The sequence below is a fragment of the Peribacillus aracenensis genome (genome assembly GCF_025175645.1).
Taxonomy (GTDB): Bacteria; Bacillota; Bacilli; order Bacillales; family DSM-1321; genus Peribacillus; species Peribacillus aracenensis.
The window spans coordinates 1-56,094 of record NZ_JANZMJ010000038.1 but is presented as its reverse complement, the minus strand read 5'-3'; the positions used below and the strand labels follow the sequence as shown (position 1 = coordinate 56,094).

60 protein-coding genes and 1 pseudogene are annotated in these 56,094 nt (G+C 32.2%); 6 read left to right on the top strand and 55 right to left on the bottom strand.

Going from position 1 to position 56,094, the window contains the following annotated elements:
* From N0M92_RS25405 to N0M92_RS25200, 42 genes and pseudogenes are all read right to left on the bottom strand, one after another.
* The coding region (locus N0M92_RS25405) for a transposase (RefSeq protein WP_260288410.1) at nucleotides 1-230 on the bottom strand (230 nt) is incomplete at its 3' end.
* Between the two features lie 129 nt (nucleotides 231-359).
* Nucleotides 360-848: pseudogene (gene cptIN, locus N0M92_RS25400) on the bottom strand (type III toxin-antitoxin system CptIN family toxin); the annotation flags it as partial.
* A gap of 15 nt (nucleotides 849-863) precedes the next feature.
* Nucleotides 864-1,100, bottom strand: coding sequence for a hypothetical protein (locus N0M92_RS25395; RefSeq protein WP_260288408.1), 237 nt, complete (start codon nucleotides 1,098-1,100; stop codon nucleotides 864-866).
* A 107-nt stretch (nucleotides 1,101-1,207) separates the two neighbouring features.
* Nucleotides 1,208-2,176, bottom strand: a complete 969-nt coding sequence (locus tag N0M92_RS25390) for a DUF3991 domain-containing protein (protein ID WP_260288407.1) — start codon at nucleotides 2,174-2,176, stop codon at nucleotides 1,208-1,210.
* A 15-nt stretch (nucleotides 2,177-2,191) separates the two neighbouring features.
* Nucleotides 2,192-2,770 carry a metal-dependent hydrolase gene (locus N0M92_RS25385; RefSeq protein WP_260288406.1) on the bottom strand — a complete coding sequence of 193 codons (579 nt, stop codon included), beginning with the start codon at nucleotides 2,768-2,770 and terminating at the stop codon, nucleotides 2,192-2,194.
* Between the two features lie 191 nt (nucleotides 2,771-2,961).
* The gene (locus tag N0M92_RS25380; protein WP_260288405.1) at nucleotides 2,962-3,192 is read right to left on the bottom strand and encodes a hypothetical protein; all 231 of its coding nucleotides are present in this window, start codon (nucleotides 3,190-3,192) and stop codon (nucleotides 2,962-2,964) included.
* Nucleotides 3,193-3,202: 10 nt separating this feature from the next.
* Nucleotides 3,203-5,332 carry an ImmA/IrrE family metallo-endopeptidase gene (locus tag N0M92_RS25375; protein WP_260288404.1) on the bottom strand — a complete coding sequence of 710 codons (2,130 nt, stop codon included), beginning with the start codon at nucleotides 5,330-5,332 and terminating at the stop codon, nucleotides 3,203-3,205.
* Entirely contained in the window at nucleotides 5,325-5,543 is a 219-nt protein-coding gene (locus N0M92_RS25370) for a DUF5511 family protein (protein WP_214809949.1), read from the bottom strand. Before N0M92_RS25370 ends, N0M92_RS25375 begins: the two co-directional genes overlap by 8 nt.
* A gap of 111 nt (nucleotides 5,544-5,654) precedes the next feature.
* Nucleotides 5,655-7,223: a MobP2 family relaxase gene (gene mobP2 / locus N0M92_RS25365; RefSeq protein WP_260288403.1), complete on the bottom strand. Its 1,569-nt coding sequence runs from the start codon at nucleotides 7,221-7,223 to the stop codon at nucleotides 5,655-5,657.
* 21 nt (nucleotides 7,224-7,244) lie between these two features.
* Nucleotides 7,245-7,643 carry a hypothetical protein gene (locus N0M92_RS25360; protein WP_260288402.1) on the bottom strand — a complete coding sequence of 133 codons (399 nt, stop codon included), beginning with the start codon at nucleotides 7,641-7,643 and terminating at the stop codon, nucleotides 7,245-7,247.
* A gap of 27 nt (nucleotides 7,644-7,670) precedes the next feature.
* On the bottom strand, nucleotides 7,671-7,979 hold the full coding sequence (locus tag N0M92_RS25355) for a hypothetical protein (protein WP_260288401.1): 309 nt from the start codon (nucleotides 7,977-7,979) through the stop codon (nucleotides 7,671-7,673).
* A gap of 213 nt (nucleotides 7,980-8,192) precedes the next feature.
* A complete protein-coding gene (locus N0M92_RS25350) occupies nucleotides 8,193-9,026 on the bottom strand; it encodes a coiled-coil domain-containing protein (RefSeq protein WP_260288400.1) in 834 nt (277 codons plus the stop codon).
* The gene (locus N0M92_RS25345; protein WP_260288399.1) at nucleotides 9,010-9,318 is read right to left on the bottom strand and encodes a DUF5513 family protein; all 309 of its coding nucleotides are present in this window, start codon (nucleotides 9,316-9,318) and stop codon (nucleotides 9,010-9,012) included. Before N0M92_RS25345 ends, N0M92_RS25350 begins: the two co-directional genes overlap by 17 nt.
* Before the next feature lie 23 nt (nucleotides 9,319-9,341).
* Nucleotides 9,342-9,992: a conjugal transfer protein gene (locus tag N0M92_RS25340; protein WP_260288398.1), complete on the bottom strand. Its 651-nt coding sequence runs from the start codon at nucleotides 9,990-9,992 to the stop codon at nucleotides 9,342-9,344.
* A gap of 30 nt (nucleotides 9,993-10,022) precedes the next feature.
* Complete coding sequence (locus tag N0M92_RS25335; protein ID WP_260288397.1) at nucleotides 10,023-11,135, bottom strand: bifunctional lytic transglycosylase/C40 family peptidase; 1,113 nt, start codon at nucleotides 11,133-11,135, stop codon at nucleotides 10,023-10,025.
* A 29-nt stretch (nucleotides 11,136-11,164) separates the two neighbouring features.
* The gene (locus tag N0M92_RS25330; protein ID WP_311202602.1) at nucleotides 11,165-13,030 is read right to left on the bottom strand and encodes a VirB4 family type IV secretion system protein; all 1,866 of its coding nucleotides are present in this window, start codon (nucleotides 13,028-13,030) and stop codon (nucleotides 11,165-11,167) included.
* 66 nt (nucleotides 13,031-13,096) lie between these two features.
* On the bottom strand, nucleotides 13,097-13,336 hold the full coding sequence (locus N0M92_RS25325) for a hypothetical protein (protein ID WP_260288395.1): 240 nt from the start codon (nucleotides 13,334-13,336) through the stop codon (nucleotides 13,097-13,099).
* 31 nt (nucleotides 13,337-13,367) lie between these two features.
* Nucleotides 13,368-13,997 (bottom strand): hypothetical protein, encoded by a 630-nt coding sequence (locus tag N0M92_RS25320; RefSeq protein WP_260288394.1) that lies wholly within the window; start codon nucleotides 13,995-13,997, stop codon nucleotides 13,368-13,370.
* Between the two features lie 6 nt (nucleotides 13,998-14,003).
* On the bottom strand, nucleotides 14,004-14,309 hold the full coding sequence (locus tag N0M92_RS25315) for a DUF5592 family protein (protein WP_260288393.1): 306 nt from the start codon (nucleotides 14,307-14,309) through the stop codon (nucleotides 14,004-14,006).
* Between the two features lies 1 nt (nucleotide 14,310).
* On the bottom strand, nucleotides 14,311-17,523 hold the full coding sequence (locus N0M92_RS25310) for a pLS20_p028 family conjugation system transmembrane protein (RefSeq protein ID WP_260288392.1): 3,213 nt from the start codon (nucleotides 17,521-17,523) through the stop codon (nucleotides 14,311-14,313).
* Between the two features lie 40 nt (nucleotides 17,524-17,563).
* Nucleotides 17,564-20,215 carry a VirD4-like conjugal transfer protein, CD1115 family gene (locus N0M92_RS25305; RefSeq protein ID WP_260288414.1) on the bottom strand — a complete coding sequence of 884 codons (2,652 nt, stop codon included), beginning with the start codon at nucleotides 20,213-20,215 and terminating at the stop codon, nucleotides 17,564-17,566.
* Between the two features lie 119 nt (nucleotides 20,216-20,334).
* Entirely contained in the window at nucleotides 20,335-22,749 is a 2,415-nt protein-coding gene (locus N0M92_RS25300; RefSeq protein ID WP_260288391.1) for a hypothetical protein, read from the bottom strand.
* A 75-nt stretch (nucleotides 22,750-22,824) separates the two neighbouring features.
* Nucleotides 22,825-23,097 (bottom strand): TrbC/VirB2 family protein, encoded by a 273-nt coding sequence (locus N0M92_RS25295; protein ID WP_260288390.1) that lies wholly within the window; start codon nucleotides 23,095-23,097, stop codon nucleotides 22,825-22,827.
* Nucleotides 23,098-23,136: 39 nt separating this feature from the next.
* A complete protein-coding gene (locus tag N0M92_RS25290; protein ID WP_260288389.1) occupies nucleotides 23,137-23,379 on the bottom strand; it encodes a DUF5415 family protein in 243 nt (80 codons plus the stop codon).
* Nucleotides 23,380-23,564: 185 nt separating this feature from the next.
* Nucleotides 23,565-23,927 (bottom strand): hypothetical protein, encoded by a 363-nt coding sequence (locus N0M92_RS25285; protein WP_260288388.1) that lies wholly within the window; start codon nucleotides 23,925-23,927, stop codon nucleotides 23,565-23,567.
* Between the two features lie 14 nt (nucleotides 23,928-23,941).
* Entirely contained in the window at nucleotides 23,942-24,685 is a 744-nt protein-coding gene (locus N0M92_RS25280; protein ID WP_260288387.1) for a hypothetical protein, read from the bottom strand.
* Nucleotides 24,682-25,527, bottom strand: a complete 846-nt coding sequence (locus N0M92_RS25275) for a hypothetical protein (RefSeq protein ID WP_260288386.1) — start codon at nucleotides 25,525-25,527, stop codon at nucleotides 24,682-24,684. Before N0M92_RS25275 ends, N0M92_RS25280 begins: the two co-directional genes overlap by 4 nt.
* Before the next feature lie 32 nt (nucleotides 25,528-25,559).
* The gene (locus N0M92_RS25270) at nucleotides 25,560-26,855 is read right to left on the bottom strand and encodes a CpaF/VirB11 family protein (protein WP_260288385.1); all 1,296 of its coding nucleotides are present in this window, start codon (nucleotides 26,853-26,855) and stop codon (nucleotides 25,560-25,562) included.
* 26 nt (nucleotides 26,856-26,881) lie between these two features.
* Entirely contained in the window at nucleotides 26,882-27,262 is a 381-nt protein-coding gene (locus N0M92_RS25265; protein WP_311202601.1) for a hypothetical protein, read from the bottom strand.
* 67 nt (nucleotides 27,263-27,329) lie between these two features.
* Nucleotides 27,330-27,512 (bottom strand): hypothetical protein, encoded by a 183-nt coding sequence (locus tag N0M92_RS25260; protein ID WP_260288384.1) that lies wholly within the window; start codon nucleotides 27,510-27,512, stop codon nucleotides 27,330-27,332.
* A 53-nt stretch (nucleotides 27,513-27,565) separates the two neighbouring features.
* Nucleotides 27,566-27,745, bottom strand: coding sequence for a hypothetical protein (locus tag N0M92_RS25255; protein WP_260288383.1), 180 nt, complete (start codon nucleotides 27,743-27,745; stop codon nucleotides 27,566-27,568).
* Between the two features lie 90 nt (nucleotides 27,746-27,835).
* Nucleotides 27,836-28,180 carry a hypothetical protein gene (locus N0M92_RS25250; protein WP_260288382.1) on the bottom strand — a complete coding sequence of 115 codons (345 nt, stop codon included), beginning with the start codon at nucleotides 28,178-28,180 and terminating at the stop codon, nucleotides 27,836-27,838.
* Nucleotides 28,181-28,282: 102 nt separating this feature from the next.
* A complete protein-coding gene (locus N0M92_RS25245; RefSeq protein ID WP_260288381.1) occupies nucleotides 28,283-30,862 on the bottom strand; it encodes an isopeptide-forming domain-containing fimbrial protein in 2,580 nt (859 codons plus the stop codon).
* A gap of 122 nt (nucleotides 30,863-30,984) precedes the next feature.
* Nucleotides 30,985-31,527, bottom strand: a complete 543-nt coding sequence (locus tag N0M92_RS25240) for a hypothetical protein (RefSeq protein ID WP_260288380.1) — start codon at nucleotides 31,525-31,527, stop codon at nucleotides 30,985-30,987.
* Between the two features lie 80 nt (nucleotides 31,528-31,607).
* The gene (locus N0M92_RS25235) at nucleotides 31,608-31,832 is read right to left on the bottom strand and encodes a hypothetical protein (RefSeq protein ID WP_260288379.1); all 225 of its coding nucleotides are present in this window, start codon (nucleotides 31,830-31,832) and stop codon (nucleotides 31,608-31,610) included.
* Nucleotides 31,833-32,266: 434 nt separating this feature from the next.
* Nucleotides 32,267-32,554: a hypothetical protein gene (locus N0M92_RS25230; RefSeq protein WP_260288378.1), complete on the bottom strand. Its 288-nt coding sequence runs from the start codon at nucleotides 32,552-32,554 to the stop codon at nucleotides 32,267-32,269.
* A gap of 350 nt (nucleotides 32,555-32,904) precedes the next feature.
* The gene (locus N0M92_RS25225) at nucleotides 32,905-33,378 is read right to left on the bottom strand and encodes a hypothetical protein (RefSeq protein ID WP_260288377.1); all 474 of its coding nucleotides are present in this window, start codon (nucleotides 33,376-33,378) and stop codon (nucleotides 32,905-32,907) included.
* Between the two features lie 91 nt (nucleotides 33,379-33,469).
* Nucleotides 33,470-34,423 (bottom strand): hypothetical protein, encoded by a 954-nt coding sequence (locus N0M92_RS25220; protein ID WP_260288376.1) that lies wholly within the window; start codon nucleotides 34,421-34,423, stop codon nucleotides 33,470-33,472.
* A 230-nt stretch (nucleotides 34,424-34,653) separates the two neighbouring features.
* Complete coding sequence (locus tag N0M92_RS25215; RefSeq protein WP_260288375.1) at nucleotides 34,654-34,938, bottom strand: hypothetical protein; 285 nt, start codon at nucleotides 34,936-34,938, stop codon at nucleotides 34,654-34,656.
* A gap of 240 nt (nucleotides 34,939-35,178) precedes the next feature.
* Nucleotides 35,179-35,799 carry a recombinase family protein gene (locus tag N0M92_RS25210; RefSeq protein WP_260288374.1) on the bottom strand — a complete coding sequence of 207 codons (621 nt, stop codon included), beginning with the start codon at nucleotides 35,797-35,799 and terminating at the stop codon, nucleotides 35,179-35,181.
* 207 nt (nucleotides 35,800-36,006) lie between these two features.
* The gene (locus N0M92_RS25205; protein WP_260288373.1) at nucleotides 36,007-36,489 is read right to left on the bottom strand and encodes a CPBP family intramembrane glutamic endopeptidase; all 483 of its coding nucleotides are present in this window, start codon (nucleotides 36,487-36,489) and stop codon (nucleotides 36,007-36,009) included.
* A complete protein-coding gene (locus tag N0M92_RS25200; protein WP_260288412.1) occupies nucleotides 36,467-36,595 on the bottom strand; it encodes a topoisomerase C-terminal repeat-containing protein in 129 nt (42 codons plus the stop codon). Before N0M92_RS25200 ends, N0M92_RS25205 begins: the two co-directional genes overlap by 23 nt.
* A 268-nt stretch (nucleotides 36,596-36,863) precedes the next feature.
* Between N0M92_RS25200 and N0M92_RS25195 the strand changes: the two genes are divergently transcribed.
* A protein-coding gene (locus N0M92_RS25195; RefSeq protein ID WP_397443921.1) for an IS3 family transposase occupies nucleotides 36,864-38,014 on the top strand; the annotation gives its coding sequence in 2 pieces (ribosomal slippage) (nucleotides 36,864-37,113 and nucleotides 37,113-38,014; 1,152 coding nt in all).
* 31 nt (nucleotides 38,015-38,045) lie between these two features.
* Here N0M92_RS25195 and N0M92_RS25190 read toward each other — a convergent pair.
* Both N0M92_RS25190 and N0M92_RS25185 read right to left on the bottom strand, forming a co-directional pair.
* Nucleotides 38,046-38,405: a DNA topoisomerase gene (locus tag N0M92_RS25190; protein WP_260288411.1), complete on the bottom strand. Its 360-nt coding sequence runs from the start codon at nucleotides 38,403-38,405 to the stop codon at nucleotides 38,046-38,048.
* Nucleotides 38,384-39,418, bottom strand: coding sequence for a DNA topoisomerase (locus N0M92_RS25185; protein WP_260288371.1), 1,035 nt, complete (start codon nucleotides 39,416-39,418; stop codon nucleotides 38,384-38,386). Before N0M92_RS25185 ends, N0M92_RS25190 begins: the two co-directional genes overlap by 22 nt.
* Nucleotides 39,419-39,700: 282 nt before the next feature.
* Here N0M92_RS25185 and N0M92_RS25180 point away from each other — a divergent pair, with 282 nt between their 5' ends.
* Nucleotides 39,701-40,036: a YolD-like family protein gene (locus tag N0M92_RS25180; protein ID WP_260288370.1), complete on the top strand. Its 336-nt coding sequence runs from the start codon at nucleotides 39,701-39,703 to the stop codon at nucleotides 40,034-40,036.
* A 527-nt stretch (nucleotides 40,037-40,563) separates the two neighbouring features.
* A complete protein-coding gene (locus tag N0M92_RS25175) occupies nucleotides 40,564-41,061 on the top strand; it encodes a hypothetical protein (RefSeq protein WP_260288369.1) in 498 nt (165 codons plus the stop codon).
* Nucleotides 41,062-41,593: 532 nt separating this feature from the next.
* On the opposite strand, the gene N0M92_RS25170 is transcribed toward N0M92_RS25175, so the two are convergent.
* The 7 genes from N0M92_RS25170 to N0M92_RS25145 all read right to left on the bottom strand — a co-directional run bounded on the left by N0M92_RS25170 (nucleotide 41,594) and on the right by N0M92_RS25145 (nucleotide 45,666).
* The gene (locus N0M92_RS25170) at nucleotides 41,594-42,136 is read right to left on the bottom strand and encodes a hypothetical protein (RefSeq protein WP_260288368.1); all 543 of its coding nucleotides are present in this window, start codon (nucleotides 42,134-42,136) and stop codon (nucleotides 41,594-41,596) included.
* Nucleotides 42,137-42,221: 85 nt separating this feature from the next.
* Nucleotides 42,222-42,392, bottom strand: a complete 171-nt coding sequence (locus tag N0M92_RS25165) for a hypothetical protein (protein ID WP_260288367.1) — start codon at nucleotides 42,390-42,392, stop codon at nucleotides 42,222-42,224.
* Nucleotides 42,385-42,684: a hypothetical protein gene (locus tag N0M92_RS25160; protein ID WP_260288366.1), complete on the bottom strand. Its 300-nt coding sequence runs from the start codon at nucleotides 42,682-42,684 to the stop codon at nucleotides 42,385-42,387. Before N0M92_RS25160 ends, N0M92_RS25165 begins: the two co-directional genes overlap by 8 nt.
* Before the next feature lie 566 nt (nucleotides 42,685-43,250).
* Nucleotides 43,251-43,409, bottom strand: coding sequence for a hypothetical protein (locus N0M92_RS29530; protein WP_397443920.1), 159 nt, complete (start codon nucleotides 43,407-43,409; stop codon nucleotides 43,251-43,253).
* A 46-nt stretch (nucleotides 43,410-43,455) separates the two neighbouring features.
* A complete protein-coding gene (locus N0M92_RS25155) occupies nucleotides 43,456-43,689 on the bottom strand; it encodes a hypothetical protein (RefSeq protein WP_260288365.1) in 234 nt (77 codons plus the stop codon).
* A 198-nt stretch (nucleotides 43,690-43,887) separates the two neighbouring features.
* Nucleotides 43,888-44,358: a hypothetical protein gene (locus N0M92_RS25150; RefSeq protein WP_260288364.1), complete on the bottom strand. Its 471-nt coding sequence runs from the start codon at nucleotides 44,356-44,358 to the stop codon at nucleotides 43,888-43,890.
* Nucleotides 44,359-44,415: 57 nt separating this feature from the next.
* A complete protein-coding gene (locus N0M92_RS25145; RefSeq protein WP_260288363.1) occupies nucleotides 44,416-45,666 on the bottom strand; it encodes a ParM/StbA family protein in 1,251 nt (416 codons plus the stop codon).
* A 721-nt stretch (nucleotides 45,667-46,387) separates the two neighbouring features.
* Between N0M92_RS25145 and N0M92_RS25140 the strand changes: the two genes are divergently transcribed.
* Complete coding sequence (locus tag N0M92_RS25140) at nucleotides 46,388-47,290, top strand: hypothetical protein (RefSeq protein WP_260288362.1); 903 nt, start codon at nucleotides 46,388-46,390, stop codon at nucleotides 47,288-47,290.
* Nucleotides 47,291-48,295: 1,005 nt separating this feature from the next.
* Here N0M92_RS25140 and N0M92_RS25135 read toward each other — a convergent pair.
* Nucleotides 48,296-49,417 (bottom strand): hypothetical protein, encoded by a 1,122-nt coding sequence (locus N0M92_RS25135; RefSeq protein ID WP_260288361.1) that lies wholly within the window; start codon nucleotides 49,415-49,417, stop codon nucleotides 48,296-48,298.
* 1,372 nt (nucleotides 49,418-50,789) lie between these two features.
* On the opposite strand from N0M92_RS25135, the gene N0M92_RS25130 reads away from it, so the two are divergent.
* Both N0M92_RS25130 and N0M92_RS25125 read left to right on the top strand, forming a co-directional pair.
* Complete coding sequence (locus N0M92_RS25130; protein WP_260288360.1) at nucleotides 50,790-51,275, top strand: hypothetical protein; 486 nt, start codon at nucleotides 50,790-50,792, stop codon at nucleotides 51,273-51,275.
* The gene (locus N0M92_RS25125; protein WP_260288359.1) at nucleotides 51,275-52,930 is read left to right on the top strand and encodes a helix-turn-helix domain-containing protein; all 1,656 of its coding nucleotides are present in this window, start codon (nucleotides 51,275-51,277) and stop codon (nucleotides 52,928-52,930) included. Before N0M92_RS25130 ends, N0M92_RS25125 begins: the two co-directional genes overlap by 1 nt.
* A gap of 598 nt (nucleotides 52,931-53,528) precedes the next feature.
* Here the strand turns inward: N0M92_RS25125 and N0M92_RS25120 are convergent.
* The 3 genes from N0M92_RS25120 to N0M92_RS25110 all read right to left on the bottom strand — a co-directional run bounded on the left by N0M92_RS25120 (nucleotide 53,529) and on the right by N0M92_RS25110 (nucleotide 55,054).
* On the bottom strand, nucleotides 53,529-54,119 hold the full coding sequence (locus N0M92_RS25120; protein WP_260288358.1) for a hypothetical protein: 591 nt from the start codon (nucleotides 54,117-54,119) through the stop codon (nucleotides 53,529-53,531).
* A complete protein-coding gene (locus N0M92_RS25115; RefSeq protein WP_260288357.1) occupies nucleotides 54,106-54,516 on the bottom strand; it encodes a hypothetical protein in 411 nt (136 codons plus the stop codon). The genes N0M92_RS25120 and N0M92_RS25115 overlap by 14 nt, the downstream gene beginning before the upstream one ends.
* 238 nt (nucleotides 54,517-54,754) lie before the next feature.
* Nucleotides 54,755-55,054, bottom strand: coding sequence for a hypothetical protein (locus N0M92_RS25110; protein WP_260288356.1), 300 nt, complete (start codon nucleotides 55,052-55,054; stop codon nucleotides 54,755-54,757).
* Nucleotides 55,055-56,094 lie beyond the last annotated feature (1,040 nt).

The window sequence follows — 56,094 nt, the reverse complement described above, 5'->3', positions numbered from 1 at the left end:
TCCTGCTTTAACCGAAGGTTTTCCTTCTGTATGGCGGCTAATTCCTTTGGGGTCATGGACTCTTCTCCTAAACCGATAGGAGTAAATTCTTTAACCCATTTATAAATAGTAACTTCTGATACGCCATTTTCGCCGCTTAAGTCTTTGACCGAATTACCCGAGTGATAAAGATCTACAATAGTCTTCTTAAATTCATTATTATATTTTTTACCTGTATTCTTACGTTCCAAGACGGACACATCCTCTCAAAAATCATTGTAAGGACTTAACTAAAATGTGTCCATGAAACTATACTAACTCCACTATTAATAAGTTTCTTCTCCCTTAAAAAACATTAAGAGGAAGGGATGATATATATTTTATCTTTCTCTACTCATATGCCTTCTTAAAAATTCTTTTCGTCTCATTTCCTTATTTTCTCCTGTATTTTCTTTGCTGACGTCTTCATTTGTTAGCTTTTTTTCGTTTATTTTATCTTTATTCAACTTTTCTAAAAGTCGGTTTTCTATTTCCTTTACATTAGGTTGGGTTGGCATGAACTTTATACCACAATCTATTAAATTCTTTATTCTTGAAGCTTTATTTTCGATATTTTGAATATCCCTTTCATTTATCAATCTATAAGGATTTCTATTAACAGCATATTCTTTTTGAATATAATCTTTTGTTGCAGGGAACATATCTTGTATAACGAAAGCTTGTTTTCTAGAACCAACATTACATATATGAGCAATATCACATGGTCCACCTTTTGATTCTCTATTGTCAATTATTCTTTCGAACTTCTCTATCCTTGAAGATAAGGGTATAAACCATAGAATTTCTTTATTATCATCTTCAAACACAAAATAATTCGGCTGAGATTAGCCTTTATTATTTTTCAAATTTTGATCTGGAAAATCTTCAAAGTATTCATCTTTAATTGTGTATATATAATGTTTATTTGGATTCATTTTTTTCACCATATTTCCTAGAACAAAAAAAAAGAAGCTAGAGAATTTTAAAAATTCTCTAGCTTCTTTTATAACTAAATATACTTTACAAGCCCCGATTTTATTAATCGCAGGCGGGGTTTGCGATTCCTTCTTCTTAGTCGTCATTAGGAAAAACGACTCCTTTTTTATTAGTCGCTTAAGGAACAGCGACAAACTTACCGTATTTAATATACCTAATATTATATATTTCAACTCAAAAAATGTCAATAAAATTAACGTTCTAATTGCTTTTGTTTATATATTCTCTTTTTTGATTCTTCTCGATTTTTAACTGTCAATTTTAATTGTTCGTTCCAATCCTTACCTTTTGTCGGCAATTCTTGTTTCATCAAATACGAAGTACCATCCTTTCTTTTAACTTCTAACAAACTTAACTTATCGACAAAGGCTGTTCCTGCCTTATCATTATCTACACAAAGCGAAACACTCTCTGGTGTGTTCTTTAATTGCTCTTTTGCTTTTAATACATAATTATAAACAGTATTATGCTTTAAACCTTCCATACTGATTAACCAGGTATCCTTTAGTTCTTTTTTATTTAAGGTAGCATGACTAAGTAGATCAATAGATGATTCAAAAAATTTTAAGTGTTTGGGTTCTCCATTTTTTACATTGAATCCATAATTAGCAGTGGAATTTTTTTGTACGGACTTCCAGGTTCCTCTTTTGAATTTTTCGGATTTAATGGTACCTTGTTCGCTGCAACCCATTATATTTTCGTAATCTTTCCAAAGAAAAAGTACGTTATTATATTTGTCTTGTTTAATTAACCCTTTATCATGTAAATTATCTACTAGTTCTGCATCAATTTTCCTTTCATTTATTAAGTAATCTCTAGCTTTATCGAATTTCTCAACTTCTTTTTCAGGCGAATATTCATAAAGAACAACTACAAACTCTACATTTTCATTTTTTTGATAATCGTGGTTTTCATCAAGCAACCTATTCATAGCTCCCATAAAGTTTGTTTCTTCAACTTCTTGAACAAAATTGATGACATTTCCACCTTTTCCTTTACTATTCCAGTAAAAAACATTCTTTCTTCTGTCTATAACACAGCTATCATGCTCTACCAATCGGTAATATCTTTCATTATCGCTTTGTACATCAATGCTATTTTGAGCACAAAAATCAATAATATCTATTGCTTCAGCTTTTTTTATATCTTCTTTTGTATACATAAAGTCCCCTCCTATTTACTTCAAACCTATAAGTAATTTAGCTTGATTTATTAAATTTCCTAAATCTCCGGTTAGATTAAAACCTGTAAAGGAAACGATACTAAAATCTAATGTTTTTATTTCTAGTATCAAAATTGATATACTTCCGAGAAAGATAAAATTTTCCACCATACTTCCAGTTCGATACCAAACAACACCCATTCCAGATTGAAAGCTTTGGTCTGATAAAGGAGTTAACCATTTAACCCCTGATTTACTGAAACTGTCCTCAACAATGTGTAATATATATCCCAGAATGAAATAAAGACCTATAATAGCCTTAAAATTTGTTAACCCTACCATTAAGACTATTGTTAAAAAAACGATTAAAATTCCCGCCAAAGAATGCGTTATACCTCTATGACCAAAAACCTTATTTAATACATCTGAAATTCCTCTTGTTCTGCAGCCTATCCACGAATGAGGTTCATCTATATCTGGAAATACAGCTCCAAGGGCCACTGCTAAAACACTTCCTATGGTCAATGTATCTGTAGCTGCCATTATTGGTAATGTCGCAACTAATGATGTTGCAAAGTGTGTTCTATACTGCATTTTTTCCTCCTTTTGAATCAAAAAAAGGCCACAAGAACTTAATCTGTGACCTAAACGTTATTTATTTGATCCTTTTCAAAATAAAAAGGAACCATGTAAAAAGGCTCTCATTATCTTTCTTGTTTAATTTTTTTGTTTTTGTTAATTTATTGTTCCAATAAAATAAGAAGTGGTGGTCCTTCCCAATGACTTTAAGCTATTTCACCTAAAGTAACTTTTGATCGGCCACTATATAATAAAACATGATTAAATGATAACTCTTTGCTTTGAAAGTAATAAAATGCCTCATCTCTATTCATATTGAATAAACTCATAAAATAAGTTTCTGCTTCATGAATATCGCCAGCAACTACCACTTCTTTTTCCGTTACTTGAAAAAATTTAACTTTATCAATATTTTCCTCTCCAAATGAATCTTCCATTTTGGTAAAATCACCTCTCCATCTGATGACTTAAGGCCATTTGTGCTTTTTTACTAATATCAGTACTTAATTGTAAGTTGGATAAATTTTGTTTATTATCTAAACCTAATCTTTCGTTTACTTTTTCAAAGTCCTTAATACCAGGATTTTTTAATACGCCATGTTTTTGCATTCGTTCATTAAAATCTGTTTTATTTTCACTTTTAGCAAAAGTGAAATCTTTAATGAATTCCTGATTATATGAAAAATGACCATTCGCTTCCTGTGCTTGAGCTGCAGTTACAATGTCTGAAACTGTACCCAACTTTACAGGCTGCGATTGGCCATTATAGTAATAATATATGTTTTTATTATCTACGATTGGTTCTGGTTCTTTACTGGTCATTTCACTTAGATCTACATCGTAAAAACAGGTGGTCCTATAAATTTCTTCATCATCTGCATATAGTTCATTCCAATCTTTATCTGTAAAAACCAATTTATGAGCATCCTCTGATAAAATCATCCCACTTCTAAAATGAAAATATCCTTCGTCTTGTGCAATTGCTTTGCCAGAAAGGTCACAGTGAAGTACTTCATCCTGATCAATAGGGAATACTGGATCTTCCTTTTCTATTAGTTGGAAATCACCAAATTTCAAGTGTTGATTACGCCATTGATCAAAATGTTTACTTTCTTCTACAGCAAGGTGATTATGCCAATTTTCTTCGAGTTTTACGATCGTTTCTTTGTCTGCTAACTCATTATCCTTAATGTGATGTAAAGGGTGAACATATTCTTTAATGTCATATTTACCACTGAATGATTTAATTTCCCCGTCTTCTGGAATAGCTACTGTATATATAACCTCAGCATATTTATATGGTTCAATATCTTGACTATTCACTTCGCCAAATGACCTGAAATCATCTGACACACCATGTAAATACATTTTAGGTTCATCAAATTTCACTTCACCATGTGCTTCTTCATATTGATAAAGTGAACGATAAGTTAAGTATTTGTTAAAGTCTTCAGGGTTACTATATTCTAACTTCCTCCAAAATTCCGTATTTTCTAGATCTAACTTTTCAGAGGTTAACCCATTATTAGTTTGGATCAAAAATAGTTTATCATGATACGTTTCCGGTTCTTGCTCTGCTGTTAGTTCTTGTTCTTTTTCATGCGAAATAACCGTATCCATTACTTCAATAAATTCGGCTGCTGTTCTATGGACACCTTCCATAGCCTTTTGTTTATTTTCTAATTTTTGACCATTATTAGTCCACCTAGCGATATAAGGAATAGCTTTTTCCGATGTATCCATACCATAGTGCTTACAAACAATATAGGACGTTAATTCAGCTTGAAACTCTAATGTATATGTATCGCTTGAATTCCTTATTTCGCTACCTATGTAGTGCATTTTGGCGTGTGCCAATTCATGAATGGCTGTAGCTAAGTTTTGTGTAGGTGTATTTCTACTGTTTAATAAGATCTCTTTATTAGTTGTATCTAAAGTATCTTGAATGAATGCTCCTTTTGCTGCTCCTAACTCTGTTTGACCCATTTCAGACATTTTCATATCTCTTATTTCAATGTCTAATCCTTTCGCAACAGCTTCTATTCCTTTTAATAACTGCGCTGCATTATTGCCGTCATCAATTTCAAAATTATATTGTCTATTAGGAAATATTTTGGGTAAATCTTCAATCGGAGCATTAGTTTGAGATATATCAAAAACATGGCCTTTATTATAGTTATTTACCCTTGTTGTAGGAATCTTTCCTTCTTTTATTAATTGCTTTTCTTCTTTTGTTGCAAATTTTATTTGCTTTCTTTCTCCATTAGCATCTTTAAATAAAGTAACCGGAGCATAACTTAAAATATCAATTCCTTTTTCCCCTTTATTAACTGAATATCCTTTATCCTTCCAGTCTTTGAAACTTGCTACTGCAATAGCTCCTTGAAATTGGTTCTGAATCAATGACATATTATTTAAAGAATAAGAATGAAATCTTGATAAAAAGTCAGCATATTCTAAAAGACTTTCGGGAGAAGTACTATACTTTTCAATCTCCACAAAGACTTTCTCTGAAAGATCTTTAATTTCTTGTTTTCTTTGTTCACTCGTTTTACGACTATATTTAGGATTAGCCAACGATAACACCTCTCTTTTCGTCATATTCTACAAAAAGAAATAGATTATTTATAACAGCTTCGTCAAAGACTTCAGCATAATATTTAATTTGCTCATCAGTTACTGAAACTTCATTTCTTTTATTAAAAATGTAATTCGCTAAAACTAATACATTATTTTCCGCATCAATTTCCTCGATCATAAATAAATCTCCTTGTGATTGCATTTCCATATTTTATCCTCCTTTTTAGTTTCATCATCCTTTTTATATCGGTCTTTCAATCATGATTATCACCCCCTTAATTGATTTATCTTGAATTCATAATATATCTTATATAGTTATTTATAATCTATTTTTTTGCTGTTCCCAGGCAATTCTTTGTTGCATTTGATCGAAATCTTTTTCAGCTCTATACTTATCAAAGTCATCATTAATGGCACTTTTCAACCGGTTAATATCTTTATAACTCATAATAGGCTTATGATTCTTTTTACTAAGATGACCTTTACTTTGAACTTCAGTTTTTGGAGATTCGTTTATTTTATGAATATCTTCCTTAAGTTCAATACGAACTTTATTCATTGGAGGTTCATTTATTTCCTTATAGGTGGACCGATTTTGATTAAGGGATTCACTATGTCTTTTCAACTCTTTTAATAACGAATTTCCCAGTCTTTTTTGAATATCCTTCTTTTTATTTATTGCATATTCTTTTTCGGAGCGTTCCGAATCACCAAATATATCTTTTCTATAATTGCTTTCTTCTTCCGTTCGTTCAAAATACTCTTTGTAATGTGGATTATCTTTCATAAGTGAATCAGTAATTTTATCTATTTTATCTCTTGTATTTTCCGAAATATATTTACTTCCATATTGCCAATATTTTTTATTTGAAGGTAATTCTTCATATAAATTTTCTAATAATGTTTTTTGCATTAAATTATCTTTTTGTTGATATGTATCTTTAATATCTTGGACAAGTGTATTCCTTAAAAAAGATATTCTTGAAAGTTCAACGGTACGATCAACAAGAGCATTAGCAAAAACACTTTTCATATTATCAATGGTCTTTTGCTTTCTCTTCCCTTTTGGAGCTAAATATTGTACCCCTTCTTCCTCTACAGAAATTAACGGCCGAGTATTTTTTGTTTCCACAGTTCCATAATGAATATGAATATGATCGGTATTTCTGTGAATGGAAGCGAACCAGTAACCGGATTGTATGTCTTCATCTTCAAACATTTTATCCATCATCTTATGACTGGCATGTCTAATTCTTTTTTCTTCCAACGTATTTGTTACTGGATCATATATCTTTTCTTTTATTAAGAATTCCGTATCAAAACTAATAACATCTTGATAAAAGACAGAACCATTGTTTTGTGCATTTTTGATTATTTCATTAACTTTGCCTATATCCTTTGCATCCATTTGTTCTTTGTTTATGGAGAATACACCATCCTTTACAGAGTGACTATTTATATAAGGATGCTCATTTGATGTATCATAACGGGCTGCTCTTTTTTTAACTACCTCTAATTCTTTCTTTTCTGTATCCGTTAAATCTTTTTTCTTTTCTAAAGCATATTGTCTACTCATATATGAAATATATTTAATATAATCTGTATCATCATTGAACATATCTTTTGATTTAATTATTGTTGTTGCTTCCTCTTGCCTCTCTGATAATTGTTTTTCATCATCCTCTGAAAGATAGGAAACCCCTTTCTTCATATCGTAGTTTTTAACAGCTTGATTAATCCTTTCTAATTCCCTTGTTTCTTCATTTGTTAATGAAGAAACTCTTTCATTTAACGTTTCTTTTCTCGTCATGTATTTAACATAATTAGAAAAACTTTTAGCATTCGGCGTTGTAAATTGCGATGTTAATATTATGCCTGGCTTACCCATTGCATTTCCCTCCTAATAATCTCAAAGAAAGTTACGAGAGAATGTTTTGTTTGGCGTTTTGTTTGGTGTATTCGAACTTGATTTTACCGTTGCAGAACATTGTATATTACCTTCTACATTCTTTTTAGCATCGGCATAGATATAGGTATCTACAGCTTTGCCAATGGCTTTAACCTCTTTCGCATGGAATCCACCAGCAACCATTTCCGTTAACATATCTATACTCTTTGACATAGAATTGATTTTCCTTTGAATTTCTTTATTATTGTCAGAAATTGACTCATCTTCTAAAGATAAAATGGCGTATCTAACTGCATCTGCATAATTTTTAATCCCTGGTTTGGTTTTTATAAGATCATCCATAATATCAATATTTGTTTGCGTAAAACGAATAAACTTCCCTATATATTTTTCATTCATACGAACTACTCCTTAATCAACAATTATTTATAATTCTTCTACTTGGTCCTCAATATCTATTCCACTTGCCAAAAGGTGAAATAAGCGATTATTACTATTAATAAACTCTTGTAGCTTATCAGTTTGACGATCTAATGTATGAGATAAACTATCAACCGCCTGGTCAAACTTATCTTCCTTTAATTTTGTTAATCTTAATTCACAGTCATTCTGAATTAACATTTTTATATATTCATTCCTGCTAAATTTTCTCCCTAATTTTCTAGATAGACCGTCTGCTTTTCGATCAATTTCTTTTATGTATAGAATGTCCACATTAGTAACTTTGATATCCATTTTTCCACTCCATTCTTTCAAGACCTGTTCTTTAGAAAAGAGCATAAGGAAACTCGGTGCCGCCCCTTATAAAAAGGGGGGCAAACAGGCTGTGCCTGTTGAGTTTCAGAGCTTTTCAAGTAAGTGTCATTTTCTTGATAAGAGATATAGTAAAGATATAGCGTAGATATACTTGTGATATAGCATAATATCTGTATAGATATAGTCGTTTTTTTATAAAGAAGCTCTTTTTTCTTCTAACAATTTAATTTTTTTATTTAATCCTTCGACTTTTTGGACGAAGGTATCTATATCATTTTGATGTGTTTGAATGGTTGTTTTATAACTATTAATATTATTTTTCGTTTCAAATTTTTCTTCATCGGTTTGATATTGCATATCTAATTCCAATTCTGCTATTTCTTTTTCTATTTCATTTATTGCCAATTTATTCGATTCAATTTCCTTTTTATTAAAGGTAATTTCATCTTTTAAATCCTTTTGTTGAAAGGTTATATATTCAATTTTAAAATCTCTTTCATTCCCATTTTTAAGTTGATTATTTACAATTTTTTTGGATTCATTGATATAGATTTTTACACTTCGTTCCTCCAAATCGTCATATTGTTGTAGTTCTGGATGAACATATTTCGGGACGATTGTAGTTGAGAGTACAGAGAATCCTTTAGGTATATCCTTTATAACAACTACAAAGTAATGATCATTTATTTGTGTTACTTCTGTTTTTAATGGCTTCTTATCGTCCTTAATGTACTTACTATTAATTTCATATTTAATATCCCAAATAGATGTTTCATTTGTGGAATTTTTTACTGAGAAATCCATTCTCATAAATTGTTTTTCGCTATTATATTCTTTTTTTACTAATGCAATTTGTAAGCTATTACTCAAAGTCTTATACTCATTTTTTTGTGCTTCTTCAAATTTATACGTTCCTCCTGATAACATTGGAGAGATAAAAATAATACAAAACCCAAGAATAAAAGCACCAAAAGTGGAAGTGTATAATGTCCTTAAACTCATTTTTTTACTACTGTTTTTTTTCATTAAACTCTACCTGGCCTTTCTTATAGGCATTCTGATTCCCTGCTTTTTTTACGATTTTCACACTTAAATCTATATTTTGATATTTAACGTTTCTATATTTAGTTTTTCCGTCTTCATCTTTTTTTGTTTCTCTAATAAGTAACCAAACAACCTTTTCTCCATAATTCAAATCGAACCATTCAGCTTTAATTTTTCTTGTTAAAGTGGGTTTAACATTATGATAAAAAATTAAATAACAACCCTCTTCTGAATAATCATGTTTAGGAATTAAATCATCGATAATGGTAATCAATTTGTATTTCCACCCCTTCTATATCAATTAACTGGATAATAGACATAATTTTTAACTTTAATAGTTCCATCATCTTCCGTTTGCATTTCCATATAAACAAAACTTCTTACTTTAGTTTTTCCCTCTGTACTTTTTGCTTCATATGTAATGTCTGCTAGTATTTCGCTACTCTTTTCTTCTTTATTAGTATCTTCAATATATAAATTCAGATCGGTAATTTTAGAAGTGAAGGTAAGGTCGGAGCTTAATTGATTTTCTGAATCAGATTCATCCATTTCCGGGGCCACTTTATCCAATAGGTTGTCTGTGGTTATTGGTTTTATTTTTTCTCTACGTTCTTTTAATTGGTTGGAATCATAATTTAAATAGGCTGTAATAAACTTCCTTGCCACATCTTTATTGGCCATTTGACTTTCTAATTCTGTATTTGATATTTTTTCTTTAACTCCAGGATCGCTATTCTTTATATCAATTGTTAAATTTTTTATCGTATCTTCAAGTTTAGAGATTTTTGAATCTTTTTCTTTTAACTCATTACTTATTTGTGTTTCTACATTACCATCTTGGGAAAGAATGTTTTTAAATAGAATGGCGTTAAGGATAAGTGATCCAATTAAAAAAAGAACTATAATGAATAGTCCTTTAGGAAATTTTTTTTGTTTTGAAATATTCATTTTTTTAATCCTCACTTTCTATTTTTATTATTAATTAACTACTCTCCGAATACTATCGAAGTGCGACATCCAGTACGAGCTTGTCCAATAATGATAACCAATACCAGATCCGTTTGAGTCGTACATTCTTGTTTGGTCAACATAAATGCCAACATGACTTATATGATTGGGTCCTCCATATGTTCCTTTAAAAAATATTAAATCACCTGGTTGTGCTTCTTCCTTTGGTATTTCTATTGTTGCTTTCCACTGATCAGCAGCAACTCTAGGAAGGGAAATACCGGCCTTCTTATACGCCCATTGCATCAATCCTGAACAATCAAATCCAGTGTTTGGAGTGGAGCCACCCCATGCATAAGACCACCCTTGATATTTTAATGTTTCACTCATAATCGTTTGATAAACGTCGCTTCCGATAGGTACATCAACACTTCCAGCACCTACATATTGTTTAACTAAATCGGTGTAATAAAAATTGCCGCCATTTCTATACAAATACGTTTTACCATATGCTTGTGAAACCGCATTGACATATGAATACGTTGTACCACTATGGTTTCCTAAACTCGGTGCAACAACCGTTCTTGAATAATCTTCAGCAAGATCAATCGAATGTGTTTTATTTTCAGAAGCAAGATAACTTACGTAATTACTACCAAAATTATAACTTTGAACAATAGCCAAATTATCAGTAACTCCCAAAGAATCAGCTAATACTTTAACATTTTTTAGATACTTTACTCCTTGTTTAATACTATCTATGGGGTCTGTGAAACCATTGGGTCCTAACCCAGCACTTTCACTAGATTGCATGATATCTTTCCCTTCACCCCTCGATTCCACTTCAATTATAGCCATTATATATGGCACCAATTCAGGTACTTCTTGTCTTTCTGCTTCTCTTTGTACATCATCTAACCATCTTAATGTAGTCTCTGATAGATTTAACATACTGACTCCATCTAAAGAACCTCGATCATAGGAAGCCCCCCCAAATAATCCAATGGCCATAATAATAATAAAAAATAAGGAAAGAGCTATTAGTAAAATCTTTAAATTAAAAAAAATTGAGATTAATAATTTTATAGCTTTAATAAATTTAATCGTCTTACCTATCGTCCTTAATGAACTATCATTCTCCAATCTAATTTCTCCTTTTAAATACTTGGTTATTATTGACCACCTTTAAATCTGGCTAATTGATCATTCTCTGGATCAAATGTAACTGTATATGAGTCACTTGAAGAAGTTTGTACAATCGCTTGACCAACTTTTAAATTGGTTAACATCTGATATTCTGTATCAGTTAATGAATCGCCTAAAACTTCTTTCATTCGGCCCATAACGGAATTATCCAGGTAAAAGAAAACTTTATACTGTGTTAATTCAAATACCGTTTTTATTATGGCTACACTCTTATCACTTGCATTTTCAGGCAATATTTCATTTGGGGATTGAGTTGCAAAAAATACGCCTGCGCTAAACTTACGCATTTCTCGTTCAAAAGAAACTACATATTCAACTGCAAAAAGGTTATTTGAATTAATGATGTTATGGCACTCATCCAATAAAACCATGAAGTATCTTAGTTCTTCATAAGTGACTTTACCTTCTTCTAACAACCGTTTCATTTTACGACCATTTTTTAATGCGTGATTCCATATAAGAGTAAGAGCAGTAAACAACTGACAATTAAATACTTCTTTATCTAATTGAGAAATTCCATCTATATCGAAAAATACAATTTGTTCATTTTCAACATTTTCAATAGTGGAATGCCCGTCAAACAATGGAGCATATTGGCCTACCATTTCATCAATCATTATCTGAAGAACCTCTAACGTTCTAACACGTTGTGGAGTCGGATTCTTATATTTTATTGAACGGAGATATTGACTAAATTCACTTAGTGTTGGATAGTATTCTGGTTTAAATCCTGTTACTTTTACAGCATCAGGCTTTTCAATATAGTTTTTAGTAAGAATACCTTTGTAGATATAAAATTGTCTTAGCAGCCCTTTAAACTCTGTTAATTCGATATCAGTTATTTGTGGATTTAGAAATCTCACCATATTAGCTAATTTTGATAAATGTTGCATAAAAGAACCAAATTCATCTACATTTTCACCGTTTACATCGGTTTTAGTAGCAACTATTTCTAAGGGATTTATCATTCCACCGCCACCAGAGAGGTCAATGATTTTTCCGTTTTGCGATTTTATCAAGTCATAATAATCCCTCGCCTTATCAAATCCTCTAATAAAAGCATTTTTTGCAACAAGTCCTTCTTCTAACTGTTTCATGAACGTGGATTTCCCAAAACCCATTTTTCCTAATACGAAACCATTGAATGAACGCCTTGTATTTGTAGAATAAAAAGGATCTAACATAAAAGCTCCACCTGTTGATGTCTGTCCAAAATAAATACCTCTCGGATCTTTTAATGCTTGATGATGAAAAGGGATACCGCCACCTATTGAAGAACTAGGAAGCAATACCCCTTGTCGTGTATGATTCAATTTAGTTTGATGGTCATAACTTGTAAATAACGACATCCATTCTTGCTTTGTCTGGAATAGGAAAATTGTTGTCTTAATATTCATACCGTTTAATTCTCTTTTGGTGTCCCCCATTCTTTTTTCTAATTCTTCAAGTGAAAAGTCATAAAAAAAGATTCTGCAATGTGTCAGCTTTACGACTTCTCCCCCCTGCGTAATGCTGTGTGCAAAACCTCTTAAATTATTCAATTCATAATTAGCATCATCTTTATCGGTAGACCGCCTTTCTGTCTCTGTACGATCTCTTAATTCACCTATGGACCGGTTAATATCCTTAATAACTTCTGCTTTATTTGCTGTTGCAATATCTAAGGTTGCAATAGTATTTTGTATATTCATTAGATTAACAAGCCATAAAGCGCTAACTTCTTCAGCATAGGTGTAAACATGTAAGCAACCTACATAAGAATCGCCTGTATTAATATACCTTTCCCCGAAACTTATACCACCTTTAGGCTGAATCTTAGAGATAAAATTCATGTCATATCCTTGTTCTTTTAATTTAATGCGACTTTTTTCTTTTAATTTCAAGTTCCTAACCTCCACTTATAAATCACGTAATTTTTTTTGTATATCTTGAATATTTTTATTAATCTGCTTCATTTCCAACTTAAGTTCTTCAGAAACTTTGTTGTCATTAGATATAACAGTATTAGCCCAGGCCATCTGAAAAGAAGCGTTTCCCATATAAGCTAGAGCTTGAAACATATAATCTTCCTGTTTCCCTAAAGCGCAAATATTTTCGATATTCGGCTGTTTATATAATCGTTGATTAGCTAATTGCAAATTAAAAAACCTCCATTCTTTCATTGAAATTCTATAATTCTGTATTCATATTGTTTAATCGAAATAAAACATTCTCTATATTATTTCTATCTACTTTTTGTAAATCGAATTGTTTTCCGCCTAAACGAAGTACATCTCTCACATTCGTTTCTATTTCTTTCTTATTCTTTCCGTAGCAAACGATAAAGAAAGTTAACTCTGATAGGGATTCTTCTACCCAAGTCACTCTCCTAAGGTTATCTAAAGCTAATTTAAGCATTACTTCATGCCTATTATGTTCCACTTCTGATAAACCTTTTAACAGTAGTCTCTTGCGGTATTCTTTTATCCTACCTTTCCAGTAAGCTTGTTGCTGTGTGGTTTCTGTTGAGTATGTCATGGCTACAATTTTTAAAGGCTCTATATATACCCTGCATAAACTTGTTAATTGTTGAATCATTTTATTTAAATCTGAATTATTCATGGAAATTAGATCAGCAGTTTTAACCTTTAAAAACGCTTGATATTCATTTTGTTTATCTAATAGATATCCTTCTTTTGTAATACTTTTATATGGCATAATGTCAATTATCGGTAAATCATTTGGTTGGAAGGAAGAAAATAAAACGTCAAGGAAACCAGTTCCTTGACGTTTTGCATTCTTATTTTCGGCTACTTTCAAACTTTTTCATCCTTTCTTAACAATATTAATGTCTTTAATATCAATTGCGTGATATTTATTATGATCCATCCTCATTAAATACATTAATATACTTAAATTCCTATCGATAGGATGGTTAGGTGTTTTAGCACATAAGAAAATTCCGAATGCTGCCGATAAAATATAATAAAAAATTGTCATACCACCACTCAAATGAACAACTTTCATTACATATGTCGCAATAAAAAGCATGGCTGCCACTATACCAATATCTAATAAATAAAAGGCAAAAAGTTTAATCTCCTGTTTAGTATTTTTAGGATTTTTATACACTTCAACATTCTCCTTTTAAATCAACCACATTTTTTATAAAATCAAATCTAGACGATTTTCTAACCTTATTTGTATTTCCAACATTATTTACTTTTTCACCAAATAACGAACCAAAATAACCGGATTTTTCTTCTGCAGAAACGTTATTAACCAGGTTTCCTTGTGAAGTTTCATTTGCTCCTGTCTTCGTGAACACTTGATTAATATTCTGTTCTAATTGTTCTGGTGTTGGTGAAAATGCTTTTTGTATATCCTGGATAACTGTTTGCTTTAATTGATTATTTTCAAATGAAGCTTTTTCAATTTCTTGAATCACTTTTGATTTTAATGCTTCTGGAGCTGCAGAAGGACCTGACTCTTGAATTATTTTTTGTACAACATCTTGTGTGCCATTTGGTAAATTAGCAGATTTAAAAACTTGCTGTACATTCTGTTGTATTTGTTTTGGTGTAGCAACTCCTGAACTTTTAACATTTTGTATCACCTGTTTAATATTTTGCTGTACTTGTTCAGGTGTGGCAGAAAAGGCTTTTTGTACATCTTGAAGAATCATTTGTTTAATAGGTTCTTTTGCTCCTAATGAAGTACTTTCTAACTCCTGAATTACTTTTGATTTAAGCGTTTCAACTGATTGTGAAGAATTACTTTGTAACTCCTGGAACACCTTTTGTACAGTTTGTTGAGCTTCTTGTGGTAACCTCGCAGAAGCCAGTACCTGTTGAACATTTTGTTGCATCTGCTGAGGTGTGGCCATAGTTGATTTTTCTGCTTCCTGAATAATTCTTTGTTTTGCATCATTAGAACCTATTGAAGCTTTTTCTACTTGCTGAATTATAGATTGTTTTGCTTCTATAGGATTTCCAAGAGATCTACTATCAACGTCTAACTTCAAAGATGATGCTGCGCCACCTGGTCCTGCCTTAAAATTCCCCTGTTCAACTTCTTGTCTTAAAGGCGTTGTGCTTCCTGCAGCAACATTATTGTTACCTTGCTCGATTTCTTGCCTTAATGGTTTTGTGCTTCCTGCAGCAACCTCATTATTGCCTTGTTCTATCTCTTGCCTTAATGGACTTGTGCTTCCTGCAGCAACCTCATTATTGCCTTGTTCTATCTCTTGCCTTAATGGACTTGTGCTTCCTGCAGCAACCTCATTGTTACCTTGCTCGATTTTTTGCCTTAATGGTCTTGTGCCTCCTGCAGCAACCTCATTATTGCCTTGCACGATTTCTTGCCTTAATGGAACATTATTTTGGCCCTTTCCATCTATATGGGGATCTAATTTTAGATTTCCGGATATTTCTTGGTCCTTACTATTTGAGATCCCTTCACTTAACTTAATATCAGTTAAAATTTGTTCATTAGCCTGTTTAATACCACCTGCACCTGTTGATTCATTTAATGTTGGATTGTTTCCGTTTGAAACAACATTAGAACGCCCATTAAGAGCATCTCCAGCCTTTATTCCTTCTTCTGAATGGTTTAACCCGTCATTATCATTTGGAGACTCTAGCGAATGATTTGAGTCTTTATCTAATTCATTAAGGGATTGATTACCTGACGTCCACTTATCTCTATTATTTTGGCCAATATTTGAACCTTCTTGGATTCCTTCATTCCAACTCTCTTTAATGCCCTTTACATTATCAGATATTGATTTCCCGGTATCTTTAACGTTATTAGAAATTAATTCTCCTGAACCTTTAATAACATCTTGTGCCATTCCTCGAAGGCCTCTGTCGGCCATATAACCATAAGATTTTCCTAATCCATTAATTCCATTATTAATTTTCCCATTTTGTTTATTGCTATCATTAATAGATATCCGATCAATATCTCCTTGATTATCTAACATATCTTTATTTTGATTATTATCAAACGAATCACTATTGTTAATGTTATTCTTTGACTTTCCAACATTTTTTAATTTGTTGAAGCCACCAGTTGTTGCTTTACCCAAAGCAAATGCAGCAGCCATTTGTCCGAAACCTTCTTTTAATCCAACATCTATACCAAAGTAGCGCATAATTGTATTAGAGCCCTTAATAAGAACAAAAGTAGCTGATATTAAAGCAATAATATATATAATCATATTTACGTCTGATGAAGCGAGGAAGCTTAAAAATATGGTATACATTCTAAAACTCAGACCTGTAAACGCAATTAATAAAAAAGCATTTAATATATCTTGAACTACCATTTTTGTACGTTGCCCTGACTCTAGATCAGTAGCAAAAACAAATAATCCGACAACTCTTTTTATACCTATTTCTATAATGGTAGTAATGAAAATAAAAATAGTAAAAAAATATGCAACTGCTAAAGCTAACAATCCTACAAGCATAGGGGTGAAATTAGCTGGGTATCTAAAATAACCAGTTTTAAAATTATCTGAGAAGAAAGATAAAAAGCCACCATTAATTTTTGTTGCTGTATAGTTACCTTGTCCGTCTGATGACAAGGTATATTTTAGATAATCTAATTCTTCACTCTTTGTAGATAGATCATCTATTGCATCAGGTGTGATCACTTCTGACATATTTATAGAGGTAAAAATGTCAGGCTTTAATCCATTCTTCACCTTCCCTTCAGCATTATTAGATATAAGATCAAATCCATTATCAGCGACATACACTAAATCTGCAGTGTTTTCTTTAATTAAATTCCAAGATAAACTGGAACTTGTATCATTAACATCTGTTTGGGTTGCTTTGAAAAATTTCACAGAAACATCTTGCATGGTGTCCATTAGGGTTGGTAAGCCCACAATTAGAAAAGAAGAAATGAAAATATTTACTCCAACATTTTTTAAATTTGGCGGCTCTTTTGCTATCATTGTTTTAAATCCCAGGAAGACTATAGTTAATACCATAAGTACTACTATAAGGTCATTAACAATTGCTTTTATAATTCCTTGCATTCCTGAATCATCCAAGAATTTCAATAAACTTAAGCTCTCTGGAAGTAATCCCTCTAGAAACGAAGTTATTATATATAACCCCGTTACAAATACCCAACCGATTTCATGCATAATGAAAGGAAAAAATGAACCAAATTGTAGCCAATCAGAATGTTTTCTTAAAAATTCTGCTGCCGATTTTGTATCATCATCCCACCACCAAGCGCCTACATCAATCGGCTTAAGCCATAGAAACAAGAAAAAAGTAGTTATGATAATAATCAAACCACAAATTATCTTACTTTTACCAAACTTCATTATTAGCTCCTTTCCAATAAAAAAGAGAACTAATAAATTATTAATTCTCTCTGACTTCCATTAATTCTCTTATTTTTGCAACAATTTCTGGTTCACTTATTACATTTGTTAACCCTATTAATTCATCATTTGTAGGTAATACCTTTTGTTTCATAAATCTAGCTATTATTCTTTTTACACTGTGATGATGTTCTGTCGGGAATTGAACTTTCATAATTTCATTACCGAGCTGCCTAATTACCATTTCTTCTTTTCCAGGCCTTTTATTTACCTCTACTTCTTTATTTTCTCTTGCCTTTTTCTTTTGTTTAGCAATTAAACTCATCTGAATATACTTATTTCTCGCCTTCTTATCTATAATAAAATCAGAAAAATCAACATTAAGATCCGATAACTCTAGATTAAAATGTTCTGACTCAATATCAATATCATTCAAATCTTTAGTTGTATCTAACCAATTAGATAAAAATTCCCAACGATAAGGCATGTTCGTTTCCCTGGAATTAAATATCGGGTAAGGCCTAACTTTTTTTCGATTATTATCTTGCCTGTGTAATGATCTAATAACAAGTGTTTCGCCTTCTATTAATTGGGAAAGACGATCAAAGGAAATGATTCTTTCTTTGTCAGCACTTTTAGTAATTTTATTATCTACTTCTAAATGAGATTCATTAGAAGATTGATTAATAAGTGTTTGATGCCCTGCTTTTTTAGATAATTCCTCAATGGTTTCCTCATTTGTTGACATTATATAAATATGGTTCTGGCAGTTTTCCTTTATTGTTTCGGCTGCTTCCCCATATTTTCTTTTAAGTTGGGAATACGACTGTACAACCAAGTTAAATAAAATATTTCTTCCTAAACATACAGTCATTACTTGATCCATATCATCAATAGGTGGCATATTACCGAATTCATCCATAATGAATTGAACTCTTGTGAAACACTTTTTGCCTTTTGTTTCACCACAAGTTGAAGCTAGGTTTGTATATAGCTGTTTAGTAAAAATTGATGCCAATGTATGGTTTGAAGAATCGTAGTCTGGAATAATCATAAATACTGCAGTTGGTTTATTTGAATACTTCAGGGTAAGTTCCTGCTTTACATCTGGAAAAGTATTCACAATCTCTTTTATCTTAACTTCTCTTTTAAATTCTGGAAGGTGTTCGCAATTTTCCTTTATTTGATAAACAGGCTTACCTTGTTCATCTATCTCTTTTTCAAAATCTAATTTGAAAATCAGTTTAAAGGTGTTTGTATCTTCTTTACTATCTGGTTGATATTTAATTAGGATTAAGTCATTTTCACTTAATTCTTCATTAAAATTCAAACTATACATACCTTGTGATTTTACTTTTATTCTATATTTTCCTATTAATGTTTTTTCTTTATTATTCTTGTGAAAAGATATATCTATTCTTTTATTCATAAAAGTTTCATCTAACTGCCCTATTAGGCTTTTTGGAAAACCAATCTGTTTTAAGTCTAATGAATTTTTCGAAGTCATTTTTGCAAATAACGGATCCACGAATGGTTGCAAACCCTGATTCGCTGTAGATAAAATTGTTCCCCTTGCTTTTTCACCAGAAAAAGAAGTGGATCCATATCTCTTTTTTGCTACATGCCCCTGTGGAAGATTTGTAAAAAATTCATCCAAAGCATTTTTTTCTACAAAGTCATCTTCATTTTCTTTGTAATATAGAGTACCTAATTCATTAAGCATTTCTGCAACATTATACATCGTAATTCTTTCAGGACAGTTATTTTCTACACAATATTCGACTAATGCTAAAATGATAGCTGTTACAGCACTCTGAGCGCCTTGATATGCCCATGCGTTCTCCCCTGCGTTTGGATCATTGTACAAGGTAAATGCAATAGAATTAGCCCTTTTACCAGCTTCTTGTTCATCCCCTTGTAACCATGCTTCTTTAACTAACTCCAATGGGTTGTAACTCATGGATTGTAATGGATCTTGTAAATTCAATACTTGTACATCATATCCCCTTTTTTCTAAAGTATCTTTAGCCCCTGCGTATAATTCACCTTTCGGATCGTTCAAAATCATGCTGCTCTTTATTTTTGCTCTACTTAGATTATCAATCATAGTTGTTATAATAATTTCACCTTTACCAGAACGTGAGACACCAAGAATACATGTATTAACTGTATCCGTATCAACATAATATTTGTCTTTATAATGAGATATTGGTATACCTCCCACGCCTTCAAATTCCTTCTCTTTTTCAGGAATTTCTTTATATTGCTCCATAATTTCTTGTGTAGTTGTAAATCTTGAATCACCTTTTTGACCATATGCGATTTCTGCTTCACTCTTATAATTAATCTTTGAGTAAACAAAAATACTTAAAAGGAAACCAATAGAACAGAACAGGAAGTATATTTTATAATCTAATGATAATGTCACCACATTAATTAATTGAATACTACTACTCAAATCAGTATTAAATATCTCGATTAAAGAAGGCGTTTCAGTTTGAATATTAGCTATACTACTGGCTATATTTTTTAAACTCACGATTAAAAAGTTTAAAAATAACAATAATAAAAGCGTTGCAGCAATAGAGATCAACAACGCTTTTTTATTAATTTTATTCATTTTGTCTGGAAGTTCTTCACCATCTATATCATATTTATAAGAATGTGATAAATACTTCCTTTTCTTTAACATTCCTAACAATCCACTCACACCACCTTACCTAAATAAAACAAAGTTTCTTAATATCCATAAAATCATTTATTTATATTTTTCATTCTCGATTTTATGAAACATAAGCTTAAGTTCTCCTTTTATTTATTATTTTTTATTTCTAATATCTCATTTGCTAACTTTTTTTCATCTTCTTGATAAAGAAGTAGAGCCATTGCAGCTCGTCTACTTTTCGAAATGTTTTCTTTCGCTTTTTTAGACAAACCTTTATACGTTTTTACTACTTTATCCGTTTCTTTAGATAAAATACTTTCATCAAGAGAACCATAAACTGTTTCATTCTCGAAAGTTTTATTAAAAATAATAAGAGTCGGCAAATCTTTATTTTCAAATAAATTTTCTTCAATTTTTGTTAAACTACCTTTATCTTTATAGAGTCTCATTGCTTCCTCATATTTTTTTTCTTTAAGAAGGCTATCTAAACTTGGTAATTCTGTATCATTTTTTATATTTTCTGTATTTAGCTTCCCTTCTAAATCATTTAATTTATTTTCTAATTCTTCGTAACCATTTGATTTTGCTTCAGCAATATTTGTATTATGATCATTTGTTGATAAGTATCCTATTAAAGCTCCACTTCCGATTAATACTGCTAATGCTCCACTTGTTACTATAGTTTTTGATCTTTTATTACTCTTTTTATTAGATTGAATTTCGGGTAGTGGATGAATGCTATTCGTTGGTTGAGGTTGAGTTTGTAGCTTATTATTGATTCTTTTATCAATTTCAGAGAATTTTTTTTCAATCAGTTTAAAAACGTTATCTTCATTTTCTGGATTTTTTAAAGAGCCCCCGTTTTTATTTAACTCTAATTGTTGACGTTGCAATTCAATTCGTTGTTTTTGCAATTCCAGTTCTTCTTTTTTTCTTTCTTCTTCTCTTTCTTCAGCTTCGAATTTTCTCTTTTCATTTAACTCTTGTTTCCAGGATGGTATATGCAGCTCAATATCATTCCTTAACTCTTCTAATGTTTTTTGCATGGAAATCCAAGAATCATCAACCGCCCCCTCTAGTTCTTCTTCAAAAAATCTAACGTTTTGTCGTTTTGTTTCTGTTAGTTGATTAATTGACATGTATTTTAGCTCATGCATTTTACCATCCAAGAGCTTTTCTTTTTTAGTATTTAATTCTGATTGGACTTTTTCTTTATATAAACTAATTCTTGCTGATTTTTTTGTATCTAATTCTTGAATATAAATAGATTTTTCAAGACTTTGACCTCTTTTAAATTCTTCTAAAGCCTTTTCTTGTTCATGTTCAAATTTTTCTAACTTTACACGATATTCTTCGTCCTGTTCATTTTGATAACCCTCAAAAATAGAATCACTTTCATCATAAATTTTTTCAAGATCTTCTTTTAATTTCTGCGTTGCTTCTTCTTCATAATCTAAAGCCATTGCTTGTTCATAAGCCTGGGCTAAATTCGTTTGAGTTTTATCTTTAATGGCTTCAATAGAATTGTGCAAATAATCCTTTAACAGAACAAATTTAGATTCATCCAACATATTCATAGCATAATTAATCATGATAGAATTTAAGTCTGAATTTTTTTTATCTGCCTCAAAAGTATTCAATCCTAAAAATTTAATTAAATGTTCCTTTTCAAACCTTTCCTTATTTCTTTCTATAGTGGGATTTACTTGTGATAAGTTTAAATAAGAATCATAAGCAGGAAATATCACTTTCTCATTTTTCTTCTGATCAGCATCTTTACTTTCTGCTTTATTAAATGAATCAGGATGCTCAGAATATGTTTCTTCATAAATATCTTCTATTAACATGTCTTTATTCGTATCAATTTCATCTAATAAAGGTGTTTCTTCAACATTTTCGTTATTTTCTCCCTCTATATTTTCGTATCTATCCGTATTAATTTCTTCAAATGAATTAGTTAAATCCTCATTCGTATTTTCTAGGTCCGTAATGTTATCATCAACAAATGACTCTGAATATCCATTGACTACATCATCATTAATTTCAGCAAAATCATCATTAACTGCAGAACTTATTGATACTTCATTTTCTTCTAATTCATCAAAATCATTAGCTTCTTTGGATTCCTCAATGTTTTTAGATCCTTTTTTTATACGCCCCATTAACTTTAAACCTTTTTTATTACCTCGTTTCGCTGCACGACTTTTATCATGAATTTCATCAAGGTTTTGGTTGGCTGCTTCTAATTGATATTGTTTTTCCAATTCATTAATTATTTTTTGGGCATCCTCATGACCAGAAGCAATAATATCCTCTTCCAATATTTCAATTAAATTTGGAGGTTCTTCATTAGAACTAATAATTTTACCTTCAAAACTATAATCTAATTCATTTTCCACATCACTTACTATAATGTTAAGTTTAGTTTTGCCTGGTATGATTTCATGAATACTTTTCAATAATTTATCAGCATTATAAAGTGAATGACCATTCTTTGATTTTAATGATTTTAAAGAACGTATGATTTTTTTATCAACATTCGAAAAACTTACTTTATACATAATATTTATTGCCCCTCTCTATCTTCAATATAAAAAGGAGATACATAGTATCTCCTTTTTATCTGACCCTAGTTCTTAGAATCCTGAAACATCTTTGATTGTGCTTCCTAATGTGGCAGCCCCAAAGATTAGAACTGCACCAATAACAATATAGACAAGCCATTTTTTAGCTGTACGACTTGGTCCTTCACCAAAAATAAACATAAACCCTGTGATCACAATACAAGCAATAATTACTACTAATGCTATACCTTGAAGCTTTCCTGTAAATTTGCTAACTGAAGACGAAACATTTGAGAAAAAATCATTATATGATAATTGAGCACCTAAACGTTGAAGTAAATTCATTTTATTATCCTACTCTCTACGAAAAATTAAATATATAAATTAATTTTGTGATGCATAATTATTAGTAGTACTTGGTGGAACTGAACTAATTTTATTTAAAACTAATTTCATTGCTTCTTCATCAATTGTTCTTTCAGTCCATTCTTTATCTTCATCTGACATCACAGCCAATTTTCTTTTATTAATAATGTCCTTTTTCCACTCGTTAAAATCAATGTCTTCCTGGTTTAATATCTCCCTTGCTGCTGTTTGAAATGAACTTTCTTTTTTTCTACCTGCCAATTTTCTAATTCCTCACTTTTTATCAATATTTTTGTAATCTATAAGAAAAGAAATTATCATATAGGGTATTTATTTCATCAATGTTTTCTATAATGGATGAAATAATTATTCCAACTACTATTACTGCCCCTATAAACATGATAAGTCTGAAAACATTACTCTCTAGCAATCTTCCCTCCTCCTACCTAGCGAACCTGGGAAACTCCTGTTCCATTAAACTCTAATTTCACATCTGGAATGGGTAGAATCTTTATATCGAAAGTACCTTTAACTACATAATCTACCGGTTCGCCATATGCTACTTTTGTATTTAAACGATCGCTAATAACAGTAAAGGTTCCATTATAATAATCATTTGATGTCTGATTTATATTTGAAATTGCTGTATTAGTTAACCCTCCCTGCCTTTCAATTTGATAATTTACTTGTTGTTTAAAGGAATTTACATTGCTTAACTCTATAAAAAACATGGCTAGAGAAATTAACATCATTATTACCAATAATGCAATAAACCACTTAACAAACTCCATTATTGATAGTTCCTGCATTGATTATCTCCTTTCTAGAACTTCATATTTGAAAGGTTAGCTATTAATACAGCAATAGCAAATCCTAGAACAATCACAAATGAAGACATGACAATTTTTGTAGGGAAAAATACAAATCGCCTTAATTTGAAATTAATGATTTCATCAATGTTCGAAATTAATTCTTCACTAGCAATTTTCCCCAATTCATCAATAACTGATGTGTCAAAGGTACTTTGTTGGAAATCAAATATAGTACTCATGAATAATACGGACATATCAGTTCCACTTGATCTGTTCGCAAAATCTATGAAAGGTTGAATATCACTCGGCTTACTACTCATTTCACTCATCAATTTATATAAGGAATTTCTGTCTTGCTCATCTTCTAGACGTTGTAAAATCTTATTAAAAATGGCATATAAAGAAACCTGTCCTTTACTCTGCTTTAAATAAGGGATTAACAACCTTGTGAATTTGGAGAATTGTAAATGCCTTTGGAATTTCCAGGTTGAATATTTGGAACTGATTTTCTTGTATTTCATCTTAAAGAACAAAACGGAACCAATTAAAGAACCTATATAAAACCATTTAGAAAGGAATAATCCACAAATCATAAAAATAACTAAAACCACCAAAGATTGCAGCAGCCTTTTTTTCTGGAATTGATCTATATTTTTTAGTGTATTTCCCATTTCTCGAAGCATAGGATACAAGTCTTTTTCAGCTATTAGACGGTAAAATTTCTTGCTTTTTTTTGTTTGACTTGATATTTTCACATCTTTACCTCCAATACTGAATCATCAAAGAGATAAGTGGAAAATTTCCTAAAGAACTGCAGCATTAATAACATATAAATTCCACATGATACCCATCCAGTGGGATGATGTGCAAAATCATTAACATAAGTACCGAAACCAAAAGAAAAAGAAACAGCTAAAATAAATACGACAACCACACCACAAAGCATTTTCATATCCTTTAAATGCCCTTGCTTTTTTACTTCGTATTCAGTCTGTTTCTTCTTCATATCATTATGATAAGACTTAATATCTTTTAACGTGTCTATATTGGCCCTACCCTCCAACATGGCAGTTTCAAGTTGCTCTACATATTGAATAAATATGACATCATCTTTGTACTTCTCAGATAAACTTTTAAAAGCATTCTTAATTTGGTTATTATCTGCTCCAATTAATCGAGCTTGTAGCCTGGTTATATCTTCCTGAAACTCTCCATCAGTTCTTGTATTTACAGTGGCTAATGCTCTAGTGACAGTTTTACCTTCATCTGTAAGAATTTGAGTCATATTATTAACAAATTTGTTTCTTTGTGCGAAAGACTGAGCCTTATAAACTTTTTCAATGCTTTTTGGTAAAAACACTTTAATCCCATACATGCCACCAAACACACTCATGATGAGTGATAACCACCAATAATAAAGCAATATAAAAGAAAATCCTATAAATATTAGAGAAGGCATCCCTACATAATAAACGTAATCTTTTGTTTTAAGAGGTTTTCCATAGGCGACTTTATAAGCGTTTAATTCATCCACGTTTAAAACGTTTTTCTTTTGAGTTTTTAAACGCTTTATCTTTTTATTAGAAACTACTTTCAAATATCATCCCCCCTCTCTAAATTAAGTGGTAATTAAATAAATTTAATTACTTTTGGTTCCTCATATGGCTTGGTTTCGGCCTTAGCATATCGAGTATGTTTTTGTTCTTCTGGAAAATCCATTTCAATATTTGCTTCTGCTAAACGCTCTTTTAGGCTTTCAGATATTTTTCCCGTCTCACATAGAAATTTCCCATCTACAAATCTCTGTTTGAAAATGGTTTGATCTTTATTTTCATTAAACTCGACAACTTCCGATAAATATCTAATAATTTTCCCCTTATAATCTACACGATTAATATGGACACCAAAATCAAAATACCTTCTTATATCTTGTTCAAGATCCTTTTCTGATACGGAATATCCCATCTTGGCCATATTCACGAATCGTCTAGGAATGGCTTTAGCATTTACAGCATGTAATGTAGTAATGATATGGTGGCCAGATAAAACTGCTTGAATCATTTCATAGGCTTCCATAGACCTTGTTTCTGAAACAAGCATCCATCTAGGATTATTCCGTAAGGCAGCTTTAACGAGATCGGTTATAGTAACGTCTGAACTGGTCACCCAAGAAAGTATATCCTTATCAGGAAACATTTCTTTTAAGAATGTTTCGGCTGTATCTTCTATTAAAACTATTTTATGTTTGAAAGGAATAAAGGAAGCTAATAATTTTTGTAATTCAGTTTTCCCTGTTCCTGTCTCACCACTAATCGCAATATTCGTTCTTAATTGAACAAACTTTTCAAAGAAACTATACATATAATCTGGTGCAAAATCTGTGAAGTTCTCCTTTCTAAGTGCCAATTTAGGGCGAACAACACGCAAACTCATGGTGGTTCCTTCCGTACTATTTTTATTATGAACAGCATTAATACGGATATTACCAAACTTACCATCTAATATGGAATTTTTAGGGGTAAAATCTTTCCCGTTTGCATTAGCAAATTTTTGTATAATCCTAACGATATATTCTTCTGTGATTTTTGTGCTTCCTGTGTACTTTTTCTTTTTATCATTACCTTCAATAATTAGATCGGAACCGTTATATCCAATATCAGTAACCGTTTCGTCTCTAATTATTTCTTCTATGATTCCTGTACCCACTGTTTCTTGAACAATATAATCAGCTAATTCATCATTTGATTTAACAATATGTGCATGGTCCTTAATTACTACATACTTAAGTTCTTCTCTTGCTTCACTATCCAATAACCCTCTTACAATTAATTCTGCGTGTGATTGTATTAAGGTTTCTTGTATATTCTTTAATAATTCGGGCTTAATTATTGGGGAGTTTGAATCGCCCCTCCTTCTTATTTCCATAAATTCACTCCTACTTTTCACTAAGATTAAGCTATACTGACTTTTGCTGTAGCTTGGTAAATAGAGCCATTATCTTTTATTAATACTCTAATCGCCTTTGTTGCTCCGTTTTCATTTTCTAGATATTCAAATTCAAACGTAACTTCATCACTTAGATTTACATTTTTGTTTGATATGATTTTCTGTTTGAAATCTTTTTCGAACTTTTCTTTATCAATAAAAAGTTCTCCTACTCTTAATCTACTACTATTATCAGCATTATTGATGGCACTACTCCTAACTGTTTCCGTTAGTCCTAATATGACTGAATCTTGTTTATAAGTTTTTTGATAGTAAATACCTGTAATGATCACTAGAAAGATTCCTAAAAACATTAACCCTATAATATAAGGGAAGTCTCTCAGCATTTAAGTACTCCTTTCATCTAATAACAAAAAAGGAATGCAAGTTTCTACTGCATTCCTTAAATAATCACTATCCCCAAAAACCGAAAACACCAATGATTGAGCCTATCTTACTTGGAATCATAGACTTAAAGAAGCTAATGACAATTTCGAACACTTCAGGAAAGGCCACTTTTGCTAAACCAATTAATAAAGCTCCTACAATTACTGCACCTATCATCCACCAGGATCTATCCGTATTTTGATCTAACACTTTATATCATCCCTTTCTATCGATATTTTTTTATAAACAATAATTTTCTTTATCTAAAATCCCCAAAATGCCCCTAAGATAGTGTCTAGGCCCTTTGGTATCATAGATTTAAAGAAAGTAATTACAAGATTAAACACTTCAGGGAATGCTACTTTTGCTAAGCCTATTAATAATGCACCAACAATTACTGCCCCAATCATCCACCAGGACCTATCCGTATTTTGATCTAACATTAATTATCTTCCTTTCTATTTTTCGAAATAAATTCAAAATAAAGAGGAATACAATAAAATATTGTATTCCTCTTAAATAAAACTATTTTCTTACACGTTTAGCGCAATTTTTGTTACTACTGTTTTATTAGCTGCAACCGTACTGCTAAAAAGAGCATAATTTACAATTCCTAATGCAGAACCAGCAAGGACATTGATAATTCCTTGAATCTTTTCTTTTAGGGTAGTTGCAATCAAATCAAAACTTAAGTTGTCAAAATTAAACTTAGGTAACTCAAAGCTTAATTTCCCCTCCCCTAACAATGATTCAAAGCCGGAAATAAAATTATACTCTAACAAATGGCCCACACCTTTGATAGCTAAAGAAGCACAAACCAGATAAACTGCAAGCATAATGAGTGAACGCTTTGCAGAATCATAAGACAGCACAACCATATCAATAACCACCTTTCTGTTAGTTTAGTTAAGATTCTTTAGGGAATACCTAACCGACAATAAACAAGATATATATAGATTCTTACTATCATTCTCCTGATTTTATTTTTTAAACCATTCTAAATCACTTTTTGTCCATCCATTTGGTAAGCCCTCAGGAAATGGATCTTTTGGATCTACTGGTTCAATCAAAATTTCATCATCTTCCAATGTCTCAGAACCAATCGTTCCAAACATGTAAGCATATAAATTTAATTTGTCATTTACATGGAATGTTACTTTATTTACCCCAATCGGTTCTATTGATTGTAGGGAAACATTATAGTTACCTAAATCTGACCAAATCGGTGCATAAAGCTTTCTCAATCCATCTTTTAATTTATACGTTATATGTGGATCATTGGCTGCCACTTGGTTATCGGAGAATAAATATCCTGTTTTTTGTTCTACATTAACATGTGGTAGTTCAAAGATATAATTTGTACTTTTCTTATCTGTACTAATTGATTTATTCGTTTGTTCTAATGGAACAATATTATAATTATCCTGCTGTTGATATGATAAATAAGAATCTATTAATCTTTTATCAACTAAAGATTCTACTTTAATATTAAAGAATTGTGCCAAATCATTTTCATAAGTTACTTCAGTTTTCAGCTCGAATCCATAACCAGTTTTTTGTTTAGATAGCTTTTCCAAAGGAATAGTTAGTGTCTCATAATGAACTTTCATATCTTCTTTTATTTCTCTCTCGGTCATTACAACGCCTTTATAAGAAATTTTTTTGTTATTCGCTGCATCAACCTTAAATGATTTCCCAGAAGATGTATAACCATCTGTATTAATATCAGGATTGGTAGAAACAATTTCTTTATTATCTACTTCTGAAATTTTCACTACATAGTTTTTATGAGTATCCTTCACTAAATTATTTTTAGGAATGATCCAATCATCAATACTAGTCGGAACATCTTTTAAGGTGTATTCCTTTGAAATAAGTGCATCATTTGATTTTTGTTCATATAATGCTATTTTTAATTTCTTGTTAGCTACTTCTGAAATGCTTGTTCCATACGGGAATACCCTAGTTAAATTCACTTTAACTGGTAACCCTTCATTTGCATCCCCTGTGTAAATTTGAAAATGCTTCATATTAACATCTATTAATGGTAATAGGTAATAGAATTTTAATTCTACATTTTCTCCATCAATTGTTCCCTTTTTAGTTTCTTTAGGGGCTGCTGTATAACCATAATCACCTTTTTTAAAATTTTCTTTAGTCGAATAAGAATAACTATCTCCATCGAATAAATTTCCTGAAAGATGTTCTAAAGTGGATTGATCAATTTTATCCAAATGCCAAATATCAATTTTTCTCTGATTTAGATTAGCTGTTACTTGATTAGATTTTTTGGATTTGCTGTTTGTTGTTACGGTAAAGACGTTATTAAAAAAAACCTTCCCATTCTTAACAGCGTTGGCTAAATCTGAAGAATTTTTCACTTTTACAGTAACGACTACCTTGTAGGTATTATTGTAAAAGGAACTCCTCTTAATATTGGATGCTTTAGCAACCAAGTTAATTGAATTACCATTAGTTTTGCTGTCAAAATAACTAGTGACATCCTTCTCTTCTTCATTTAATACTTTTATAGATTGAATAGCCAAGCGATTATCAATCGTATCTGTTATTGAATAGTTATCATAATAAAATTCTGACCATTCATCTGGAACTGAATGATATAAATTAAAGTTAAATGTTTTATTTGATGAAATATTTATAGTTTCTGACTCTATACCATTTGATTCTATTGTTTTTGTAGGTTCAAGCAATTCTGATCTAGCAGGTTTTTTAGCTAAATATCCAAAATACTCCCCATCTGTTGCATCAGCATCATATACTTTATTTACATTAGTTGTTGTTTTTTTAAAATCCCTTTCCCACTTAAATCTAATAGTATCTAAATCATCATATAAAACAGTAGCCATTGCATGTAAATCATTTGAGTCTGAAAGGATACCATTTTCTTCATAAATTGTTACTTCACCATTTGTATTAGAATAGGACAAGAAACCTTTAGTAGAAGGATCAACAAGAATATTCCCAATAGAATTAGATGTAACTTTATCAAACCTAATTCCTTGCCTTGAATCTAAGTCGTTTATAGTCATATAACCGTTTATCTTAACTTTTTTATTAGTACCACTCTCGAAAAACTCCCATTTTTGATCAACATAATCAAATCCCTGATTATTTTCACCGATACCAGTTAACTTAAAAGAAATTTTCCCACTATTGTTGTTGATATATCTTTTCCAATCAAGAACTGTTATTTTCAAATCTATATCTTTATCTTTATAGTGGCCAATATTAGTATAAATCACTCCAAATTTTCCTTTAAGGGAAGTATCACTTCCAGGGTTTAATGATAGATAAGATATTCCTCCAAGTGAAGATGTATTTGTGGCTTTTAGACCAAATGGAGTAACTGTGGTTTTATTCTTGTTAAATTGTGCAATGAATTTATATTTAGAGGGAACTGTTGTATTTTCCTCTACAACAACGACCTTATCACCTTTTGTAATATCCATTGCGTAAGTGCTGGATTCAAAGTTTAAAAGTAGCACAAACAACAGTATCGAAGTAATTAAAAGCTTTGGACTTAGCAACATTTGAGTCATATCCACAATCCCTTTCTTAATTAAATTTGAAAGAAATTATGTTGGACTTCTTATTAACACAGCATCACCACCTTAAGTGAAAAGTTATGCTGCTAAATCCTGCTTTTAACCTTAATCCTTCGTCAAAGCAACATTTTCCAGTTGCCTTCAATTAGATTTCCATTAAAATGTTTTTGTTCTTGAATAGATAATATAAAGTCACGATTTAATATACTTTCAAGAGTTGATAAATTGCTATAAGATACAAATGCGGTAATTGCTCGTCCACTTTCAGGATTCAGGTTAAATTCTGAACAAATTAGAGCATAAAATGGAAGGCCCTCTTTATTATCAGTAGAATCGAATATTTCTATATCCACTAGACCAAAATCATGAAAATATCGGTCCTCTAAATAAGTTGTAAAAGGCTTTTTTTGGAAGTTCTTAATAATGTGATCTTTAATATTTCCTTCAAAATAGGGGTTAATATTAATTACACCTGAAACAACTTTTAATGGTGCTTCTTCATTATAAATAAAATTTTCCTTATCAATTTTTATTGAAGCTTTTTGAATATCATTACTTTCACATAAATTGTCAATTAGTTCATATTCGAGAGCATCAATTAGCATCATTCGATTTTCTGTATTTTGTATTAAGGCATTGCATTTCTTGATCACAACCAAACATTATTCCTATCCCCTTTTTATGTTAATTATTAATAATTAGAAACAAAAAAAGAGCAGCCAATAATTATTGGCTGCTCTTAATGACTAATATTATCCTCTTTATATTCCATTGGCTCTGTTATCATTTCAATATTTCTTGTGTTTATATAAATTCCAATACTGTTGTTGCTGTTATAAATAAAATTTTCTATACCACCAGTACAATTTTGGATATTTTTAATAAACTTATTTGCCTTTTCTTCATCAGAAAACACTACATTATGAGTATTTCCTGAAACAAAATGGAGAGTACAGTACCACATGTTCAATCACACCTTTTTAATTTACAATACGCCTATTTAAAACAGTATAATTCTTTAATATACAAATAATAATATGTCTTTTTTTATGCAACATTCAGGCATTGAGTTGCCACCTTATTAAGAAATTTGCTCCCCATAAATGGATCGTGGCAAATCAATCTTTGCTTCGTCAATTATCAAGTAGTTGGTTTTCTACTCTATGGTCATGGCAAAGTAACTTAAATGAAACTGATTTCTGGATAATCAGCAACCCATAACTTATGTTATGAAAAATAAAGACACCTTCTAGTATCTATTAAATCTTATACTCCTGGAAACCATCCAGGTAACACTTGCGAAGGATACAAATGCAGTACGTCAACTATATTCAGTTTTCAAAGGACAGCGCAAACAATTTTAAATATTATTTGCATATTAAAAACTTATACACGTGATTAATAAATAGGCATTCTTAATTTTTTCTTGTTCTTTTGCGGCCATAATGGAGCACCAATTTTTTTCCTTTTAGCGAGCATATAACCTTCACTATCAGTACAGTTTCTAATCAAATGAAATATATCAGATATAGATACCAATTTATTAGTACTAGCGTTAATAAAGTTTCCACGAAAGTCTGTTTTAATATATATCTCCCCACCAAGTGTAAACACTTGCCAACTTTTCTCTTTCACATCATATTCTGTCCATCCTGCATAAGTTTTATCTAACATTGCTTGGGTCATATTTATCTTTCTCCTTTCAAATTATTAAGTAAAAAAAGGCAGCAGTCTAATTAATGACTACTACCTTTCTTTAGTTGAGAAGAAACTGCCAAAAGCACAGATTAGGAAACTTTGTTTCTTTCCCTCAAAAAAATATAAATGTGTTCATTTATATTTTTTTGAGATCCGACTTCTTAAATAATTGCGGTTACTTTGTAACTAAAGAGAGAATAATAGCAGAGTAATAAGTTATTGTTACGAACCTATGTAAATCTAAAATCTAATTACTAGGTTTAATCTGCCTTTATTATCACACACCATTTTTGAACAGTCAACTAATTAATTTCTATTTAATCCAATTTTTTTAGGTACTATTCCCTAACGAATTTAAAGTTTGATAATTTCTTAATTAATTCATCTTTATCTTCTGTTTTTTGCAATTCATCTTCCATTTCTTTAATAATATCCTCGGCAATGGATTTAAAATATAAACCTTCATCATCTTGGATCATAATGAATTGCCGACCTTCTCGTTTCGCAAAACGACTATCTATATCCCCCATTACTTCAGTGGCTTTCAATTCAATTATGGGATATTCACCTACATTTTCACCAGTTTCTTTTACTGAAACTACGGTGTAATTAGTATCATCTTCACTTTGACTTTTAATTGTCCAAGAGTCACTTGAATTAACCTCTATCAATTCAAATGTAGCATTCTTCCCAATGTATGTGGCTCCTTTTTCTAATTCAATTGATGATTCCGAATCAGATTTACAAGCAGGCAAGCTTAAAATTACCCCAATCAAGAAAGTTGCGAATAAGACTTTATTCCTATAAAACAACTTAGTCACCCCCTGTAATTTGAACATTTTATTGAACATTATATCATATTCGTTCTATCACGTTTTAATTAAATTGTATGTATAAAAAATTTTATTCCTCTAACCAATTGTACATTGGGAAAGATTTAATACGTTCACTTTCTTTATTTTGCCTTTTATACTTTTCTTCATATAATCGTTTGAGATCCCTTTGATGTTTTTTAGTTTTACGTTGTTGTCGCTGCATGATAATCCCGTTTAGAAAATATTTAGGGTAATCTATTATTTCTTTTCCTTCTAAATTTATTTCTAAATACATTTGTTTATATTGTTCTACCACTTCATATTCGTATAAAAAAAGATCATTATCTTCTGATAAAGTAACTATTGTTTTCGCTATATAGGCATCTATATCTTTAGAAATAAGCGATTTGAATAATATTTTATCTTTATAATCCAATCCTTCTTCTTCATCCATTAATAAAGTATTTGATTTATGATTTATTAAGTTATTTAAAACATTATTGGGTTGCAATTTCGCAACCGTCACCGTTGCATTTTCACAACAGTCTACCGTTGCATTTTCGCAACCGTCTACTTTAATACTTTTCTCTAATTTTCTTCCACCTTGTCTAGCAAAAAATGAAGCAGTAGTATTATAGTCCATTTTCCAATCTCGGCATTTTTCCAAAGGTCTTGTTTCTAATTCCTTATTATTTTGTGGGTAATCATAAGGAATTATATTAATTGGTTTTTGAGTTTTACGCTTACTATTTTCATATTCCACTAGATCAATTAATCCATATTCCCAAAGTACAGGTATAATAGTTCTATATAATGTGGATTTACTCATTTCTAATTTCTCAGCTACCTTCTCAATAGACATTGGAATTTTAGCCTGGCTAATGTCATTAATTTTCTCATCAGCTCTATTAACCCAAGTATGAAATTTTAACCATGAAGTAAAGGCCTTCGGTCCAAGTTTGTCTATCCAGTCATCCGCCACCACATAATGCAGTATTGGTAGTAGTAATTCTTCTCTTTTTTTCTTAGCTTTAATAAACATTTATTAAGTCTCCTTTCAGTGGAAGGAGGATGTATACCTGTGTTATATTTAGATTATTATAATTATTAAAAGGTATAATATCCTTCCTGCTAGAACCCCAGATGTCGCCAAACTATCGAGGGGTTTTTTTGTTATCTTTTCTAATTCTACCAATTATGTCATAAGTCATTATCCTTGTGAACAAAGTACTACCTTACACCAAGACTAATTACCCAAAAAATTATTATTGACTATTGGCCCATTAAGTTAAGCAGCCACAATCCGCCACCGATAGCAAATACTAAAGCAATCGTACATAACGCCAAATATAAGATAAAAAAACTAAAGTTTAAAACATAAGAAATTGCTTTATATAAAATAAATCCAATAAATGAAATTAAACAAACAGTAAGTAATAGCTGTATAATTACACGTCTGAATAACCATACAATACCAATTAACACTAATAGATATACTACAGGACGATATTTCTTAAGTGATCTACCAGGAATAATCATCTTCTCCCATGTATTCATATATATATCCCTCCTTATTTTCTTACATTACCTTCAATATCGGCTTTAATTGCCGGAATTAATTATCTATAATCTAGAACATATTAAATGCTATTACTTTTACCGTTACTTATATTATAATCAGTTAGTTACTAATAAAGAAGTTACTAGTAAAATTGTAACCAATATAACTGATAAATAAATATAAAAGAAACTAAAAATTAGTATCTTTTATATTTATTTTAAAAACAACCGAATGATTTAATCATTGTCTTTATGTAAAAATTCTTCTTTAATAGTATAAATAGTATTTCGGGAAATTTTTAAAGAGTCTGATATTCTTTTTATAGGAACATCATTTTTAAGCATTTGTATTACATTAAAATAGATATCTCGGTCTTCTGGATCTTTAGCATATTTACTATACTTTTTAGGCCTTCCGGAACCTTTTGAATCCTTTAAGGCTTTTATAGTTTCCATTCCTTTAGCTTGTCTTTTTTTAATTTCATTCTTTTCTTTATCTTCTACCCATACTAAAACTAAAAGTAATTGCTTTAATAATAATCTTTGTAAATTCCAATCATCTACAATATCTTGATCTACATGTGCATTAATTACACTTATGCCAAGGTCTTTTTCATCTAATTTTTGAACAACATTTATAATATCAACTATGCTTTCACCTAAATCATCTAGAGAATTAATAACTAAAATATCTTTTTCCTCCATTGATTCAATACTCTCTAGAAGCATTTTTTGATAATTATCTTTATTAGTACTTAGTTCCACTATAATCTTTTCAACGCCTACTTTTTTCATTATTTCAAGGTTTACAGTAGATGTAGTATCATACTCCATACTTTTTATATATCCAATCCTCAATGAAATTCCACCACCTTTCTAATACACTTTAGCTGCTTCATAATAAAGGATTGTTCAATAATTATACAATAAAAATATTAAGAATAATGTAGTCCATTACTAGAGGTTATTTCCAAAATTACAATAATTATACGGTTTTTAAAATTTAATTATCATTCCTCTTTGAAAAAAAGGCAATCCACTTTTTACGAGTGAATTACCTTCTTATTAAGAAAAAGTTGCTAGAAAAACTGTTACATTATAAGAGATGTGCATAATAATGGGTACTTTTAAATCTCTAGTCTTTTCATAATATAAAGAATATATCAATCCATTAGCTAAATAGGGTAAGAAGTATAAATCTAAATGTAATATAGTAAATATTATATTAGATAGTACTATAGTCTTTTTTCTACCTAGTATTTCTTGAAACACATTAGGGACCCATTTTCTAAAGATAAATTCCTCAATTATAGGCGCTAATAATAAAGGTGATATCACACTTAATATATTGGCATCTATTCGTCCATTTATTCCCTCCGTATTAGTATTAGTTACAAAGGGGAAGAAACTTCTTAAATAGGCTAATATTAAGCTAATTATTAATATAAGGATAGTTCCTAGAAATATTGTGATGAGTTTATTTTTATTAAATAAACTTGTATGGGGTAACTTAAATATTTTAATTTTACTTTGAAAAATCAAATTCAACCTTATCACCTTTTAGAACTAAATAAGCATCAAACTTCTTACCACTTTTGTTAGAAGTAAAGCCCTTAATTAAATTAGTTTTATTTTTTATAAGTAACTGTTTTATTTGAGGAAGTGTTAAATTTTTTCCTGAGATTTTCTTAAAAATAATAAATTCCTTAGCTGGATTTTGTTTTTTATTAGTACATTTAAAAACTTTACTTTCCTCTTTTACAAGATAATCACCGATTTCAATTTTATTAATATCTTGTACTTTTTGGACCGTATCCCTAGTTAATTTTTTTCCTTTTAATTCATTTAATTGGAGTTAGTATAGTTTCATGGACACATTTTAGTTAAGTCCTTACAATGATTTTTGAGGGGATGTGTTCGTATTGGAACGTAAGAATACAGGTAAAAAATATAATAATGAATTCAAGAAGACTATTGTAGATCTTTATCACTCGGGTAATTCAGTAAGAGAATTAAGTGGCGAATATGGTGTATCAGACGTAACTATTTATAAATGGGTTAAAGAATTTACCCCTATCGGTTTAGGGAATGAGTCTATGACTCCGAAGGAATTAGCCGCCATACAGAAGGAAAACCTTCGGTTAAAGCAGAAAGTTGAAATCTTAAAAAAGGCTATGGCCATATTCGCGAAAAAATAACCGAGACAGATCTTACCGAATTTATCGAGGAAAATAGGAATCTATACCCTGTACAGAGAATGTGTGAAGTATTAGAAATCCCAAGAAGCAGCCATTATCAGTCTCTTCAACTTGTCGTATCCAATCGCGAACAGGAAAACAAAGAACTAACGAATAAAATTAATCTCATTTACCTAGAAAGCAAGGGACGGTATGGTGCTCCTAAGATACATCAAATCCTATTAACCAAAGGATTTTCCCTCAGTCTAAAGCGTGTTCAACGCTTAATGAGCAAGGCGAGTATTCGTTCTATCACGAAGAAAAAATACCGTCCTTATCCATCTAAAGAAAAAGTTATTCAGTTAGATAATTTGCTTAAACGAGACTTTACCACCCAGACCATTAATGAGAAATGGGTAGCTGATATTACGTATATCCACACGTTAAAAGACGGATGGTGTTATTTAGCTTCTGTATTGGATCTTCATTCAAAGAAAATAGTAGGGTATTCCTTTTCACGTTCTATGACGACAGAACTGGTCATAGAAGCTTTCGATAACGCTCACTCTTCACAAAAGCCCTCGGAGGGCTTAGTTCTTCATACGGATCTTGGCTCACAATATACAAGCAGTGAGTTTACTCAACATACCCAGAATCATCATATTAAGCAATCCTTTAGTCAGAAAGGTTGCCCGTACGATAATGCCTGTATTGAATCCTTTCATGCGATATTAAAAAAGGAAGAAGTCAACCACGTCCATTATCTAGATTACCAAACAGCTAAATTAGCGATATTCCAATTTATTGAAGGTTGGTATAACCGAAGAAGAATTCACAGCAGCTTAGGATATAAAACTCCACAAGCCATTGAAGACCAAATTAGAAATGCAGCTTAAGATTTAACTTTTTTGTGTCCAAAATATTGACTCAAATCCATAATGTTTTACTAATGAAGGAATTAATATTATTTAAAAAGGTTTTTTGTGATCCTTCCCCTGCTTCAATTCTCTTCAAATATTCTTCCCATTTTGCTGTCATTTCAGGACTACCTAAAAGAATATTCTGCGTAAGATCATATAGTAAAATACCCTTTTCAGTTGGATATAGCTTTGTTTTTTCCACTTTAACATATTCTCTATCGATTAACGTTTTCAGTATAGATGATCTAGTTGCTGGGGTACCGAGTCCTAACCTATCCATAAGCCCACCTTTACCACCAAGAGAAGCTTCAGTTAGTCGTGAGGGAGGTTTTGTTTTACCTTCCTCTAAACTAAGTGTAAATAGAATTTCTTCCCCTCATTAGTAGTAATTAAATCAGAGTCTGTTCGAGGATATGAAAGGTAGCCTTCTTGATATAAGGATTGAATTATTTTAAGGGATTTATCTAAACTATATTTCCATTTTTTATTCGAATAGCTTTGAATTCCCCCTAAATTAAATAACTTAGGAGCTTTTTTCGTTTTAATTTCCTTTTGTACAGATAAAATATTAGTTTTTATCTTTGCTTCTAGTTGGAATGGATATAAAGCACTAGCCAATTCATCTTTAGTTCTATACTTTTTTTCGCTAAAGAATTTAACTTTATCATTATTTGTATATTTAGTTGCCATTCCAATTAATTTATAGAAAATCTCTTCCTTAAAATTTTTTATGTCCCTGTCATTTTGTACGATTAAACTATTACATGGTGTTTGAACTCTACCTAATGAATATATTCCTGATAAGCCTTTTGATTGTGCAAAAAGAGTAAAATATTGAGTGAAATTCATGCCTACTAAATAATCACTGATTTGTCTAGTTTGTGCCTCTACATAAAAATTATAGGTTTCCTTGCTATCCTTTAAATTCCTGAACCCTCTCTGTACCTCTTTATCAACCATCGAGTTAATCCATAATCTTTTTTTAGGTGTATTTCTTACTATCTTAGAACACATTGAGAAAATAGAGTATGCTATGTTTTCGCCCTCTCTGTCTGGATCTGTGGCCACAATTATTAAATCAGCTTCTTCCAATTGCTTCTTTGCATTAACAAACTGATCTCTTGTTTTTCCGCTAACATCATATAGCATATTAGATGGCTGAAAAGGAAGATTATTCATGTTCCATTTCTTATATTGTTCACCATATCTATCCATACTTGATAACTCAACTAAATGGCCCACACCACAGATAATACTGACGTCCCAGTTTATTATGTTAGAGTCAATATCAAAATAACCTTTTCCTCTCTTTACTGTTCCCAGCGCATTCGCATATTTTTTCGCTTGATTTGGTTTTTCTGCAAGAATGACAGTTTTCAAAAATCCCCTACTTTCCAATTAATATAAAGTACCTGGTAATTAACAAAAATTTAATGAACACAATTTATAAACATTTATAACAATAGCACTATTTATATTCCTTTTCCAACAAAGTTAAAAAAGCTTATATAAGTGCATTTAAAGAAACAATAGTGTTTATTAATAGTTATTGAACAATAAAATAAAATAGCAATTTATACCTATAGATATATTCCCTATCCAAATTTAGAGTCTTTAATAGGAACGTTCGTTTGCGTAAAATAGAATTAGGAGAGTGATTCGATGAATATAGATAGAGGAATCTTAAAGTGGCAGCCAGCATTAATGCTCCCTAAACTGAAAAAATTGCATAAGCAAGTTAATCAAGACTACTATAGGGAATCTAAACCCATTCTGGATGAGTACCAAATCCAAGACATAGAAGATAAGATTAATTATTCAATGGAGTTTATTTTGCCTGTTACCATAACTTTGTATAGTGATGGTTTTCCGAAAAGTATAAAAGGTTTTTTTGTTTACCTGGAACCAATTAATAAAGGAAGTACATTTGAGCTTGAAGATCAAACCTTTCTTAAAATTTTCTTTTCCGATCTCTTAGATATAATGGTTCATGAATAAACACTAAAAGGGATTTAAGAAGAATATCATTTGTAATGATTATCTAATGATTAATCACAATTTAATATAACGTCTATTAACAAAATGATCTCACATTGTATTTTTTCTTTAACTGTTAAATCATCGCATTTGTAATAATCATCTATTAATTGTCCAAGTGCATTATACAAAGTAATTATTATATCCATTGAAGCACCTCTTTTTAGGTAAATAGTAACACAAATTAACATAATATTATTTTGATTTACATAAAAATTGCAACGGAATATTAAAAGGAGCCAAAATATGGCTCTCCTTTTTACTTAAAAGCACATTTTTTATTCTCATCATCCGTTAAATTTACTACTGCTTGTCGCTAGGGTGTCCTGTGTTGCATTTATCTTTGTTATTGTGGGTTATCATCCTTTTAATTTTACTGTAGAGGTCTATCAGTGAAGTTCCTGATGATAGTTTACCATTATAGAATTGGGTTCTAAGCCCTATTCTTTACTTTTAATGTATAATGGGTATTTGAGGTGGAATTTTTCTTGATAGAAATTAAAAGAACAGATATAGAAAGTCTCGGTAAAATGTTTGAGGTTGAATATGTAGAAAACAAAATGGAGCGTAAAAAAATATTCTACATATATACTTACGAACGTGTAATGTCCATAAAATGGAAAGGACAAATCATTCACATACAAACATTGAATCTGGATTGTAATTTTAAAATGGATAACGGTAGAACCTCAGAACTACCTGTTGATGAAATAAGAAACAGAATAAAAACAGTTGATGGAATGTCAAAAGATGAATTTGCACTTTATTGCTTAGATATGTTAAAGCTCTATCATGAAATTGTTGAGCTAATAGGAGAATACAAAATCGGACGAAGTGATGATGAATGGTCAAAACATACAAAGGTATATATTGATAGCCCTTATTCATCTATACAAATAGATTCCGTACAAGGAAGTATGTCTGGATGTAGTCCTCAAATAAGCAGTAGTCAGAATTTATATTTTGAAAAACTTCACATCAAATAAAGACCGGGCCTAGCCTGTTCTTTATTTGATGTATTTTATCCATATATAATGGTCCTTTTTGTACTAACTTGCCCAATTAGTTCAATCAGAAAAAGAGCTGCAAAGCATGAACTGCACCCCAATTGTTAGACAACATCTAACAATTGGGGTGCAGTTCATAACTCTGGCTCTTTTTTCTTTTTGATCAAATAGCTTACCCAGGGACTGGTTAGTACTTCTTGCCATCTGGTTACCTCCTATAAACTATTATATAAATATTTTATAATCATCTATTACAAGTAATATAATATATTAGTTACTAATTTACATTTATTTTAGTTAATGTTTTATACTCAATTGTCGACAAGGTTTTTATTTTTTAAAATTATTCAGGGTTATTTTGTAAATGGAGTAGCATCAGGAAATGTGGATTTACAACGTTAAACTGCACTACTAAGTAGATTATCTACGATTTAATCAATGATAAGCGTTTTGAGACAAGTTATTTGGGACACTAAGAAGCCTTGTTATACTTCATATGCAGTTTGTATCACTAGATTAGACCATATTGATACAAACTGCATTCAGGGTGACCTATTACATAGTTGATGAACCCGTCAGCGACTTGAATTTCTCTTAAAGAGACTGAAAGAATCTCTGCTTGTTTTTTGTAATTTTTACGTTCACGTGTACGTAAGTCGGGTCTCAATATTTTTAAGGCTAGAATTTTTGGCATAATAAAAAATGGAATGGCATTGTTTAGTTTTTCCTCTGTCCTAACGAACCCACCATCAACTTGCCTTATCAAATCGTAACGAACCAAAAAATTCATCTTATTAAGAGTGCTGGTATAGGACATCCCATATAATTCGGATATTTTCTTTTTTGACAATCGACAAATGTTATTTTCTTCATTATCTTTAATGATATCCAACAATTTTTCGTATCCTTCGTATTCTTCCTTAAAACCAACTTCTTTTTTAAGTTTTAAAAATATTTCATGCTCAAGTACCAACTCTCCTTTTTTAACATCTTCTTTTATCTGGTTTACATGAACTTCCAAGCTTAATTGGTTATCCTTTTTTATTGTTACCATCCTTTCCTTAATACAGAGGTAGCTAATTTGTAAACCCGCAATTTCCTGACACTAATTAAACTTGGAGTTACTTTTCAGAATAAAATCAATCCAAACTCAAATAATCCCTAAAATAACTAAAAACATTTTTTTCTTTAGTTGCTTCACGTCTTATACGTGCCGAATATTCTAGATCAATCTCCAAAAGCATGTCTTCCAGAAACTTAGAATCTACATAATTAAATCTTAACTTTTCCTGAATCTCTAACCTACGCATTTCTAAACCATCCTTTGGAAGCACCCTCAATTTCTAATATAAATGCATCTAAACTATCTTTCCTAAAATAATGTACTAATCCCTTTACAACGCCAAATAGATATTTGTTGAAAGTCTCCTGCCCATGAAAAGTACCATCGTCCCTTCTACCTTTTTCTTCACAGGTTACACCAACAGCCGCAATCACTAAGTCCCATAAAGTCAGAATTCGAAGCAATAGCCTTAAAAGGTATACTAAACGTCTTAAAAGCCAACTGTACTTTTCCCCAAGGACCAAAAACAAACCGCCCATCAGTAAAACCACGATCCCAAAGTGCACTAATGAAATGATCAGGCACATTAGCAGGTGCAGCAATAAAAGACGAAGACGTAGTAGCCAGTATACTAGTAGGAGTAGTTGCTAAAGTACATCCAGAATCAGGTAAACAAGGTGTGACCCCACCCGCCACCTCATCTATAGGTGTATATGAATCTAGCCCATTAATAGAAAAGTCATTAGTAACCTCATCATCCAAAGTCATAGCAGCCTGTTCTTGGGCTTGTATTTGATCTTGAATATAGTAGGTCGTAATAGCGCCACGCCCTTTCCCATCAACGATCTTAACGATTTTATTCTATCTATAAGTCTTTTAATAACAATTTTAAATGTAGAATAGGAGATTTTTTCTTAGGGTTTGCAGATGAACAAATAAGTTCCGATAGCATACGTTGAGAGCCTGAAATAGCCCCATTTCTGTTCCGAATATAAGCTAATACATCCTGTTCCCATTCATCATAATGACTGTATTTACGGTCAGTACGGTCCTTCTTTGGCTGCATAACTTGATAAGATAAAAGAAATTCCCGATAATTTTGTTATTAATTTAGCACTTGGTCCAGCTGGTGAACCAGGTTAAAATGCACTTTGGACTTTTTTTGTACTTGAATAAAACTCAAAGGTGGATTATTTTTCAAATTCCACTTTTGTAACTTCTTTTCTGTTTCTTCTTCACTTTTTCCTACTGATTTATAAGTCAAAGCAAGAGTATAACAAGCATTATCTCTATTTCCTTTATGTACACCATTAAGAAGTTTCTTTTAATGCTAGGTGTGAGAATAAGTTAAATCCAGGATTAATAAAACACGTTAATCGTTCCTGGCTTCTTCTTTCCACTTCAATTGAATACCAATCACATAATTCACTAAAAGCCGTACGATCATTGGATTGATAAACGACAGGACTTTCATCACTATTTGGAACTCTAAAAAAGCGTACAGGGCCATTTGCTTGCAAATCTGCGCAAAACTCTTCAATCATTAATGCCAATACCCGTTTATAATGACGTATTATTTTGTTCTTACGATCACATCTTATAAAATTCCCAGTTATAAAGGGCTCTTTCCATTTGATTTGGGTGAAAAATTAAGAAAAAAAGAGACTGATTCAAATTTGTCGTTATTCAACGACCTTTTGAATCAGCCTCTTACATATATCTGAGCTTATTATTAAAAATGTTTATCCCTTTAAATTGGTCATCTTCCCCAACTTCAATAGTTTAGAAAGGGCTTCGTTGGATTGACCCTTACCTTCCTGAGTATCTTCTTCATCATTCAATGGCGCTTCAGGAACCAGTGGAGAGGAAGATGGCTTACTTTTCTGGGGTACCGGCTGCACCATTTGCTGGGCAAGCACTGTTCCTTCGGGATTCCCTACAATCAAAGAAACGATATTATAAAGAATCCTTTGCCCTTCCTCCGTTTTCAAAAGTGCTAATTGATCATTCGCAAAGTTGTCTAGTGGAAGGTAAATACCTTGTTCTTTATAAGATCCATTCCGAACCTTTAATCCATCTTCAATAAGCGCGCTAATAAGTTCATTTCTACTTTTAAAGCTGTCTACCATCTCATTAAATTCATTAGCCCATTTTATTGAAGTTTTTGGGGTATATTGAATGCCCCGACCTGGAGTGATTTTTCTATTGGACAACGTTACCACCACCTTGTATCACAACTAAAAGAAGATACTGCTCTTACTCTTGATTTTTTATGCTTCAATTGATTGCTTTTCAATTTCAGCAATGATATTTTTCAAGAGATATGCCTTACTTGTAAAGAAACTGGCTTGATCGATATTTGGAGGAAATAGACAATCTTCATCTTTAAGTTCCGCTAGATATTGGTAGGCGAAAAGCAGCCCTCCCCCGACGATAATCATTTGCCCAACGTTTGTATCAACAAAATACCGGATGACTTTATCTTTCACTTCTTCGGCATATTGACTTGTATATTTCTCCACGATTCCGGTGATATCGGCTGTTTTGGACTGCCATGTCGCTTTAAAGGCAGGAGAATATTTTGGCTTTTTAACCATTTTATCGATTTCTGGCTTGATGAACTTCCTCATGAATTCTTCGCGTGTAAACGAAATTTTGGGCGTTTTATTCACCCTTTCAAAACGAGCCCTTATGCTGTCGAATTCCTTTAGTTCAGCTGCTTCTTTCATGATTAAATCAATGTATTTATTTGTACCTATCAAATGGTTTGTAGATTTAGTTGAATTTAAACCATTTTCATCATAAAGAGCTAAATCCAATGTTCCGGCTCCCAAATCGGCTATGGCGAATTCATCATGGATTTGTGATGAAAATTCAGTTTCCATCACTTCCCCATCCACTAAATCAAAAGCTAATGCTAAGTAGCTCGTTACGCCCTCCACATTCAGCTGAACACCCGTAATGTTAATGGTTATGGTTTTGCCTTTATAAGGTCCTTTTATTGCCGTGATTTCATGCTCACCCATATATAAGTTGATTTTTTCGGAAGACGCCTGTTTGGCCTCTTCTATTGGAAGCCCAAAACTCAACGGAACGTCTACCCTATTGCCCTTACCCGATTTCCAAGCAGCTAAGGCTAATCCCGCTAAAGTGGTTACAACATGTATTTCATTCCCTAATTTATCTCTTGCATCACTGCTTGTTTCCCTTAAATTATTTTTGTCATTTGTTGAAATTTGAGCATATTCCCCTACCGTATAATAAGCATTTGTCCGATTTTTTGGTAAGGCTTTGCTTTTAATATGTAAATGAAGGATCATATCATCAGGGAAAGATTTATCTGCGCTTTCATCTGGCATATCTTCGGCAGTCGTTTCCGCATTTTCTCCGATAATACTTGCGATATTTAGTGAAACAACGTTTCCTTTTTGATCGATATACGTAATTTTATTAGAAATGTTCCCACTATCCACTCCTGCAATTAAATAATCCTCTTTAAATAAAAAATCAAGTTTTGTCATGGTCTTCCTCCTTCGGACTAATCTAGTTTAGTCTACTTACTATCAAATATATCGAGAATCCTTGTTAAAGTCAACGGGAAATTAGCGCTAATTTAACGTTATCGGTATTCTGACGCTGTAACCACGCCGTTAAATAAGCGTTACCTCATCGCTTACCAAACATTTTTCAGTATTCCTATCGTATAATTGTCGGTAATTTGACGTTATCGCTTTTTTAACTTCAATAATCAGCCGATAATTACCCGCAATTTATCGCTAATTCATTTCTTGTTATTGATTATTATCGTCAAATTAACGTTATCGGTTGTTTAGCGTTGGAGTAAAGCGTATTTATCCATAAACTAATCTAGTCTAGTTCATCTAATCTAGATTAGTTTGAATCGATATTTAGTACTCATCCTCAAATTAACGCTAATATGATCGTTTTGTTGCTTGCATTCTACCATCAGATTAATGTTTTTGGTTATGTATCACCAAAAATGCAGAAAAAATTTATACAGAATCCAAACTAGATTAGACTAGTTTAGTTGTTTTTACTGTACTGAATTAGTCTAATCTAGATTATAATAGATCAAATTCATTCATTATTTCTATTAAAGCAAACAAACCTAGTTGATTAGTCTTTATCTAGTAGGTAAACTATAGATAAAGATAAATTGACGCTTAGCGATAGGTTGATAAAATAAGCTATAGTTAAACCAGCGTTAAGAGGAGGGTTATCGTGACAAACAGAGTCCAGGCAAACAAGGATTTCATTACAGAAGCACTTCGTGATGATGCTTTATTCACTTCATTGGTGCTTGATAAGGAATACAGTGCCAAATTATTTAAAGAGGATATTCTAGAGTTGGATCCGAATGCCATGTATTCAACCACCGATTGTTCCGATAAGATCTTTAATATCGCTAATTCGACGTTAAGGTATTACGTTAGGATGCTAGAGGGATACTTAGAGATTTATGTAGAAGGTAGAAAGAAGCGATTGCCATTTCTCACTGTTTTTAAACTCCATATGACTTTACTGTCCATTGAGAGGGGAGAAACGATTTCTGATATTCAAGTTAAGTTATCGCTAAAATCGATTCCTCAACAAAATGGTGGGAAAGCAAAAGGGAGTAAATATAATGAGGATACCTTAGATCAATTATTCTCGGAATTTGATAGAAGGCAAAATGTCATGATGAGAACCTTCACGCTACAAAACACAATCAATCTAATTGAAGTGGAACTGCTGAGAAGGAGAACTGGAATAGCTGATAGACAGAGACAAATTGAAGTTTTAGAAGAAAAGATTAAGTATCATCGGTTAAATCGAAAAATGGATAGACAAGCAGCTATTGTGTTACGAAAAAGTTTGGAGCAAAAGAAAAATACTGGATTTTTCTCTTTCTTTGCAAAAAAGAGTACAGAAGATACTCTCAATATAGAATCTGACATACAAGTGGATGAAAGGGATATAAAAGCCGACCATATAGAAATGGAATTCATTGAAGAAATTAATTCAATAAGGCAGAAGATCAGTCAAATGGAAGAAGAATCACTTGCTTTAGAAAAAAGGTTAAAATCCGAAACAGCACTTTTAACAAATGAAAGGGAAGTACTAGAACAAACGATGGAGGATTAATAGTTCTTTTTTATTTTTTGTCTATGTGATCTTTTATAGGTAGGAGCTTACTGGAAGATGGAATTACCATTTCTTTTTGTAGATTCAAATGTGGAATAAGAGTATCTTTTTGCTTTATGAAGAACAATGATGTCCATGGCTTCTATATGAGCTCTCTAAGCTTTGTAGCAGGTAAAAGGGGAAATAGGTCCTTGCCCCTTAGTTAAGTAGGTTGAATGCAGGAATAGGATAGAAGTTTAGACCACCGGCTTGGGTGGTCTTTTTTTACAAAATCTTTTCATTTTTAAGGTAGGGCTTGCAAAATTTTGGGTGAAAATTGATTTAGTGAAAAGCTTTATATAATGCTGCTCCTTTCACTAATGCTGAATTTTCATAGTGGTCGTTTTAAGTTTGCCCCAACTGATTGGATGGTTCTTCTGTTGATTGTATATATCTTATAATAAATGTACTTTAATTTATCTAATGTGACTGATTGTTTTCTAATGATTGAAAGTCTCATTGTTTTACAGGGAATATATGATTCTTACTAATCTATTATTTTAAATTCTGTTTGAAGTGATTTATTTCGTAAATAAACAAATTTAATAAATAGGCATATTTAATAAGAGAAAACAGATTTAATAAAAGAAACAGATTTAATAGGCATATTTCTATTGTTAGGTATATCCCTTGAGGGACAAGGGTTCTAGCCATTTTTAAGAGTCGTTTTAACAGAGTTTCCACTTTCCCACATTTAGAATGTAAATAAAGTCACATATACACAGGCCTTTTTTTTAACTATTAACATATTCACAGGAAGGGATTTTTAATATTCACTAATTCACAAGCCTACATCCGGAAGCCATTAAGCATAAAAAAATAATCCTTCTCGAAAATTCTGCCAGAATTCGTGACAGAAGAGGGAAGGAAAGACTTTTGTTTGAAGGAAATAGGTCAATCGTTTTTTTGCGTCTATTCGAATAGCCCTGTGAATGTCTTATTTTTTCACAAGGCTGGATTAAGCTATTAAATTACACCGTGTAGCTCTGGTGTTTGGCCGGTTTTAGTGTACTCTCTGATTTTGGCTTCATGAATTAATTCATACGGAATCTTTTTTAAGGCACCAGGAAGATACTTTCTAAAGGCCATTCTGAAAAAGGCACCAATCGAGTAGAAATGGAAAGAACCTTTTCGTTGTTTTTCTGTATGTATATGAAGGCCTATCTGATCCATGGTTTGTAAAAAGAAGGTTTTCATGAATCGATCACGTATGGTAAAGCTTTCATCGTCCTCATCCATAAGATAGTTCAGTTTATTCATTACTTCTTGCTTAAAGGAAATCATGACATCGATTTGGTCTCTTGGTTTAAATTTAATTTGATGTCCATCAAAGAAGTAGGTGAGCTCATTTGATAGTTTCGCCATGAGTGAGTGGACATTGAATTCATCCGTGTTTTCTTCCACACATTCCGGCTTCAAGAAAAAGGTGGCTTTTTTAATCCAAATTTGCTTGCCACGAATCTCTATCCCTGTGAATTCGATGGAAAAAAGAGCCTCTAAAACGCTTAAAGTTTTACGAACCCCTTTTGCATTTTTGTTTAGTTGAAGTTTAAGTGTCTTCATTGTCCGTTCTTGTTTTATTTTCTCCATTTCACCTGTCTTGCTGAAAGACAGACCAGTCCGGAACTGGTTAAGTAAGGATAAGAGAAGTTCGATCCCTTCCGGGTTCGAGGTACGTACGAATTCAGCTAAAATATTCGTTTCAAAAAGGGCATGCGGTATGATTAGGTAGTTGAGAGATACTCCATTAAGTTCAGGTGTATTATACTTATCAACATCTTTTAACCTGATAACAGGTAACCCTTCGTGGATTTCCTCTTTTACAAAATGATGATCTTCTAAAAACTTTCTTCCTCCCCAAAGGGTAGAATAAGAGATTCCAAGTTTCTTTGCCCAGTAAGAAAGATTATATTCCTTAAGCATGCCTCGTTGGTTTTGTTCTACCTGTAATTGGTTTAACATGGTCATATATACGACATAGGCAGAGGCAGGAGGGCGCTCAAATGATTGATCACGAAGAAAATGGAATTCTTTTAAGATGGCGTGATGCATTCTAAAACCATCGATTCTTATTCTGGATTCTTTCATTTTAGGCCCTCCTCTCGTCTATTTTTCTAGTTTGAATTATAGCAGAATGGAAAAACAGGAAATGCTGTCCTTTATTAAGGGAATTTCAAAGTTGCACAACATGTGCTCATCCCTTGGGGGGCAAGGGATTGAAAAAAACACTAAAAATTTTTGTGTGAAAGGAAACGTCATTTTTTCACACCATTTGTGCATGTTGTGAAAGGAAACGTCATGAATGGATAGATAAGCACATTAGGAATAATCCTGATATATCAATGTTTTCATGAAATAGTCCATCCATAAATAGACAAGAATAAAAAAACTTGCACAGAAATGTGTGCAAGTTTGTGTGAGAGCAAACGTCATTTTTCTTCATTTTAGAACAAAAAGAGATAAATTTAGGCACTATTTTGTTTGGGCTTTTCATTTTTACTGAATTTTTGTTGGTGATTTAGGGGTGTAAAAGGTTGGTTGATTAAAATGTTTGGAAAAATCTCCGTTCAAAAAAGGGGAATTGTGCACATTGTGAAAGGAAACGTCAAACCAGAAAAAGTTGCACAGCTTATAATGGATGAGCGAGAGATGCAAGAAAGAGCCGAGCTTAGGGGAGGTTGTTAACGGAAGAGAAACTTGCATCCCCTTATCATTGTGCACATTGTGAGAGCAAACGTCCAATGAAGGAAAAGTTGCAATCTCATATAATGCTGTGCACATTGTGAAAGGAAACGTCATTCTTTAATCATTTAGGGTTGAGGCAATCCCTGGTATATCAACAATCTAATGAAAAAAGCCATTCATAATCGAACTAAAACGTCAAACTTGCACAATAACGTGTGAAAGGAAACGTCAATTCCCTTTTTATTTGACCAGATGGAGAGTCTTATGCAAGGCTTTTGGTAAAGAACCTATATTTTAATAGAAGTTTAATAATCAGGATTGTGCACATTGTGAGAGGAAACGTCAAAGGAAAGATAAGTTGCAATTTTATGGAAGTATCCAATCGGCTGCTTTTTTGCTTTATTTTTATCAGTTGCATTCCGAATTGCGAAGCATCGCAAGCCAAGAAGGCAGCCAATAGATCAACGGGCACCAAACATGATACTTACGGACGCTAGCGCAATTTAAAAAACTAAGTGCCCAACTTGCACAGGAGTGATTGTTTAGGCTTGTTTTCGTTCTACTTGCAAAAGGATAAAGCATCCCCTCTGGTGAACGGATGCGCTTCGCTAGTTTAAAGGGGAAATATTGCAAGTGAACAGAGAAGAAGTGTTTTGTGCACATTGTGAAAGCAAACGTCAAAAATAAAAAAAGTTGCACGTTTGAACCGTGTGTTGACAAAAGCAACAATGCTCACTCATAATTACCATATTACTAGATTAGAAGGGGAACACAGATGGATTTTTTAGTAGGAGTTAAAGAGGTGGGGGAAATTCTCGGATGGGATCGGAGGAAGGTCTCCACCTATCAGCTGCGTGGCGTGCTTCCTAAACCAGTGGTCCATTTATACAGTGGTCCCATATGGTTTCGAAAACAAATCGAATTTTTTAAGGATGGGAAAGAATTTAGTATCAGGACTTATTATATAAAAGATGAGATGGTCTACGAATGTATGCGTAATCAACCTTTCAAAGATACAATCTATTCCCCTATGGACATTAAAGAACAGATGGGAAATTATATCCTTTATCAGGAAAAGGACATTCAACAGTTGAAAAATGCTATCTTAGAAAAAAATCCGATCGTTCAGTTCCTTTCTTTTGAGTCCGTTAGCTTTCTGCACGATTTGGGTATTTTGGAAACCGTTGTTTTTCAAGATTACATCCAACAGTACTCATTTGAGGACATAGAATCGACAAAAGAAGGGTGGGTTAAAGAATAATGTTACAACCCCTACAAACGAAATTTTTGAATGTCATGAAAACGATTTTCCCGGATTTTCCTCAACTCTTTGTCGAATGGAATATGGATATCAACCATCTAATGTCCGGTCAAGATGATTACCAGCCTAGCCAAACATTAAAAGCATTTTTTGTGATTTTGGATAGCTTGGTGAAAAATTATGGATTGAAGTTCGAGGAAATGGAACAATGGGTTGATGATTACATAGAAGAAATTAGAGATTTTGTCCTTCCATACATACAGATTATAGGAGAAGAGAATTCAGCACATTCCCCAAAGTCAAACAACAGGGAAGTGATAAATGCCTTGTTGAATCAAAATTTTGCTGAGTCCGGTTCGGCCTTATTATTTCATAAGTTAAGGGAGACCATCAGTAAAAATGAATTCGACATTGCGACTGATATTCCTACTGCGAGGATTGCGGAGAGGGCTTTAGAAGCGACGGCTCAAGTGAGGGCAGAAAATGATTATCTGATGATGAAATCCAATGTAGCCATCGAACAATGGAAAAATCTCACCTCTCAAGCCATCACGTCGATGGATGACTTAACCGCGGATATTTTTGATATTGTCTCGATTCTTTGGATGCAACAGGCTACTCATAAGGACCAAATGATTCATTTTCATACGGATGATGCTTTGAATCTAAGGAGATTGCAAGGTCGGAAAGAAGATTTAGACGGATATCAAATGTCTTATCGAAAAAAAGAACGTGATGATATCATGAAAAGGTTGGCCGCTCTCACAACGATATGGATAAGAATTGAAAAAGAGAATTTGAGGTTCATTAATGAGGATCAGGGAGATTTTGAAGAAATTGGACAAGTCCAGTTTAATCCCTTGTTTTTGGTGGATAGCGTGACGGTAGCCTATCGGGGGGATAACCCGATTGGTATTTATGAATGCAGCATTCGACCAGGGGAAATGCTCGCAAACTTCTTATACGGTTCCCAAAGGAGCAGTGGGCTGCTTGCATTAAAGACGCTAGAATACCATCCAATTAAACAAAAGTACCATAAACGGTTATCAAGGTACCTGTCCTGGCAGTGGAGGATTCGCCAGAAGAGTGCAGATTATCTTAGGGCTTATCATATTGGGGGAGACAAAGGGCTTTTAAAAGTCATGGATTTAGACGTGAACCCGCGATACGGTTCAAGGATTAGAGAACAGTTTGAGGAAATATTGGACACCCTGCAGCAGGATGGAATCATTAAAGGGTGGAGCTATAAGGAAAAAAATCTAGAGAAACAAATTGAGCAGGAGAGAAATTGGTTCGCAAATACTTGGTTGAGGGCACGTGTCCAAATCATCCCACCTACTGAAATCACGGGAATGGGAGATGACCAGGACTTATTTTTGATTGAGGATCAGGACTATGACACAGAGAATTTTCTAACTATGTTGAAAGGGATGACGGACAGGGAAACTGGTGCAACCAAGGAGATGGTTGAAGAAAAGCAAGTTTCCCCTGAAACGATAAATAAGGAAAGAACGGATCGGGGATTAAGCATTTTTGAGGCGGCTAAAGAAATGGGAATCTCCCATAGTACCTTGTCCAGGTATGAAAGGAATCTAATTAAACGCCCATATACAGTTAGTTTAGAAAAGATGAAAGAGTGGTTAAATGCAAAATAAGCATCTAAACGGTGCTTATTTTTTTTGAAGATTTTCTTACCCTATCATGCGAGCATCATCTCAATAAATAATGATAAATGCATCTTAATTTGCACTGACATAAATCTTGCAGGGGGTATGAAGCATCTGTTATTTTGCATGTGGAGTAAAAGGGCATTCGAATGGGTGAAATGTGTGTTCCAAGGGTTGATTGTAAATGCTTTAAACAAGAAACGAAAGAACGTTTATCGTTTAGTAAACAAGCAAAAAAGTATTAAGGACATTAAAATTTTTGTGATGGAAGCAGAGAGCAAGGATTACTGGTGAAAGTGCTATTGGTGACTAAGTTGCCTTGCTCGAAATATATTATTCCCGCAAAAGGTTAATGTTACATATCGGCAACAAACTGTGAAAAGATAGAAGAGAGGTTATTGGTTAACGAAGGGGGCTAGTGCAGAACACCAAAAAGCATAGGTAATGAGCTTGGAGAAACTTATACAAGTTCATTACCTATGCAAATTGCATTGTGAATGCATAATGCATAAGTTCATATTTTGAAATTTAATCTGAGATTAATGGATTTTCCCCTTCAAATGTTTTCCCTAGCCTTTAGTATATTCTATTCGGTTTCATCATCAAGCAGGCGCAGGATATTTTCTATGACACCCGCATGATCACCTTTCCGAAATTTATCAATAAAGTCTATATAAAGAAGCTCAAATACCTTTTCTAGTGTGTAACCATGTTCTGGCTGAACTTCCTCCATATCGGCAAGCAAAATCTCTCCACGTAAGGCGTATTTTCTTCTCATGCGTAAATTCAACGTTTTTATTTCTTGATTCTTTTCTTTATGGATTAATTTAAAAGCAGATTCCCCATACTTTTCAAGTCTTGAATCTTTACCAGCATACTTATCCAATGTGGTGAGCAATCGGAATATGGCATTTGAGTCTGGATTCTTTTTTGCAAATAGCAAAAAGTCATTATATAAAAGATTCATCAAATCGTTTTGTTCGAAATGCAGGTCTGATAGGTCTTGAATATCTTCGCAGAAAACTTCTGCTCTTAGAAATAAATTCAAGGGGACGTCTATACTCAGTAAGATGGTGGAAGATTTATTTACTTTATGGAGTAGCTTTCCGATAAAGTTTGTTGATCCGATTAAAGATAATTCTTCATCTATAAGATTGGCTTGGCTATATTTCCCCATCGGTTATGCCCCCTAGTTGCCTTTTTTTGTATGCTTCTATAAATATCCGATGTGCTGCTTTTCGAACGCTGCATTTCCAACTGGCCGCATAATCGCCTATTCTTTGATACGTTTCGTGATCTACTTTGCAATGGACCGTGTAGGGCTGGTCTGTATAGGTGACGTCAGGGTATACGAGCACCTGTTCAAGACCAAACAACAGTATTTCCGTGCCAAAGGCTGTTTTGGAGCCATTCCAGTATCGTCGGGATTCCCGCCTTAAAATCATGTCCATGGGTTCGTCCACAGGGATTTTTATGTCATGAAGCTTATCCGAACGAACTTTTCTTTTTTGTGGTTCAATCGTTTTTTTATTAGAAGAAGAGAGAACCGGATTCAAATGTTTAACCTTTCCCATTTGGTTTTCCCCTTTCAGAATCGTCTTTTTCTTTGGGTTGGTTGGTCAGTTGGTTACATCGTTACGCTATGCCAAAAGTGGAGGGAGGTATATTTACTAGGGATTGTGGCAAGGCTTTTTTTAAGTGAGGTGATACGAAATGAGTAAAGATATTTCAAAAGAACTGGCTGAAAAGCTTGCTAATAAGGCATCCACGCTACATTACGTAAAGAGCACAAATGAATCTAAAAAGAAATAATTAGCCTAAAATAATCTTGATTCCACCCTGTTCAGTGAGTTTGTATGGGGCTTGATTCTGTTTTGTAATATAGTTTTGATCTTTCCAGCAACCATCTTCATCCCGCCCCCAATCCGGGCAGGGGAGAGGGACGTCAGCAATTTTATGTTTTTGAAGGATACTTTTATACTCGTTTGAATGTGCGGCAACAAATAAGGCCAAACGGATAATTTGATTACGATCTAGATCAGTTGCTTTATAGACATTCTCTATATAATTTTTATAAACGTCCGGGTATCTTACGGTAGGTCTATACACCATTTTCCTTCCTCCTTTTTAAATAGTATATGGACGTCTGCTGGTTAAAATGACACTTGGTCAAATATCTTATAAGAAAAATGGGTTAATCCTGGCAATAACTAAATTAGTTTAGTCTAGTCTGGTTTTTTGGCATTCAATTATAGATTAGATTAGTTTAGATTGTATTATCATTTGGAATTATGAAATAAAATATGTTTGCTGTTAACTATTCCCTATAATATTGAAAAAATCTGAGCTCTATCGGAAGAGTTCCATAAAATAATTATTTATTTTAAAGTCGACCTCGATAGAATATAGGCTTTTATTGAGGGAGGTTAGTTAACGGGGTTTCCTATAATTTAGTGACTGTGTTCTTCCTAGTTTAGTGTGAGAAAACGTTTAACGTACATAAATAACTGGGTATAAAATGACTGTTAATCTGTTACTAGGTTAAAGGCGAATTAAAGAGAGAAGGAATGGAAGGATGGGCGAAGAACACTACACAGTAAAACGATGGATGCTTATTGTCACTCTACCCAACGCCATGTGAATCACGAAATCTCTTTTGTAGGGATTAAAAGAAAGATCTGATTGCTACTTGTACTGGAATCAAGGATTGCTGCAGTAATTGTTTGTTTCTTATTAGTTCTCAATCCATATAGGAATCAAAAAAGAAAACATCAACTTTATCAATTCAAATCTCAAAAATAAATATATTTTTATAGTTCACTTAGGAAACATAAAGTTATATTTCTAATTTCATTTTAGAACCGTCCCAAAATTGGACAGTTTTTTTTTTCTACTTAAGAAAGTAGCTACGACGCTTTTCTTATTGAAAACCAACAGGAGTGTTATCTTAAGATCAGAGCTGTCTTTAAGGCAGCTTTTTCGTGCGCCCGGCATGGGTGCAATCTATAGGGTGAAAGTCCCGAATCATGAAGGCAGTAGTAGTGGTTAGCTTAATGCAAGGGTGTCCACGGTGACGTGGAATCTGAAGGAAGCAAGCGGCAAACCTCCGGTCTGAGGAACACGAACTTCATATAAGGCTAGGTATCATTGGA

Excerpts from the sequence above, each read along its gene's own strand:
- N0M92_RS25395 (WP_260288408.1), bottom strand. The coding sequence starts at position 1,100 with ATGACGACTAAGAAGAAGGAATCGCAAACCCCGCCTGCGATTAATAAA.
- N0M92_RS25390 (WP_260288407.1), bottom strand. The coding sequence starts at position 2,176 with ATGTATACAAAAGAAGATATAAAAAAAGCTGAAGCAATAGATATTATT.
- N0M92_RS25385 (WP_260288406.1), bottom strand. The coding sequence starts at position 2,770 with ATGCAGTATAGAACACACTTTGCAACATCATTAGTTGCGACATTACCA.
- N0M92_RS25380 (WP_260288405.1), bottom strand. The coding sequence starts at position 3,192 with ATGGAAGATTCATTTGGAGAGGAAAATATTGATAAAGTTAAATTTTTT.
- N0M92_RS25370 (WP_214809949.1), bottom strand. The coding sequence starts at position 5,543 with ATGGAAATGCAATCACAAGGAGATTTATTTATGATCGAGGAAATTGAT.
- mobP2 (WP_260288403.1), bottom strand. The coding sequence starts at position 7,223 with ATGGGTAAGCCAGGCATAATATTAACATCGCAATTTACAACGCCGAAT.
- N0M92_RS25360 (WP_260288402.1), bottom strand. The coding sequence starts at position 7,643 with ATGAATGAAAAATATATAGGGAAGTTTATTCGTTTTACGCAAACAAAT.
- N0M92_RS25355 (WP_260288401.1), bottom strand. The coding sequence starts at position 7,979 with ATGGATATCAAAGTTACTAATGTGGACATTCTATACATAAAAGAAATT.
- N0M92_RS25350 (WP_260288400.1), bottom strand. The coding sequence starts at position 9,026 with ATGAAAAAAAACAGTAGTAAAAAAATGAGTTTAAGGACATTATACACT.
- N0M92_RS25340 (WP_260288398.1), bottom strand. The coding sequence starts at position 9,992 with ATGAATATTTCAAAACAAAAAAAATTTCCTAAAGGACTATTCATTATA.
- N0M92_RS25330 (WP_311202602.1), bottom strand. The coding sequence starts at position 13,030 with ATGAATTTTATCTCTAAGATTCAGCCTAAAGGTGGTATAAGTTTCGGG.
- N0M92_RS25310 (WP_260288392.1), bottom strand. The coding sequence starts at position 17,523 with ATGAAGTTTGGTAAAAGTAAGATAATTTGTGGTTTGATTATTATCATA.
- N0M92_RS25305 (WP_260288414.1), bottom strand. The coding sequence starts at position 20,215 with ATGTTAAAGAAAAGGAAGTATTTATCACATTCTTATAAATATGATATA.
- N0M92_RS25300 (WP_260288391.1), bottom strand. The coding sequence starts at position 22,749 with ATGTATAAAGTAAGTTTTTCGAATGTTGATAAAAAAATCATACGTTCT.
- N0M92_RS25295 (WP_260288390.1), bottom strand. The coding sequence starts at position 23,097 with ATGAATTTACTTCAACGTTTAGGTGCTCAATTATCATATAATGATTTT.
- N0M92_RS25285 (WP_260288388.1), bottom strand. The coding sequence starts at position 23,927 with ATGCAGGAACTATCAATAATGGAGTTTGTTAAGTGGTTTATTGCATTA.
- N0M92_RS25270 (WP_260288385.1), bottom strand. The coding sequence starts at position 26,855 with ATGGAAATAAGAAGGAGGGGCGATTCAAACTCCCCAATAATTAAGCCC.
- N0M92_RS25265 (WP_311202601.1), bottom strand. The coding sequence starts at position 27,262 with ATGCTGAGAGACTTCCCTTATATTATAGGGTTAATGTTTTTAGGAATC.
- N0M92_RS25255 (WP_260288383.1), bottom strand. The coding sequence starts at position 27,745 with ATGTTAGATCAAAATACGGATAGGTCCTGGTGGATGATTGGGGCAGTA.
- N0M92_RS25250 (WP_260288382.1), bottom strand. The coding sequence starts at position 28,180 with ATGGTTGTGCTGTCTTATGATTCTGCAAAGCGTTCACTCATTATGCTT.
- N0M92_RS25245 (WP_260288381.1), bottom strand. The coding sequence starts at position 30,862 with ATGACTCAAATGTTGCTAAGTCCAAAGCTTTTAATTACTTCGATACTG.
- N0M92_RS25235 (WP_260288379.1), bottom strand. The coding sequence starts at position 31,832 with ATGTGGTACTGTACTCTCCATTTTGTTTCAGGAAATACTCATAATGTA.
- N0M92_RS25230 (WP_260288378.1), bottom strand. The coding sequence starts at position 32,554 with ATGACCCAAGCAATGTTAGATAAAACTTATGCAGGATGGACAGAATAT.
- N0M92_RS25220 (WP_260288376.1), bottom strand. The coding sequence starts at position 34,423 with ATGTTTATTAAAGCTAAGAAAAAAAGAGAAGAATTACTACTACCAATA.
- N0M92_RS25215 (WP_260288375.1), bottom strand. The coding sequence starts at position 34,938 with ATGAATACATGGGAGAAGATGATTATTCCTGGTAGATCACTTAAGAAA.
- N0M92_RS25180 (WP_260288370.1), top strand. The coding sequence starts at position 39,701 with ATGAATATAGATAGAGGAATCTTAAAGTGGCAGCCAGCATTAATGCTC.
- N0M92_RS25170 (WP_260288368.1), bottom strand. The coding sequence starts at position 42,136 with ATGGTAACAATAAAAAAGGATAACCAATTAAGCTTGGAAGTTCATGTA.
- N0M92_RS25165 (WP_260288367.1), bottom strand. The coding sequence starts at position 42,392 with ATGCGTAGGTTAGAGATTCAGGAAAAGTTAAGATTTAATTATGTAGAT.
- N0M92_RS25160 (WP_260288366.1), bottom strand. The coding sequence starts at position 42,684 with ATGGGCGGTTTGTTTTTGGTCCTTGGGGAAAAGTACAGTTGGCTTTTA.
- N0M92_RS25155 (WP_260288365.1), bottom strand. The coding sequence starts at position 43,689 with ATGATTGAAGAGTTTTGCGCAGATTTGCAAGCAAATGGCCCTGTACGC.
- N0M92_RS25145 (WP_260288363.1), bottom strand. The coding sequence starts at position 45,666 with ATGACAAAACTTGATTTTTTATTTAAAGAGGATTATTTAATTGCAGGA.
- N0M92_RS25135 (WP_260288361.1), bottom strand. The coding sequence starts at position 49,417 with ATGAAAGAATCCAGAATAAGAATCGATGGTTTTAGAATGCATCACGCC.
- N0M92_RS25130 (WP_260288360.1), top strand. The coding sequence starts at position 50,790 with ATGGATTTTTTAGTAGGAGTTAAAGAGGTGGGGGAAATTCTCGGATGG.
- N0M92_RS25125 (WP_260288359.1), top strand. The coding sequence starts at position 51,275 with ATGTTACAACCCCTACAAACGAAATTTTTGAATGTCATGAAAACGATT.
- N0M92_RS25120 (WP_260288358.1), bottom strand. The coding sequence starts at position 54,119 with ATGGGGAAATATAGCCAAGCCAATCTTATAGATGAAGAATTATCTTTA.
- N0M92_RS25115 (WP_260288357.1), bottom strand. The coding sequence starts at position 54,516 with ATGGGAAAGGTTAAACATTTGAATCCGGTTCTCTCTTCTTCTAATAAA.
- N0M92_RS25110 (WP_260288356.1), bottom strand. The coding sequence starts at position 55,054 with ATGGTGTATAGACCTACCGTAAGATACCCGGACGTTTATAAAAATTAT.